This window comes from Pseudomonas fontis (assembly GCF_028656955.1).
Lineage (GTDB): Bacteria > Pseudomonadota > Gammaproteobacteria > Pseudomonadales > Pseudomonadaceae > Aquipseudomonas > Aquipseudomonas fontis.
In genome coordinates, this window is the sequence record NZ_JAMDGY010000027.1 from 115,344 (window position 1) to 171,495 (window position 56,152).

The 56,152-nt window shown below is 61.9% G+C and carries 54 protein-coding genes and 2 tRNA genes (1 of these 56 running past the window's edge); 30 read left to right on the forward strand and 26 right to left on the reverse strand.

Features of this window, described 5'->3' with window-relative positions; genetic code table 11:
* The 5 genes from M5G11_RS12275 to M5G11_RS12295 form a co-directional block, all read left to right on the forward strand.
* On the forward strand, positions 1-337 hold the 3' portion of the coding sequence (locus M5G11_RS12275) for an NAD(P)/FAD-dependent oxidoreductase (RefSeq protein WP_273911598.1). It extends 650 nt beyond the left edge of the window; only the last 337 of its 987 coding nucleotides appear in the window; its start codon lies beyond the left edge, outside the window; it ends in the stop codon at positions 335-337.
* A gap of 115 nt (positions 338-452) precedes the next feature.
* Positions 453-1,409: a YbgA family protein gene (locus M5G11_RS12280; protein WP_273911597.1), complete on the forward strand. Its 957-nt coding sequence runs from the start codon at positions 453-455 to the stop codon at positions 1,407-1,409.
* Positions 1,399-2,277, forward strand: a complete 879-nt coding sequence (locus M5G11_RS12285; RefSeq protein ID WP_273911596.1) for a MerR family transcriptional regulator — start codon at positions 1,399-1,401, stop codon at positions 2,275-2,277. The genes M5G11_RS12280 and M5G11_RS12285 overlap by 11 nt, the downstream gene beginning before the upstream one ends.
* A gap of 11 nt (positions 2,278-2,288) precedes the next feature.
* Entirely contained in the window at positions 2,289-3,731 is a 1,443-nt protein-coding gene (phrB, locus tag M5G11_RS12290) for a deoxyribodipyrimidine photo-lyase (protein ID WP_273911595.1), read from the forward strand.
* Positions 3,715-4,431, forward strand: coding sequence for an SDR family NAD(P)-dependent oxidoreductase (locus M5G11_RS12295; RefSeq protein ID WP_273911594.1), 717 nt, complete (start codon positions 3,715-3,717; stop codon positions 4,429-4,431). The genes phrB and M5G11_RS12295 overlap by 17 nt, the downstream gene beginning before the upstream one ends.
* A 31-nt stretch (positions 4,432-4,462) precedes the next feature.
* Here the strand turns inward: M5G11_RS12295 and M5G11_RS12300 are convergent, their stop codons facing one another.
* The 6 genes from M5G11_RS12300 to hemA form a co-directional block, all read right to left on the reverse strand.
* Positions 4,463-4,981, reverse strand: a complete 519-nt coding sequence (locus tag M5G11_RS12300) for an acyloxyacyl hydrolase (protein ID WP_273911593.1) — start codon at positions 4,979-4,981, stop codon at positions 4,463-4,465.
* 116 nt (positions 4,982-5,097) lie between these two features.
* Positions 5,098-5,898: a glutamate racemase gene (murI, locus tag M5G11_RS12305; RefSeq protein WP_273911592.1), complete on the reverse strand. Its 801-nt coding sequence runs from the start codon at positions 5,896-5,898 to the stop codon at positions 5,098-5,100.
* Entirely contained in the window at positions 5,891-6,646 is a 756-nt protein-coding gene (locus M5G11_RS12310) for a molybdopterin-synthase adenylyltransferase MoeB (protein WP_273911591.1), read from the reverse strand. The genes murI and M5G11_RS12310 overlap by 8 nt, the downstream gene beginning before the upstream one ends.
* Positions 6,640-7,470 carry a peptide chain release factor N(5)-glutamine methyltransferase gene (prmC, locus tag M5G11_RS12315; protein ID WP_273911590.1) on the reverse strand — a complete coding sequence of 277 codons (831 nt, stop codon included), beginning with the start codon at positions 7,468-7,470 and terminating at the stop codon, positions 6,640-6,642. Before prmC ends, M5G11_RS12310 begins: the two co-directional genes overlap by 7 nt.
* Positions 7,471-8,553 (reverse strand): peptide chain release factor 1, encoded by a 1,083-nt coding sequence (prfA, locus tag M5G11_RS12320; protein WP_273911589.1) that lies wholly within the window; start codon positions 8,551-8,553, stop codon positions 7,471-7,473.
* On the reverse strand, positions 8,550-9,827 hold the full coding sequence (hemA, locus tag M5G11_RS12325) for a glutamyl-tRNA reductase (protein ID WP_273911588.1): 1,278 nt from the start codon (positions 9,825-9,827) through the stop codon (positions 8,550-8,552). The genes prfA and hemA overlap by 4 nt, the downstream gene beginning before the upstream one ends.
* Before the next feature lie 176 nt (positions 9,828-10,003).
* Here hemA and M5G11_RS12330 point away from each other — a divergent pair, with 176 nt between their 5' ends.
* The 9 genes from M5G11_RS12330 to M5G11_RS12370 all read left to right on the forward strand — a co-directional run bounded on the left by M5G11_RS12330 (position 10,004) and on the right by M5G11_RS12370 (position 17,372).
* Positions 10,004-11,731, forward strand: a complete 1,728-nt coding sequence (locus tag M5G11_RS12330; RefSeq protein WP_273911587.1) for a tetratricopeptide repeat protein — start codon at positions 10,004-10,006, stop codon at positions 11,729-11,731.
* 3 nt (positions 11,732-11,734) lie between these two features.
* The gene (lolB, locus tag M5G11_RS12335; protein WP_273911586.1) at positions 11,735-12,352 is read left to right on the forward strand and encodes a lipoprotein insertase outer membrane protein LolB; all 618 of its coding nucleotides are present in this window, start codon (positions 11,735-11,737) and stop codon (positions 12,350-12,352) included.
* Position 12,353: 1 nt separating this feature from the next.
* The gene (ispE, locus tag M5G11_RS12340; protein WP_273911585.1) at positions 12,354-13,199 is read left to right on the forward strand and encodes a 4-(cytidine 5'-diphospho)-2-C-methyl-D-erythritol kinase; all 846 of its coding nucleotides are present in this window, start codon (positions 12,354-12,356) and stop codon (positions 13,197-13,199) included.
* A 34-nt stretch (positions 13,200-13,233) separates the two neighbouring features.
* Positions 13,234-13,308: transfer RNA gene (locus M5G11_RS12345), tRNA-Gln, on the forward strand.
* Between the two features lie 48 nt (positions 13,309-13,356).
* Positions 13,357-14,298 (forward strand): ribose-phosphate pyrophosphokinase, encoded by a 942-nt coding sequence (locus M5G11_RS12350; protein WP_028944092.1) that lies wholly within the window; start codon positions 13,357-13,359, stop codon positions 14,296-14,298.
* Between the two features lie 138 nt (positions 14,299-14,436).
* Positions 14,437-15,024 (forward strand): 50S ribosomal protein L25/general stress protein Ctc, encoded by a 588-nt coding sequence (locus M5G11_RS12355; RefSeq protein ID WP_273911584.1) that lies wholly within the window; start codon positions 14,437-14,439, stop codon positions 15,022-15,024.
* Positions 15,025-15,102: 78 nt separating this feature from the next.
* On the forward strand, positions 15,103-15,687 hold the full coding sequence (pth, locus tag M5G11_RS12360) for an aminoacyl-tRNA hydrolase (protein WP_273911583.1): 585 nt from the start codon (positions 15,103-15,105) through the stop codon (positions 15,685-15,687).
* A 21-nt stretch (positions 15,688-15,708) separates the two neighbouring features.
* Positions 15,709-16,809 (forward strand): redox-regulated ATPase YchF, encoded by a 1,101-nt coding sequence (gene ychF / locus M5G11_RS12365; RefSeq protein ID WP_273911582.1) that lies wholly within the window; start codon positions 15,709-15,711, stop codon positions 16,807-16,809.
* A 164-nt stretch (positions 16,810-16,973) separates the two neighbouring features.
* A complete protein-coding gene (locus M5G11_RS12370; RefSeq protein ID WP_273911581.1) occupies positions 16,974-17,372 on the forward strand; it encodes a type III secretion system chaperone in 399 nt (132 codons plus the stop codon).
* A 49-nt stretch (positions 17,373-17,421) separates the two neighbouring features.
* Here the strand turns inward: M5G11_RS12370 and M5G11_RS12375 are convergent, their stop codons facing one another.
* Positions 17,422-22,368: an AvrE-family type 3 secretion system effector gene (locus M5G11_RS12375; RefSeq protein WP_273911580.1), complete on the reverse strand. Its 4,947-nt coding sequence runs from the start codon at positions 22,366-22,368 to the stop codon at positions 17,422-17,424.
* Positions 22,369-22,662: 294 nt separating this feature from the next.
* On the opposite strand from M5G11_RS12375, the gene M5G11_RS12380 reads away from it, so the two are divergent.
* From M5G11_RS12380 to M5G11_RS12390, 3 genes are all read left to right on the forward strand, one after another.
* Positions 22,663-23,220, forward strand: a complete 558-nt coding sequence (locus M5G11_RS12380; protein WP_273911579.1) for an RNA polymerase sigma factor — start codon at positions 22,663-22,665, stop codon at positions 23,218-23,220.
* Between the two features lie 55 nt (positions 23,221-23,275).
* Entirely contained in the window at positions 23,276-24,304 is a 1,029-nt protein-coding gene (locus tag M5G11_RS12385) for an alpha/beta fold hydrolase (protein WP_273911578.1), read from the forward strand.
* 475 nt (positions 24,305-24,779) lie between these two features.
* Positions 24,780-25,508 (forward strand): purine nucleoside phosphorylase YfiH/LACC1 family protein, encoded by a 729-nt coding sequence (locus M5G11_RS12390; protein ID WP_273911577.1) that lies wholly within the window; start codon positions 24,780-24,782, stop codon positions 25,506-25,508.
* Between the two features lie 53 nt (positions 25,509-25,561).
* On the opposite strand, the gene M5G11_RS27590 is transcribed toward M5G11_RS12390, so the two are convergent.
* Positions 25,562-25,795 (reverse strand): LuxR C-terminal-related transcriptional regulator, encoded by a 234-nt coding sequence (locus tag M5G11_RS27590; RefSeq protein ID WP_420793822.1) that lies wholly within the window; start codon positions 25,793-25,795, stop codon positions 25,562-25,564.
* A 904-nt stretch (positions 25,796-26,699) separates the two neighbouring features.
* On the opposite strand from M5G11_RS27590, the gene M5G11_RS12395 reads away from it, so the two are divergent.
* Positions 26,700-27,128: an alpha/beta hydrolase gene (locus M5G11_RS12395; RefSeq protein WP_273911576.1), complete on the forward strand. Its 429-nt coding sequence runs from the start codon at positions 26,700-26,702 to the stop codon at positions 27,126-27,128.
* Here the strand turns inward: M5G11_RS12395 and M5G11_RS12400 are convergent.
* The 3 genes from M5G11_RS12400 to M5G11_RS12410 all read right to left on the reverse strand — a co-directional run bounded on the left by M5G11_RS12400 (position 27,113) and on the right by M5G11_RS12410 (position 29,855).
* The gene (locus M5G11_RS12400) at positions 27,113-28,282 is read right to left on the reverse strand and encodes an MFS transporter (protein WP_273911575.1); all 1,170 of its coding nucleotides are present in this window, start codon (positions 28,280-28,282) and stop codon (positions 27,113-27,115) included. The two genes, M5G11_RS12395 and M5G11_RS12400, sit on opposite strands and share 16 nt — an antisense overlap.
* Before the next feature lie 113 nt (positions 28,283-28,395).
* Positions 28,396-28,539, reverse strand: a complete 144-nt coding sequence (locus M5G11_RS12405; protein WP_273911574.1) for a hypothetical protein — start codon at positions 28,537-28,539, stop codon at positions 28,396-28,398.
* A gap of 98 nt (positions 28,540-28,637) precedes the next feature.
* Entirely contained in the window at positions 28,638-29,855 is a 1,218-nt protein-coding gene (locus M5G11_RS12410; RefSeq protein ID WP_273911573.1) for an MFS transporter, read from the reverse strand.
* A gap of 143 nt (positions 29,856-29,998) precedes the next feature.
* Between M5G11_RS12410 and M5G11_RS12415 the strand changes: the two genes are divergently transcribed.
* From M5G11_RS12415 to M5G11_RS12430, 4 genes are all read left to right on the forward strand, one after another.
* Positions 29,999-30,520, forward strand: a complete 522-nt coding sequence (locus M5G11_RS12415) for an RNA polymerase sigma factor (protein WP_273911572.1) — start codon at positions 29,999-30,001, stop codon at positions 30,518-30,520.
* Entirely contained in the window at positions 30,517-31,446 is a 930-nt protein-coding gene (locus M5G11_RS12420; protein ID WP_273911571.1) for a FecR family protein, read from the forward strand. The genes M5G11_RS12415 and M5G11_RS12420 overlap by 4 nt, the downstream gene beginning before the upstream one ends.
* A gap of 104 nt (positions 31,447-31,550) precedes the next feature.
* Positions 31,551-34,007: a TonB-dependent siderophore receptor gene (locus tag M5G11_RS12425; protein ID WP_273911570.1), complete on the forward strand. Its 2,457-nt coding sequence runs from the start codon at positions 31,551-31,553 to the stop codon at positions 34,005-34,007.
* Between the two features lie 93 nt (positions 34,008-34,100).
* Positions 34,101-34,177, forward strand: a tRNA-Met gene (locus tag M5G11_RS12430).
* Between the two features lie 182 nt (positions 34,178-34,359).
* Here the strand turns inward: M5G11_RS12430 and M5G11_RS12435 are convergent.
* The 4 genes from M5G11_RS12435 to M5G11_RS12450 form a co-directional block, all read right to left on the reverse strand.
* On the reverse strand, positions 34,360-36,843 hold the full coding sequence (locus M5G11_RS12435; RefSeq protein ID WP_273911569.1) for a TonB-dependent siderophore receptor: 2,484 nt from the start codon (positions 36,841-36,843) through the stop codon (positions 34,360-34,362).
* A 76-nt stretch (positions 36,844-36,919) separates the two neighbouring features.
* On the reverse strand, positions 36,920-37,867 hold the full coding sequence (locus M5G11_RS12440; RefSeq protein WP_273911568.1) for a FecR family protein: 948 nt from the start codon (positions 37,865-37,867) through the stop codon (positions 36,920-36,922).
* Positions 37,864-38,379 (reverse strand): sigma-70 family RNA polymerase sigma factor, encoded by a 516-nt coding sequence (locus M5G11_RS12445; RefSeq protein ID WP_273911567.1) that lies wholly within the window; start codon positions 38,377-38,379, stop codon positions 37,864-37,866. Before M5G11_RS12445 ends, M5G11_RS12440 begins: the two co-directional genes overlap by 4 nt.
* 69 nt (positions 38,380-38,448) lie before the next feature.
* Complete coding sequence (locus M5G11_RS12450) at positions 38,449-39,063, reverse strand: LysE family translocator (RefSeq protein WP_273911566.1); 615 nt, start codon at positions 39,061-39,063, stop codon at positions 38,449-38,451.
* 127 nt (positions 39,064-39,190) lie between these two features.
* Here M5G11_RS12450 and M5G11_RS12455 point away from each other — a divergent pair, with 127 nt between their 5' ends.
* Entirely contained in the window at positions 39,191-40,084 is an 894-nt protein-coding gene (locus tag M5G11_RS12455) for a LysR substrate-binding domain-containing protein (RefSeq protein WP_273911565.1), read from the forward strand.
* Here M5G11_RS12455 and M5G11_RS12460 read toward each other — a convergent pair.
* A complete protein-coding gene (locus M5G11_RS12460; RefSeq protein ID WP_273911564.1) occupies positions 40,032-40,631 on the reverse strand; it encodes a D-Ala-D-Ala carboxypeptidase family metallohydrolase in 600 nt (199 codons plus the stop codon). The genes M5G11_RS12455 and M5G11_RS12460 overlap by 53 nt on opposite strands.
* Positions 40,632-40,722: 91 nt before the next feature.
* Here M5G11_RS12460 and M5G11_RS12465 point away from each other — a divergent pair, with 91 nt between their 5' ends.
* Positions 40,723-41,874, forward strand: a complete 1,152-nt coding sequence (locus tag M5G11_RS12465; protein WP_273911563.1) for a hypothetical protein — start codon at positions 40,723-40,725, stop codon at positions 41,872-41,874.
* Positions 41,875-42,156: 282 nt separating this feature from the next.
* On the opposite strand, the gene can is transcribed toward M5G11_RS12465, so the two are convergent.
* From can to M5G11_RS12480, 3 genes are read right to left on the reverse strand one after another with little or no spacing between them, the layout of a single operon-like run.
* The gene (gene can / locus M5G11_RS12470) at positions 42,157-42,795 is read right to left on the reverse strand and encodes a carbonate dehydratase (RefSeq protein ID WP_273911562.1); all 639 of its coding nucleotides are present in this window, start codon (positions 42,793-42,795) and stop codon (positions 42,157-42,159) included.
* Positions 42,796-42,847: 52 nt separating this feature from the next.
* On the reverse strand, positions 42,848-43,300 hold the full coding sequence (gene rimI / locus M5G11_RS12475) for a ribosomal protein S18-alanine N-acetyltransferase (RefSeq protein ID WP_273911561.1): 453 nt from the start codon (positions 43,298-43,300) through the stop codon (positions 42,848-42,850).
* A complete protein-coding gene (locus M5G11_RS12480) occupies positions 43,297-44,073 on the reverse strand; it encodes an energy transducer TonB (RefSeq protein WP_273911560.1) in 777 nt (258 codons plus the stop codon). The genes rimI and M5G11_RS12480 overlap by 4 nt, the downstream gene beginning before the upstream one ends.
* A 180-nt stretch (positions 44,074-44,253) precedes the next feature.
* On the opposite strand from M5G11_RS12480, the gene mksB reads away from it, so the two are divergent.
* The 3 genes from mksB to mksF are packed head-to-tail and all read left to right on the forward strand — an operon-like array spanning position 44,254 to position 49,050.
* Entirely contained in the window at positions 44,254-45,531 is a 1,278-nt protein-coding gene (gene mksB, locus M5G11_RS12485; protein WP_273911559.1) for an Mks condensin complex protein MksB, read from the forward strand.
* Entirely contained in the window at positions 45,521-46,222 is a 702-nt protein-coding gene (gene mksE / locus M5G11_RS12490) for an Mks condensin complex protein MksE (RefSeq protein WP_273911558.1), read from the forward strand. The genes mksB and mksE overlap by 11 nt, the downstream gene beginning before the upstream one ends.
* Positions 46,219-49,050, forward strand: coding sequence for an Mks condensin complex protein MksF (mksF, locus tag M5G11_RS12495; RefSeq protein WP_273911557.1), 2,832 nt, complete (start codon positions 46,219-46,221; stop codon positions 49,048-49,050). The genes mksE and mksF overlap by 4 nt, the downstream gene beginning before the upstream one ends.
* A gap of 217 nt (positions 49,051-49,267) precedes the next feature.
* Here the strand turns inward: mksF and M5G11_RS12500 are convergent, their stop codons facing one another.
* From M5G11_RS12500 to rplU, 5 genes are all read right to left on the reverse strand, one after another.
* A complete protein-coding gene (locus tag M5G11_RS12500) occupies positions 49,268-49,711 on the reverse strand; it encodes a CreA family protein (RefSeq protein ID WP_273911689.1) in 444 nt (147 codons plus the stop codon).
* A 22-nt stretch (positions 49,712-49,733) separates the two neighbouring features.
* Entirely contained in the window at positions 49,734-50,852 is a 1,119-nt protein-coding gene (proB, locus tag M5G11_RS12505) for a glutamate 5-kinase (protein WP_273911556.1), read from the reverse strand.
* A gap of 104 nt (positions 50,853-50,956) precedes the next feature.
* Complete coding sequence (gene cgtA, locus M5G11_RS12510) at positions 50,957-52,177, reverse strand: Obg family GTPase CgtA (protein ID WP_273911555.1); 1,221 nt, start codon at positions 52,175-52,177, stop codon at positions 50,957-50,959.
* A 188-nt stretch (positions 52,178-52,365) separates the two neighbouring features.
* Positions 52,366-52,623: a 50S ribosomal protein L27 gene (gene rpmA, locus M5G11_RS12515; protein WP_273911554.1), complete on the reverse strand. Its 258-nt coding sequence runs from the start codon at positions 52,621-52,623 to the stop codon at positions 52,366-52,368.
* A gap of 35 nt (positions 52,624-52,658) precedes the next feature.
* Positions 52,659-52,970: a 50S ribosomal protein L21 gene (gene rplU, locus M5G11_RS12520; protein ID WP_273911553.1), complete on the reverse strand. Its 312-nt coding sequence runs from the start codon at positions 52,968-52,970 to the stop codon at positions 52,659-52,661.
* A 253-nt stretch (positions 52,971-53,223) separates the two neighbouring features.
* On the opposite strand from rplU, the gene M5G11_RS12525 reads away from it, so the two are divergent.
* The 3 genes from M5G11_RS12525 to M5G11_RS12535 all read left to right on the forward strand — a co-directional run bounded on the left by M5G11_RS12525 (position 53,224) and on the right by M5G11_RS12535 (position 55,020).
* Positions 53,224-54,192, forward strand: coding sequence for a polyprenyl synthetase family protein (locus M5G11_RS12525; protein WP_273911552.1), 969 nt, complete (start codon positions 53,224-53,226; stop codon positions 54,190-54,192).
* 100 nt (positions 54,193-54,292) lie between these two features.
* Positions 54,293-54,634, forward strand: a complete 342-nt coding sequence (locus M5G11_RS12530) for a zinc ribbon domain-containing protein YjdM (protein ID WP_273911551.1) — start codon at positions 54,293-54,295, stop codon at positions 54,632-54,634.
* A gap of 143 nt (positions 54,635-54,777) precedes the next feature.
* Positions 54,778-55,020, forward strand: a complete 243-nt coding sequence (locus tag M5G11_RS12535) for a PA4570 family protein (protein ID WP_273911550.1) — start codon at positions 54,778-54,780, stop codon at positions 55,018-55,020.
* Positions 55,021-55,132: 112 nt separating this feature from the next.
* Here M5G11_RS12535 and M5G11_RS12540 read toward each other — a convergent pair whose 3' ends face one another.
* Both M5G11_RS12540 and M5G11_RS12545 read right to left on the reverse strand, forming a co-directional pair.
* Positions 55,133-55,750, reverse strand: coding sequence for a BamJ family beta-barrel-assembly machinery protein (locus tag M5G11_RS12540; protein WP_273911549.1), 618 nt, complete (start codon positions 55,748-55,750; stop codon positions 55,133-55,135).
* Positions 55,751-55,845: 95 nt separating this feature from the next.
* The gene (locus M5G11_RS12545; RefSeq protein ID WP_273911548.1) at positions 55,846-56,151 is read right to left on the reverse strand and encodes a DUF6482 family protein; all 306 of its coding nucleotides are present in this window, start codon (positions 56,149-56,151) and stop codon (positions 55,846-55,848) included.
* Position 56,152: the final 1 nt, after the last annotated feature.

Consider the following 56,152-nt stretch of genomic DNA (forward strand, 5'->3'; position numbering starts at 1 on the left):
CAGCAAGCCGGGGCGTGACGAACACCTCGATACCTGGGTACTGCATGCCACCTCCGCGTGGAGCAAACAGCACATCGACCTGTCCAAGGAAGCCGTGATCGAGAAGCTGCTGGGCGACTTTGCCGAGCTGGTCGGTTGCGTGGTGCCCGCGCCGAGCTTCTCGCTCGCCCACCGCTGGCTGTACGCCCGCCCGGCGACCAACCACGAATGGGGCACCCTGGCCGACGCGGACCTGGGCTTGTATGCCTGCGGCGACTGGTGCCTGTCGGGACGGGTTGAAGGTGCCTGGCTCAGCGGCCAGGAAGCGGCACGACGGCTGCTTGAGCACCTGAATTGACCACAGCGCCTCGATAAAAGTTATACAGATAATTTGACTTGTACAGCATGTTCCCTATGATTGAGCAAAGCTGTACAAGTTATTAATTCTGTATAGATATCAGTCGAGCGTTCCCATGGCCCAGTGCAAACCCCGCATCGCCATCAGCGCCTGCCTGGCAGGCGAAGCGGTCCGCTACAACGGCGGACACAAAGTCTCACGCCTGTGCACCGAAGTGCTCGCGGAACATTTCGACTTCATCAGCGTATGCCCGGAAGTAGCCATCGGCCTGGGCATCCCGCGTGCCGCCATTCGCCTGATCGGCGACCCGCAAGCACCGCGCGCGGTCGGCAGCCGCGATCCCGACCTCGATGTATCCGCAGCGCTCAGCGCCTATGGCAGGCAAATGGCCGGTGAACTGCAGGGTATCTGCGGCTATATCTTCATGCAGAAATCACCGTCCTGTGGACTGGAGCGGGTCAAGGTCTACCAGGCCAACGGCTACCCTGCCGCCGAAGGTGGGCGCGGGCTGTATGCCGCACACTTCTGCGCCTCGCAACCGGATCTGCCGGTGGAAGAGGAAGGCCGCCTGTGCGACCCGGTGCTGCGCGAGAACTTCATTACCCGCGTGTTTGCCTATGCCGACTGGCAGGCGCTGCGCGCCGGCGGGCTCAGTCGCAACGCGCTGATACGCTTCCATTCCCGCTATAAATACCAGTTGATGGCGCACAACCCGCACCAGTACAAGGTGCTCGGCAAGCTGATCGGCAGCCTGCGCCGCGACGACGACCCCGAAGTGATAGGGCCGCAATACTTCAGCCAGTTGATGAAAGCCCTGACGCGCTGCGCCAGCCGTGGCACCCATGGCAATGTGTTGCTGCACCTGAGCGGCTACCTGCGCAATGCGCTGGACCCGCAGGACAAACAGGAGATTCGCGCAGTGATCGAGCAATACCAGGCCGGCGTGGTGCCACTGGTGGTCCCGCTGACCCTGCTCAAGCATCACCTGCGCCACCACCCTGATCCCTACTTGGCGCAGCAGGTCTACCTGCAACCGCACCCGGAAAACCTGAGCCTGCGCAATGCCATCTGAAACCGAGCTGTTGCCCATCCGCGAGGTCACCCGCCTGACCGGGGTCAATCCGGTCACGCTGCGCGCCTGGGAACGTCGCTATGGGCTGATCGTGCCGCAGCGCACCAGCAAGGGCCATCGACTGTACAGCCCGGAGCATGTCCTGCGGATCCGCCAGATCCTGCACTGGCTCGACCGGGGCGTGGCCGTGGGCCAGGTCAAGCCGCTGCTGGACAGTGCCGCCGCGCGCGATACCCCCGCCGACGATGAGTGGCAGACCTTGCGCGCGCGCCTGGTCGACTGCATCGAACTGCTGGCCGAGCGGCGCCTTGACCAACTGTTCAACCAGGCCATGGCGTTGTACCCGGCGACCACGCTGTGCGAGCACCTGATGCTGCCACTGCTCGCCGAACTGGAACTGCGCTGGCAGCGCCACCCGAGCGCGCAGATGGAGCAAGTGTTTTTTCACTCCTGGCTGCGCAGCAAGCTGGGCAGCCGCATCTACCACAACAATCGCCAGTTGCCTGAGCCGCCCATCCTGCTGATCAACGGCTCGAACCTGTTGTTCGATGCCCAGCTTTGGCTATGCGCATGGCTGATCAGTGACAGCGGTGCAGGCGTTGAGGTATTCGACTGGCCACTCCCACCCCGCCAGCTGGCGTCGGCCATCGAGCGGCTTGGCGCACGGGCCCTGCTCATCAGCCTGAACGCTGCCGTGGACATCGGCGAACTGCAACGCGGACTGACATCGGTCAAGGTGCCGAAACTCCTGTTTGGCAGTGTGGTCAGCCTATATAGGCAGGCACTGGAAGCAGCACCCAACCCATTGCATTTGCTGGACTCGCCGCTATCGGCCAGTCGGCATGTACTGACACGCTCCACCCTATAGAGAGCCGCACCATGCAATTGATCTGGTTGCGCAGCGACCTGCGCATTCACGACAACACCGCCCTCGCCGCCGCCTGCGAGCGCGGGCCGACGCTTGCCGTGTGGCTGGCCAGCCCAGGCCAGTGGCAAGCCCATGACGACGCCCCGAGCAAGGTCGACTTCTGGCTGCGCAACCTCGGCACCCTCAGCCATCGCCTGGCGACCCTGAATATCCCGCTGCTGGTGCGCCATGCAACGCACTGGGACGATGCTGCCCAGGTACTGCTGCAGCTGTGCCAGGAGCACCAGGTGCAGGCCCTGCACCTGAATGAGGAATATGGTGTTCACGAGCAGCGCCGCGACCATCAGGTACGCGAATGCCTGGAACGGAACGCTATCGAGGTGCACAGCCATCTCGACCAGTTGCTGTTCCAGCCGGGCAGTATCCTGACCCGCAGCGGTGGCTATTTCCAGGTGTTCAGCCAGTTCCGCAAAGTCTGCTATGACCGCCTGCACTACAGCTCGCCGCCCCTGGTGGCGTTGCCGGCAGTGCAACAGCCGTTGCAGGTGGCCGCAGACCCGGTGCCGGAACAGATCGACGGCTTCGCGCCACCGGCGCAATCACTGCGCGACCTCTGGCCAGCAGGCGAAGCCGAAGCGCATGAGCGGCTGACCCGCTTCATCGATGAGCGGGCCGAGGACTACCCCGAGCAGCGCGACCTGCCAGCGATTGAAGGCACCAGCCAGCTCTCGCCTTACCTGGCGGCGGGCGTGCTGTCCCCGCGTCAGTGCCTGCATGCCGCGCTGTTCAGCAACCAGGGCGAGTTCGCCAGTGGCAACCCTGGCCTGGTCAGCTGGATCAACGAATTGCTCTGGCGGGAGTTCTACAAGCACATTCTGGTGGGCTACCCACGGGTTTCCCGCCACCGCGCCTTCCGCACGGAAACCGAAGCCCTGCCCTGGCGTGATGCGCCCGAGGACCTTGCTGCCTGGCAGCAAGGCCGCACCGGCATACCGATCATTGACGCCGCCATGCGCCAATTGCTGGCCACCGGCTGGATGCACAATCGCCTGCGCATGGTTGTTGCGATGTTCCTCACCAAGAACCTGCTGATCGACTGGCGCGAGGGGGAGCGCTTCTTCATGCGCCACTTGATCGATGGCGATCTGGCCGCCAACAACGGCGGCTGGCAGTGGAGCGCATCCACCGGCACCGATGCCGCGCCGTACTTCCGCATCTTCAACCCGGTGAGCCAATCCGCACGCTTCGATGGCCAGGGCCGCTTCCTGCGGCGCTGGCTGCCCGAGCTGAAAGCGCTGGACGACAAGGCGATTCATCAGCCAGCAGGCCTTTTTGCAGTGGACGGCTATCCACAAGCGATCATAGACTTGAGCCGTAGTCGTCAACGCGCATTGGAAGCGTTCAAACAGTTACCTAAACGCAACTCTCAAGAAGTGAATGAAGGTGCGCAGTAAACAACCGGAACGCATTTGGATCACAGGTGCCAGCGAGGGCCTTAGCCTTGCCATGGCCCTACAATTACTGAGCCGAGGCTGCGAGGTGGCCATCAGTGGGCGGCAACTGCCAAACCACGATGAGCTGGCTGCACAGTTCCCCGGACAATTGCTTTTGCTGCACGAAAACCTGAGTGATGCTGCTCAAGCAGCCAGTGCGCAAAAGACCCTGCTTGAACGCTGGGGCACCTTGGACCTGCTGATCATCAATGCCGGTACCTGTGACTACCTGAATGCTGCGCAGGTGAAGACCTCACTGTTCCAGTCGATGATCGAGAGCAATATCCAGGCTTCGGCAAATAGCCTGAACCTGGCATTCGCGCTGCTGCAGAAGGGCCAGGCCCCTTGCGTATTGGGCGTGGTCAGCAGCTACACCGCCGCGCAAGTGTATGAGCCCAGCCAACCGGCCACGCCCGAAAACAGCTTGCTGCAATTGTTCAGCGAGGCTCGCGGGACGCTGTTCGCACACGGTATCGACTTGATCCTGGCTGCACCGCAAACCCAGAAACGCCCTGTCACTCCGGTGCTGGCCATGCCTCAGGCCTGGAGCGCCGAAGACGCTGCGCAAAGCCTGCTCGAACGCCTGCCACAACGCCCGCACAACCTGGTGCTGGAAACCCTCGCGCCCAACGCGCTCTGGCCATTGCCCCGCAAGGCATGAGCCCTGCCTGCGCAGGGCTCGCCCAAAGCGGTTAGAGCGGCATGCGGTAGTTCAGCGAGTAGGCCTCGACACCGTCATTCGGTGATTGCAGGCCTGCGTTGGAATAGTGGATCGCCCGTACGCCGAGCTCATGCCCACCGGCAAAGCGCAGGCCGAAACCGATACGGTCCTCGAACTGGAACGAGGAGCCAAGCTTGTTGCTTTCAAGTTCGGTGCTGGAGAACGCTGCGACGCCAATACCCGCTTCGATATAGGGTTTGACCGAGTCCCCGGCGAACTCGTAGACGAACACGGGAGCGAACGACAGGCTGTTGTTGCTGGCCGTCTTGTCGCCGACCCAGTAGGTGTAACCCCCATCCCAATAACCGGTCAGACGCCCCACACTGGTCTGCAACCAGCTAGTGTCCCAGTGCGACTGCAGGCCCAGGCGATAGACCATGGTCGAATCGCTCGTCTGGCCTACCGAGAAGGACAGGTCAGCGGCGTTTGCGGTAAAGGATTGCCCCAGGGTGACGGCCGCAATCGCAGCCAAGCAAAGCAGTTTCTTCATGAGAAACATCCCTTTTCTTACTGATTTGTTGGTTTTTTGTCTCATCAGACAAAATAGTAGAAATCGGCAGTGCTACGAAGGTTCAGCGTGGGTCAGCGTTTTTTTTCACGCTTTTTTCACCGCTCGAAACTACGCACATTGTCGGAACTACTCCACAACAAAGGCAGGATGTTTCGCAAATGTTCGGGGCTGGCACTGGTCCAGAATTGCGCCGGCTGCGCCGGCCCTGCAGCCAGCAGCTCGCGCTCAAGAAGCAGGCGTTTCAGCTGACGAGCAACCGCCGCGCCGGTGTCGATGAGAGCGACGCTGGGGGGGATCATTTCAGCCAGCAACGGCTTCAGGAACGGGTAATGCGTACAGCCGAGGATGAGCGTATCGCAGCCTGCCGCCAGCAATGGATCAACATAGCCCTGCAGCAACTCGCGCAAGACGGGGCTGCTGAGGTCACCGGCCTCGATCAGTTCGACCAGCCCGGGGCAAGGCTGAGTGATCACCCGAACATCATTGGCAAAGCGGTCGAGCAATGCCGCAAACTTGGCGCTTTGCAAGGTCCCGGTGGTGGCCAGCACGCCGACAACGCCACTGCGCGTGGCGGCAGCTGCAGGCTTGACCGCCGGCTCCATGCCTACCAGCGGCCACTCCGGATACCGCTCGCGCAAATCGGCCACCGCCGCAACGGTAGCGGTGTTGCAAGCCAGGACCATCGCCTTGGCGCCCTGCTCACGGAAAAACTGCGCCACCGCCCGGCAGCGCTCGCGAATGAATTCCGGCGACTTCTCGCCGTAGGGGATATGCCCGCAGTCCGCGACGTAGAGCAGCGATTCGTTGGGCAGCAGGCGGGCAATTTCGGCCAGCACCGACAGCCCGCCGACACCGGAGTCGAACACGCCGATCGGCGCGGCGCCGGCCTCAGGCATGGGCCTTCCCGCACACGGCACAACCGGGATCACGCTTGACGCGCAGCTCGCGGAAGCGGGTGCCCAAGGCATCCACCAGCAGCAGGCGACCCACCAGTGGTTCACCGAAACCAGCCAACAGCTTCAGCGCTTCCAGGGCTTGCAGGCTACCGATCAGGCCAACCAGCGGACCGACTACGCCAGCCTCGCTGCAGGTGAGCTCAGCTTCGCTGCCATGCCCGTAGAGGCAGTGGTAACAAGGGCTTTCCGGGCGACGCGGGTCGAACACCGACAGCTGGCCTTCCAGGCGAATGGCTGCCCCGCTCACCAATGGCTTGCCGGCGGCAACACAGGCGGCGTTCACCGCTTCGCGGGTGGTGAAATTGTCGGAACAGTCGAGTACCAGATCGACAGCAGCTACCGCTGCCGCCAATGAATCTTCATCCAACGCCTGGCGATGCGGAACCAGGGTGATCTCCGGGTTGATCGCCTGCAAGCGCTGCAACGCCGAGTCGACCTTGCTCAAGCCCACCGACGCCGTGTCATGCATGACCTGGCGTTGCAGGTTGGTCAGGTCGACCGTGTCGAAGTCCGCCAGGTGCAGCTCGCCGACACCGGCGGCCGCCAGGTACAAGGCCACTGGCGAGCCGAGCCCGCCCAGGCCGATGATCAGCGCGCGGCTATGTTTGAGGCGCAACTGGCCATCGATATCGACTTGCGACAAAAGCACCTGGCGACTGTAGCGCAACAGCTCCTGATCACTTAGCACGAGAGGCGCCCCAAGGTAATGCGCTCATGACCACCCAGGTCCTGGCGGCTTTCGATCTGCTCGAAGTGATGTTGAGCCAGCAACTCGCGCACGGCGGCGGCCTGGTCGTAACCATGCTCCAGCAGCAACCAGCCACCGGGCAGCAGATGCTGCGGCGCCTGGGTGATGATCTGGCGCAGGTCGTCGAGCCCGTCCGGGCCTGCGACCAGCGCGCTGCTCGGCTCGAAACGCACATCGCCGGCCACCAGGTGAGGGTCTTCGGCGGCAATGTACGGCGGGTTGCTGATGATCAGCTCGAACTGCTGGCCTTGCAGGGCGCTGAACCAGTGGCTGTTCAACACCGTGACATTGTCCAGTTGCAGGCGCTGGCGGTTGCGCTCGGCCAGGGCCACGGCTTCCAGCACGCGGTCTACCGCCGTAACCTTCCAGCCGCGTCGCTCGCTGGCCAGGGCCAGGGCAATGGCCCCCGTGCCGGTGCCCAGGTCGAGCACGCGCATCGGGGTTGCGGGCAACAGGGCCAACGCGGTCTCCACCAGCAGCTCGGTGTCCGGGCGCGGGATCAGCGTGTGCGGCGCCACTTCCAGGTCGAGGTTCCAGAACCCCTGTTGCCCAAGAATGTAGGCCACCGGCTCACCGGCACGACGACGCTGCAGGTATTCGGCAAAGGTCTGCGCCGCTTCGCTGGTGACGATGCGCTCAGGCCAGGTGTGCAGGTAGCTGCGCGACTTGCCGATGGCCGCAGCCAGAAGCAATTCGGTATCCAGGCGCGCCGTAGGTGAATCGGGCAGCTGCGCACCGCGAAGCAAGCTGGCAATGATGGTCATTTATTCACCCAGTGCAGCCAGTTGGTCAGCCTGGTATTCGGTCAGCAGCGGTTCGATCACCGCGTCGACGCCACCGGCCAGGACTTCGTCCAGGGAATACAGGGTCAGGTTGATGCGGTGATCGGTCACCCGGCCCTGTGGATAGTTATAGGTGCGAATCCGCTCGGAGCGGTCACCCGAGCCGACCAGCAGCTTGCGCTCGCTGGCAATCGCGTTCTGCGCGGCACTGGTCTGCATGTCGTTGAGCTTGGCCGACAGCCAGGACATCGCCCGGGCCCGGTTCTTGTGCTGGGAACGTTCTTCCTGGCACTCCACCACGATGCCGGTCGGCAAGTGGGTGATGCGGATCGCCGAGTCGGTCTTGTTCACGTGCTGGCCGCCCGCACCGGAAGAGCGGTAGGTATCCACGCGCAAATCGGCCGGGTTGATCTCGATTGCCGCCTGTTCATCCGGCTCAGGCAGCACCGCGACGGTGCACGCCGAAGTATGGATACGGCCCTGGGACTCGGTTTCCGGCACCCGCTGAACGCGGTGCGCACCGGACTCGAATTTGAGCTTGCCATAGACATGATCGCCCTCGACGCGGGCAATGATCTCTTTGTAGCCGCCATGCTCGCCTTCGTTCTCGGAGAGAATCTCCAGGCGCCAGCCGCGTCTCTCGGCGTAGCGCGAGTACATGCGGAACAAGTCGCCGGAGAAGATCGCCGCCTCGTCGCCACCGGTACCGGCACGGATTTCGAGGAACACGTTGCGCCCATCGTTCGGGTCCTTGGGCAGCAGCATGCGTTGCAGCTCGCCCTCCAGCGCCGCGATCCGCTCCTTGGCTTCGCGGACGGCGTCCACGGCCATTTCGCGCATGTCGGGGTCGTTGTCCTTGAGCAGCGCCTGGGCTTCCTCCAGGTCGGCCTGCACCGCGCGCCACTGCCTATAGGTTTCTGCCACCGGCTCGACTTCAGCGTATTCACGCGAATAGGCACGGAAGCGGGTCTGGTCGGAAATGACCTCGGCATCACCGAGCAGGGCCGTCAGTTCCTCGAAGCGATCCTGGAGCGTGTCCAGTTTATTGAGCAGCGACGCTTTCATTGCGGGGGTTTATCCGTGGAGCCCTCGTTGAGGGCAAAGAGTTCCTGGGCCATGGCCAACGCATCGAGGCGGCCTTCGGCAGAGAGCTTTTTCAGTTGCACGCTTGGGGCGTGCAACAGTTTGTTGGTCAGGCCACGCGCCAACTGCACCAGCACGTCCTCGGCGTTGCCGCCATTGGCCAGCAGGCGTTGGGCCTTTTGCAATTCTTCGTCACGCAGGCGCTCGCTTTGCTGGCGGTAGGCCTTGAGCACATCGACTGCGGCCAGCTCGCGCAGGCGCGCCATGAACTCATCGGCGCCGGCGGTGACCAGCTCTTCGGCCGCCTGGGCAGCACCCTGACGGCTCTTGAGGTTTTCGGCAACCACATCGTGCAGGTCGTCGACGGTATACAGGTACACATCATCCAGCTCGCCGACTTCCGGCTCGATATCCCGCGGGACGGCGATGTCGACCATGAAGATCGGCTTGTGCCGGCGCAGCTTCAGCGCGCTTTCCACTGCGCCCTTGCCAAGGATCGGCAACTGGCTGGCGGTGGAGCTGATCACGATGTCGCTGTTGACCAGCTCCTGCGGAATATCGGCCAGCAGCACGGCGTGGGCACCGAACTGTGCAGCGAGGGTACTCGCCCGCTCCAGCGTACGGTTGGCCACCACGATGCGCCGCACCCCCTGCTCGTGCAGGTGCCGGGCCACCAGGGTGATGGTCTCGCCGGCGCCGATCAACAGGGCCTGGCTGCGGCCCAGGTCGCTGAAGATCTGCTTGGCCAGGCTCACCGCGGCAAAGGCCACCGACACCGGGTTTTCACCGATGGCGGTGTCCGTGCGCACCTGCTTGGCGGCGCTGAAAGTCGCCTGGAACAGGCGCCCGAGCAGCGGGCCCACGGTGCCGGCCTCGCGGGCCACGGCATAGGCCGACTTCATCTGGCCGAGGATCTGCGGCTCACCCAGCACCAGCGAGTCGAGCCCGGAGGCCACCCGCATCATGTGCCGCACGGCGGCGTCGTCTTCGTGGACATAAGCGCTCGCGCGCAGTTCATCCACACTCAAGCGGTGATAGTCGGCCAGCCAACGCAATACGGCGTCGGCTTCCAGGTGGTCCTGCTCAATGTACAGTTCACTGCGGTTGCAGGTCGAAAGGATCGCAGCCTCGCGGCTGGCGGTCAGTCGACAGAGCTGCTGCAAGGCTTCCACCAACTGCTCTGGGGTAAACGCCACGCGCTCGCGTACGTCTACCGAGGCAGTCTTATGGTTGATACCGAGGGCAAGAAAGGCCATTCAAGGTCGCTGATTGTGACGTGAAGCCGATAATTGTCCTACTTCGCCGTAGAGAGAACAACCACCGCTCGTTATTGTCTCTATAGTCAGTATCCAAATGGCCTATCAACCATGGGTTTGCCATGTCGCTTGTGTCATGATGACCCGACCGCAGGTTAGTCGCTCAAATCCCCTATATGAATAGATCTTCCGCGTTGTTCCTTGCCGTTGCCCTGCTCCAGGGTTGCCAGACGCTGGGCCCCGGCGCCCGTGACGCCACGGCGCCTGCCGAAGACGCCGCAGCGGCCGTCGAAGCCAAGCCGATCGTCTACGGATCGTTCCGCCAGGACACCATCTACAGCCTGCTGACCGCCGAACTCGCCGGGCAGCGCAATCGCTTCGACATCGCCCTGGACAACTACCTCGACCAGGCGCAGAAGACCCAGGACCCAGGCATTTCCGAGCGCGCCTTCCGCATTGCCGAATACCTGGGCGCCGATCAGGCCGCCCTGGAAGCAGCCTTGACCTGGGCCAGGAACGACCCGCAGAGCCTCGACGCACAACGCGCCGCCGCCATCCAGCTGGCCCGCAGCGGTCGCTATGACGACGCCATGGTCTATATGGAGAAGGTGCTGCTGGGCAAGGGCGACACGCATTTCGACTTCCTCGCGCTGTCTGCCGCCGAAACCGACCAGGAAACCCGCGACGGCCTGCTGCAAAGTTTCGACCGCCTGCTGCGCAAGTTCCCCGACAATGGCCAACTGGTGTTCGGCAAGGCCCTGCTGCTGCAACAGGATGGCAAGTCCGAAGAAGCCCTGGCCCTGCTTGAGGCGCATCCGCCGCAAGATGGCGAGGTGGCCCCGGTGCTGCTCCAGGCCCGTCTGCTGCAAAGCCTCGACCGTGGCCCGGAAGCACTGCCGCTGCTGCGCAAAACCATCGCCCGCTACCCCGATGACAAGCGTCTGCGCCTGACCTACGCGCGCATGCTGGTCGAACAGGACCGCATCGACGACGCCAAGGCCGAATTCGCCAGCCTGCTCCAGCAATACCCGGAAGACGACGAGCTGCGCTATTCGCTGGCCCTGGTCAGCCTGGAAGCCAAGGCCTTCGATGAAGCCAACAGCTACCTCGAAGAGCTGATCGCCCGCGACAGCCATGTCGATGCCGCGCACCTGAACCTGGGCCGCATCCATGAAGAGCGCAACGACCCTGAAGGCGCACTGGCCGAATACGCCCAGGTCGGCCCTGGCAACGACTACCTGCCCGCCCAACTGCGCCAAGCCGATATCCTGATCGCCAACGGGCGTGCCCCGGAAGCCTCGCGCCGCCTCGCCGAAGCACGCGAAGCGCAACCGGACTACGCCATCCAGCTGTACCTGATCGAAGCCGAAACACTGGGCAACAACGACAAGGATGCCCAGGCTACGCAGGTCTTGCAGCAGGCGATCAAGCAATACCCGGACGACCTCAACCTGCTCTATACCCGCGCCATGCTCGCCGAAAAACGTGACGACCTGGCGCAGATGGAGAAGGACCTGCGCGCCATCCTTACCCGCGAGCCGGAAAACGCCATGGCGCTGAATGCCCTGGGCTACACCCTGGCCGACCGCACCACGCGTTATGCCGAAGCCAAGGGCCTGATCGAAAAAGCCCTCGCGCTCAACCCGGAAGACCCTGCCGTGCTCGACAGCCTGGGCTGGGTCAACTATCGCCTGGGTAACCTCGACGAAGCTGAGCGCCTGCTGCGCCAGGCCTTCGAGCGCTTCCCCGACCATGAAGTCGGCGCCCACTACGGTGAAGTACTCTGGGCCAACGGCAAGCGCCGTGAAGCTCGCCATGTCTGGGCCAAGTCCTTCGAAAACCAGCCTGACAGCCCAATCGTGCGCAAGACCGTCCTGCGCCTGACCGGATCCGAGACTCTATAAGCCATGTTTTTGCGCCACTGCATCACCTTCTGCCTTGTTGCCCTGCTCGCCGGCTGTGCCGGTTTCGGTTCCCGCGAAGCCCTTCAGGGCGAGGGCAACCAGCAAGGCTGGCGTGCCCATAAAGAACAGCTGAGCACCCTCGATGGCTGGCAGATCAGCGGCAAGGTCGGCATCCGTGCCCCGCAGGACTCCGGCAGCGGCACCCTGTTCTGGCTGCAACGCCAGGACTACTACGACATTCGCCTGTCCGGCCCGCTGGGCCGTGGCGCTGCCCGCCTGACCGGTCGACCGGGCCATGTGGTGCTGGAAGTCGCCAACCAGGGACGCTTCGAGTCGCAGAACCCGGAAGCGTTGCTGGCGGAACAGCTGGGCTGGGAACTGCCGATTTCGCACCTGGTGTGGTGGGTCCGCGGCTTACCCGCACCAGACAGCAAGAGCCAGTTGACCCTGGACGGAGACAGCCGCCTGGCGCGCTTGAAGCAAGATGGCTGGGACGTGCAATACCTCAGCTACACCCAGCAGAACGGCTATTGGCTGCCCGAGCGCATCAAGCTGCACGGCCAGAACCTCGACGTGACCCTGGTGGTCAAGGACTGGCAGCCACGCCAGCTGGGGCACTGACATGCCCCGCTTGACCCTGCCCGCTCCGGCCAAGCTGAACCTGATGCTGCACATCCTCGGGCGGCGTGCCGACGGTTATCACGAGCTGGAAACCCTGTTCCAGTTTCTCGATTACGCCGACGAGTTGACCTTCGCCGCGCGCGACGACGGCCAGATCTGCCTGCACAGCGAGATCGAAAACGTCCCTCACGAGAGCAACCTGATCGTCAAGGCGGCGCGCAAGCTGCAAGCCCTGAGCGGCAGCAAGCAGGGCGCGGACATCTGGCTGAAGAAGGTGCTGCCCATGGGCGGCGGCATTGGCGGCGGCAGTTCCGATGCGGCCACCACCCTGCTCGGCCTCAATCATTTGTGGCAAACCGCATGCAGCGAAGACCAGCTCGCCGAACTGGGCCTGAGCCTGGGTGCCGATGTGCCGGTATTCGTGCGTGGTCACGCGGCATTTGCCGAAGGCGTCGGTGAAATCCTCACCCCTGCCAACCCCGAAGAACCCTGGTATGTCGTGCTGGTCCCGCAAGTATTTGTTAGCACAGCAGAAATTTTTTCACACCCAGAGTTGACACGTAATTCTTTGCCCCTTAAGATGCGCCCCGTTCCCAAGGGAAACAGTCGTAATGACTGCCAACCGGTAGTAGAGCGGAGTTACCCAGAAGTACGTAACTCACTGAATTTACTTAGTAAATTCACGGAAGCTAGGCTAACCGGAACTGGAAGTTGTGTGTTTGGGGCCTTCCCAAGCAAAGCTGAAGCTGTTAAAGTTTTGGCCCTTCTTGCAGAGACCCAAACAGGGTTTGTAGCAAAGGGAAGCAATGTTTCGATGTTGCATCGCACGTTACAAGGTCTGCACTAGGAATCGAGTACCAGGTACTCGCAGCAACAAATACAGGGGCGTCGCCAAGCGGTAAGGCAGCAGGTTTTGATCCTGCCATGCGTTGGTTCGAATCCAGCCGCCCCTGCCATTTTCCTTATACTCATCCAGGTATACCCTCAGCCTTCAGGTACTGCGCGTGTCCAAGATGATGGTCTTTACGGGGAACGCTAACCCCGATCTCGCTCGGCGCGTCGTGCGTCAGCTGCATATCCCATTGGGTGATGTCTCTGTTGGTAAGTTCTCCGACGGCGAAATCAGCACTGAGATTAATGAAAACGTCCGCGGTAAAGACGTCTTTATCATTCAGCCGACTTGCGCGCCAACCAACGACAATCTGATGGAACTGGTAGTGATGGCCGATGCCTTCCGCCGCTCCTCAGCGTCACGAATCACTGCCGTGATTCCTTACTTCGGATATGCCCGCCAAGATCGCCGTCCGCGTTCGGCGCGTGTTGCTATCAGCGCCAAAGTGGTTGCTGACATGCTCACCGTCGTCGGGATCGACCGTGTTCTCACGGTTGACCTGCACGCTGACCAGATCCAGGGGTTCTTCGACATTCCAGTAGATAACATCTACGGCTCCCCCGTTTTGGTGGATGACATCGAAGACCAGCGTTTCGAAAATCTCATGATCGTTTCCCCGGACATCGGCGGTGTCGTGCGTGCACGTGCTGTTGCCAAGTCCCTGGGCGTCGATCTGGGCATTATCGACAAACGCCGCGAGAAGGCTAATCACTCCGAAGTGATGCATATCATCGGCGACGTCGAAGGACGTACCTGTATTCTCGTCGACGACATGGTCGACACCGCCGGCACCCTGTGCCACGCGGCCAAGGCCCTGAAAGAACACGGCGCTGCCAAGGTTTACGCCTACTGCACGCACCCTGTCCTGTCGGGTCGGGCGATCGAGAATATCGAGAACTCCGTGCTGGACGAGCTGGTGGTGACTAACACCATCCCGCTGTCCGCAGCCGCACAAGCCTGTGCGCGTATCCGTCAACTGGATATTGCACCGGTAGTTGCCGAAGCGGTTCGCCGCATCAGCAATGAAGAATCGATCAGCGCGATGTTCCGCTGAGGGCCCTGCCCTCGCAGACCACACGTTGACGAAAAGCGCCCCGCCCCAACACACCTGTTGGGGCGGGGCTTTTTTGCCCACCCCGTTTGGCGCTGGTCGCAAACGCCACTCGGGTGCTGGCTATTTTGGAGATACAAAATGACTGATTTCATCCTGAACGCCCAAGCGCGTACCGACCTGGGGAAAGGTGCGAGCCGCCGCCTGCGTCGTCTCGCCGCCCAAGTCCCTGCCGTTGTTTACGGTGGCGACAAAGAACCAGCTTCCATCATGATGCTGGCTAAAGAAGTTGCCAAGCTGTTCGAAAACGAAGCTGCCTACAGCCACGTTATCGAGCTGAACGTCGACGGCAAGAAAGAAAACGTCGTTGTCAAAGCTATGCAACGTCACCCAGCCAAGCAGTTCATCATGCACGCTGACTTCGTTCGCGTTGTTGCTGGCCAGAAACTGACCGCCAAAGTTCCGGTTCACTTCATCAATGAAGAAGCACCGATCAAGAAAGGCGGCGAAATCTCCCACGTAGTGGCTGAGATCGAAGTTTCCTGCGAAGCCAAAGACCTGCCTGAGTTCATCGAAGTTGACCTGGCTAACGCCGAAGTCGGCGCGATCATTCACCTGTCGGACCTCAAAGCCCCTAAAGGCGTTGAGTTCGTTGCCCTGGCGCACGGTGATGACAAGGCAGTTGCCAACGTTCACGCTCCACGCGTAGCCCCAGAAGCCGCCGAGTAATCTTACTCAGCTGCTGGCGTTGCCCGAGGCCACAGTGCATGCACTGTGGCCTCACAACACCAAGGAAGAGCCCCTGACGTGACCGCCATCCAACTGATCGTCGGCCTGGGAAACCCCGGCCCCGAATACGAACAGACCCGGCATAACGCAGGGGCTCTTTTCGTAGAACGCATTGCCAGCGCGCAGCGAGTCAACCTGACTGCTGACCGCAAATATTTCGGCCTGACGGCAAAATTCAGCCATCAGGGCAACGACGTCCGTCTGTTGATCCCGACCACCTTCATGAACCACAGCGGTCAAGCCGTTGCTGCACTGGCGAACTTTTTCCGTATCCCGCCAGATGCCATTTTGGTGGCGCACGACGAACTCGACCTGCCTCCCGGCGTCGCCAAGCTCAAAAAAGGTGGCGGCCATGGTGGGCACAACGGTCTGCGCGACATCATTGCGCAGCTCGGCAACAACAACGACTTTCACCGTCTGCGGCTTGGCATTGGCCACCCGGGTGACAGCAGCAGGGTCTCCGGTTTCGTCCTCGGCAAGGCGCCACGCGCCGAGCAGGAAAAGCTGGACGCCAGTATCGATTTTGCCCTCGGCGTGCTGCCGGACATCCTCGCCGGTGATTGGACGCGTGCGATGAGAGAGCTGCACAGCCAAAAGGCCTGACTCCACGAAGAGGGATTCACCATGGGTTTCAATTGCGGCATCGTCGGCCTGCCCAACGTCGGCAAGTCCACCCTGTTCAACGCTTTGACCAAATCCGGTATCGCGGCAGAGAACTTCCCCTTCTGCACCATCGAGCCGAACAGCGGCATCGTGCCGATGCCGGATCCGCGCCTTGCTGCGTTGGCGGCCATCGTCAACCCTAAGCGCATCCTGCCGACCACCATGGAATTCGTCGACATCGCAGGCCTGGTGGCCGGTGCGTCGAAAGGTGAAGGCCTGGGCAACAAGTTCCTGGCCAACATCCGTGAAACCGATGCCATCGCCCACGTGGTCCGCTGTTTCGAAGACGAGAACGTGATTCACGTCTCCAACAGCGTCGACCCCAAGCGCGACATCGAGATCATCGACCTCGAGCTGATCTTCGCCGACCTCGACAGCTGCGAGAAGCAACTGCAGAAGGTTGCACGTAACGCCAAGGGCGGCGACAAAGACGCCGTCGTCCAAAAAGGCCTGCTGGAACAGCTGATTGCCCACTTCACCGAAGGCAAACCAGCGCGCAGCCTGATGAAGAACATGAGCACGGACGAAAAAGCCGTGATTCGTGGCTTCCACTTGCTGACCACCAAGCCGGTCATGTACATCGCCAACGTTGCCGAAGACGGGTTCGAAAACAACCCGCTGCTGGACGTGGTCAAGGCCATTGCCGAAGAAGAAGGTGCCGTCGTGGTGCCGGTGTGCAACAAGATCGAAGCCGAGATTGCCGAGCTCGATGACGGCGAAGAGAAGGACATGTTCCTGGAGGCCCTGGGCCTTGAAGAGCCTGGCCTGAACCGTGTGATCCGTGCCGGTTACGAGATGCTGCACCTGCAGACCTACTTCACCGCCGGTGTTGAAGAAGTCCGTGCCTGGACCGTGCGCGTCGGCGCTACCGCGCCACAGGCTGCTGGCGTGATCCACACCGACTTCGAGAAAGGCTTCATCCGTGCCGAAGTGGTCGCCTATGACGACTTCATCCAGTACAAGGGTGAGAGCGGTGCGAAGGAAGCCGGTAAATGGCGCCTGGAAGGCAAGGACTACATCGTCAAAGACGGCGATGTGATGCACTTCCGCTTCAACGTCTAAGCAGGAAGCAGGGGCCAACGGCCCTGATGCACACCGAACCCCTTGAGGATAACCACCTCAAGGGGTTTTTCTTTTCCACCGCCCCAGGGAACCGCTCCCGGCAACTGGCCACTCATTGCTCAAGCCAGCCTCCGGTTGGCAACTACAAGAGAGACCGACCGCCGATGAGCAACCCAAGCACCACCCTTGAGCGCTATATCACTCGCCTTGGCAATCAGCTGGGCACCACCCTCTCCTTCCAGCATGGTGTCTGTGCCCTGTACGACCGCGATGGTCATCAAGCAGTGGTCATCGAGGTGCCCGAGCACGCTGACCAGTTGATCCTGCATTGCCGGCTTGGGGCCTTGCAGCCCGGACCGGATCAACCAGAGCAGCTGCTGCGCATGAACTTCGCTATCGCCGCGCTGCGCGGTTGCTGGCTGGCGCTGGACCAAGGCGATATACGCCTGTGCACCCAGCGGGAAATGTCGATACTCGATGACGAGGGGTTTTGCAGCCTGGTCAACGGCTACATCGCCCAGGTGCGGGAAACCCGCACACAGTTGCGCAGCTTCCTCGCCTGAACTGACAGGCCTACGGGCGATGGCGCAAGCCGCCATCACCCACCAGCTGTCAGCCTTTGAACGCCAGCCCTTCCTTGCTCATTGCACCCACCATGGCCTTGAACTCCGGTGAAGGCCGCGCCAGCTCGCCGATCAACCCGTAGCCCTGGGGTTTGTTCTGGTCCCGGCCATAGCTGAAGTTGATTTTGCCCAGGGTCTTGTTGATGTTGAGCGAGGCGCTGCTGTTGTAGCCAACAACCGGCAGGGGTGAACTGAAGCTTTCGCCCTTGTCGACGCTCTGGAACAGATCAATCGCCTTGATGCGCATGTTGTTACGGTCGCCGAGTAGCGCCGCCAGCGCTTCCTGGGACAGAGTGCCAGCACGGCACTCCTGATCGACACGGTCCTGCACCTCGTCCTTGAGTTCCAGCCGAACCCGGGCCAGCGTTCCGGCGCTTGCCTGCATCTGCTTGACCAACGTCTTGAGTTGCGGATCCTTATCAAGCAGGTCGGCAACGCGTTCGGCGTTGCTGAGCGAATGCTGGGCATTGACCAGCCCCATGATCCTGGAAACCACCCCTTGTTCGTCCAGGCGCGACAGGTTGGTGTAGGCACTTTCAAACCGCCCACCGTCCGACAGGCTATGGCCGGCCTCGGCCGCCTGCTGTTGGACATTCGCCCGCTTGAGCGCCCGCAGGGCCACGTACTGCTCGTCGTTGTCCATGGGCTTGTCGGCGAAATGCCGGTTCAGGTCCTGCAATTGCGCAAGTGCCTCCCCGCCCGGCAGGGCGGACACCACCTGCTGCGAACGCGGGTCCTTGAAAGCCTTGGCGAGCTTGACCGACAGTTCCTGCACCTGAGTGGCGCTCACCGGCTGGGCTTGCTTGAACGTGAACCTGATGCGCTTGCTGGTCTTGTTCTCTACCGTCGCCGCCACAGTGACGCCAACCCCAGCCCCGACGCCCTTGGAAACGGAGCTCTCTCCCAGCATCTGGTTGGCATTGAGCTGGGCACGTGCAGCTCCCGCAACATCGAGGCTGTTCAGGGCCCGCGGGCGATTGGCGCTGATGTCGCGAGTAGAGTTGCCGTTACCGCTCTGAACGAGGTTGGCGCTACTGTAGTTGAGCAGGTTGACCGTCACCGTGCCGCCCACCCCCAGCCGTGCTGCGGCCGACAGCGGTGAGCTGCCGTCTTCGGTCATACCCAGGCCAATACGCCCCTCTGCCGAGGCGCCAACCTTGAGGTCGAATTTCCAGCGCAGGCCTTTCTGGACTTCATGGTCGAAGCCTTTTTTCATCATCTGCAGAGGGTTCAAGCGACCATTGAACAGGCTGTCGACAAACCCATCAATTTCGCCGTCGGGCACTGTAAACACCACGCCATCACGCTGGATCATGCCGGCCGAGGCGTTCAGATCCACGCCCAGACGCGCAGCGAGGGTCAGCACGCGGTTGTTGCCGATATCCATCTTGGTGTTGTCTGCGTCGAATAGCACGGGCCAGAAGTCCTTGCCACCCCCGACACCGCCGCTGACCGCAGCGGCCCCCTCGCGTTGCAGATAGAGCACCACTCCCTTGTCGCCGCGCTCGGCATTCAGGTTGTACTGCCGTCCACCGCTGACCACAACGCTGGGCCAAGGACCATTTCCCAGGCTTTCCACCGAGATGTTCGGGGTACTGACATTCACTCCATAGCCGCGACGCAGGGCGATCTCGTCATCCGGGTGCTGCAACTGCTTGAGGGCGGCCTTGAGCGTTCCGACCAGCTCGACCTGGTCCTTGCTGCCGGTCGCTGCACGCAGATTGACGCTGATGGCGTGATCCTCCTTCTTGAAGCCGTTGAGAAAGGCCTTGATGGCATCGTAGGACGCCTCCAGCGCAGCGTGATCAGCAAAACCCATGTCGGTGACCTGTTTGACGGGGTGCTCGCCGTAGCGCTTGTCGCGCAGCTCGCTCAACTCCGCGTTCAACTGCGCCAGGTCGTCGCCCTCGGCAAGCCCTTCGGCTTTGCCCAGGATCTGTTGCAGGTCTTTGAGGGTCAGTACATCCAGAACCAGGCGGGCCTTGGTCAACCCCTGGTTGTCGCTGGCATCCCGGCGCTGCCCCAGTGGCACCGCGACGTGCTGGAAGGGCACGTGCATTCCGCTGCCCTGCAAGGTCTTGAGCAATGCCCCAGTACGGTTCTGCCCCGAAGGCACGAGGTTGCTCAACGTGCCTTGCATTACGTTGAGCAAGTTGTGGCTTGAGCTGCGGATATTGAGCCGCTCCTTGAGCTGTTCGAGGCGCTTGCTCAATTTGCTGCGCGGCAAGGCTTTACTCAATTCCCCATGCACATTGAGTACGCCTTCCTTGGCATCCAGGCTCGACTTGCCCTGCTGCTGGCCGAGGTGACGCGTGGCCTGGTAGCTGCTGTCTTCCAACTGGCTGCGGAACGCTTCCAGTGCCTGCTGCAACACCTTGCCCTGTGGCCCCAGGGCGAGCTTGGCGATTCGCGACTGCAGATCCAGAGCCGCGACCGGTTGGACCTGCTGCCCCTCGAGCGCCAGTCGATTGAACAGTTGGCTTTGCTCGTCATAGAGCGGGCGCAACCCCTGACGCCCCTGAATCTGATGCAGGACGTGGTTGCCGATATTTTTCAGGACCCGTGGCATTTCCAGGGTCGGCTTGAAGATGTGCGCGCGAATGAAGTCGCTGGCACTGACGGCATTGCCGGACTCCATGCCTGCCCGGCCGGCAATGTTGACGAGGACCCGAGCCGTCAGGCTGGTGCCGGGAAGTTGCGCCGTCTTTACACCGCCACGCACCCGGTCGAACAACTCGTTCAAGGCATTCTGCTCCGCCGGTCGAGGCGCCAAGGGCTGCCAGGCATCCCTTTTAAGCTGCACCTGTCCCTGGTCTTCGCCGTTCTTCAAGGTGCCACTCAATTGGTTATCGTCGCCGGTACGGATACTGCCCAGATGCCGGCCGTTGGGCAGTGGCGCCACGCTCCAGTGGGCATCGGCGTGGCCGGCCTGCCAGTCGTCCTTGGCCATCACGAACAGCTTGCCTTGCGTGTTCAAGGCGTAAAGGTTGGCCGTGGCGTCCAGTGCCAGCGAGGCCACCTCACCCTCCAGGCCAGCAAGGCTGACGTTGCTCGGTTTGCCGCCAGCAAGATGGGCAGTCAGGTGGTGGTCGTTGTCCAGCACCACGAAACACTTGTCATTGACCATCGCGAATGCGCTGATCAGCTGACCCTCAAGCCCGGCTACGGCGGGGCCGGTAGCGACCTGGCCCGCCCGTGGCATCGGATGCAGCGACGGGCTGCTGGCGAAGGTCATGGTGTGCTGCCCTGCGCTGACATCGAGCCGCCGGAGTACGCCCTCCTGTATCAGGTACGCCTTGCCATCAAGGCCACGCTGCAGCAGTTCGACATGCTGAATGCCGGTGTCCTGCCAATCCTGACGGGTAGCATCCCAGTGTTGTATGCGCTGCTCGCTGATACCGATACGACCCTGGCGCTCAAGGTCGAAGGTGTTTGCCGGCACCGGTGGCATGCTGCTCGGCAGACCGTGCCGGTTCTCCACTACCAGGGCGTTGCTCAGGTTCCAGCCTTCCTTGAGGCGCTGGCTGGGCTCGTCCAGCAGGTAGGCGTGGGACTGGCCATGGCGATCGCTGAGCAGCACATGCAGGCGGCCATCGTCGCCGCTGAGAAACCCGCTGGCCCGGTAAGCGCCGCCCAGGCGCTCGCCTTCAGGGTGGAAATGCTCCTCCGGCATCAACCGCAGCGAGGGCGGACTCAACTGGTCGCGCCCGACGCTGTACAGGCGGCCCTCGGTATCGGTGACGAACAACCGTCCTTGACTCAGCCCAATGCTGGCTGGCTGTGCCAGGCCGCCATTGAGTTCCAGGCTGATCGCCGGAGCTGAATGCGCTGGATCCTGGTTGAAGTCGAACAACTGCAGGCTCTGCTTGTGCTCACCGCACAAGGCCACGCCATGCTGATCGCTGCCCACGGCAAAGGCGCCCAATTGAGGAATGCCGATCTTGGGCATACCCGGGCTGCTCAGATCCACCAGCATGTCGTCGAGCTGGCCATAGACGCGGCCATCGCCCTGGCAGGCCAACTGGCGAAACTGCAAGCTCTCGCTGTCCACAGGAAGGGCCCAGGCACCGCTGAAGGCATCGAACTCATACAGTTGCTGACCTTGCAGGCGCACCAACTGGCCATCGCCATCCTGATGGATGCCGGCCAGATGTCCCAGGTGGGCACGGCCAATGGTGCCTTGGGCCAGCAGTGGCTGATCATTGACGGTTACTTGTACAGCGTCGCCTTCAAGCTTCAGTTGCGCCGTGCCGGCTGCGCCCGGGATGGGCTGGCTGGTACGCAGCAGCACCAAGGCATCGGGGCGATGTTTGAGCTGCAACAGGTGCCCCTGCGCATCCAGCAGCAGATGGTCCTGACCATTGTCGTGGCTGTCGGCGGCCTGAAAGCCCGGGCCCAGGGCGCGTTGCAACAGATCTCCTGTGGCCCTCGACTGCTGGGCCTGGAAAGACGCCTGACCGCTAAAGTTCGGCCGGCCGTTGCCATCGAGCGCTACCTTGACCGAGCTCTGGACAGGTGCCTGCACCAGCGAAGGAAGCAGGTTGCGCTCAAAATCGCGCCGGGCATTACTGCGCTTGAACGTTGAAGAGAGCGCCTGCGCCGCCGGTGCCTCGGCTGGCGAAGCCCCCTGCGGCGGCGAAAAGTGTACTTCAAGCTCGTTGTAGCGTACGGCGTTGCTGCGCTTGAGCCGCGTACGTGGCAGCTGTTCCCCGGACGGTTCGCCAACCAGGGTCGACGCAAACTGCTGGGGCTCCACAGTCAGGTCCTGGCTCAGTCGGCCGAAGGCCGGCGATTGCTGTTGCCCGAACACCTGCAAGGAGTTTGTTGGCTGCTGGGTCGCAGTCTCCCGGCGCTGCTCAAGGTCCTGAGCATTGCCGGTCAGTAGGGCCGGGGGGGCGACGGGCTGGGTCGAGGCGGACGGCGATGTAATTGTCATTATTGGAGGCTCCAGGGCATGCACGTCAGGCTCGCCTGATCAGGCAAAACTATTGTTGTGACCCTGAGTGGCCTGCCGCCGAGCGTGGTTCCAAGGGAGGCTGAATTCTTTCGCATTGACCTGCCCTGGGCGCAGCAGGGCGTCGATGGATTGCAAAAAAGCGACCAGAACTGGCAGATCCACCTCTATCGCGCTGCCTATTCTCGCCCCGCCACGCGCAGCCCGACCCGATGCGGCACGGGGTTTCGCAATAGCCGCACGCGCTGGCGCCAACGTTGGCGATTAGGAATAGGCATGGAGTCTGGAACGGTTCGGGGCAGCGTGCAGGCCAGCGGGGCAATCAGCCTGGACCTGAACGGGCTGGTACGCAGCAGTGAACATAAATTGCGTTTGTTCATCGGCAAACGGGTTTGCAATCAGGCTGATGTCGATGACCTGATGCAAATGACTTACCTGGAGGCCTGGCGCAACCAGCACAAGTTTCTCGGTGCCTCCAAGCCGGAAACCTGGCTCTTCGGTATTGCCGCCAACTTGGTCAGCAACCATTTCAAGCGCTTGTACCGACGGCCCCGACATATGCTGCTGGAAGACTCGCTACTCGATAGCCTGGAACAGGGCCTGGACCCTAGTGACCTCAACGAGTGCCTTTGCCTGCTGGAGCGGGCCCTGGAGGCGGTCGAGTCGCTACCGAACGATATGCAGGCAGTGCTCAAGCTGTTGGTCGATTCCGACCTCAGCTACCAAAACGCAGCGCACTGCCTGGGCATTCCGGTGGGTACGGTACGTTCGCGCCTGGCCCGGGCCCGCGTCCAGTTGAGGGGAAGCTTGTGCCGGGCCGAGGTAGTGGTCTGATACGCTGGATTGACCTGGGCTTGATTCAACTGCCACCGTGCCGGGAGCCATCCTTATGCTCTGTTGTATCGTTGCCGCATTGCGCAGACTCCCGATTGGTGCCGTTCTGGCACTGACCGTGATATTCAACGCGCAGGCCTCCCCCGCCCCGTCGTCGGTGCAACTCATGCAGATTGGCCCGCAAAACAACCGCTATCCCTTCCTGGTGTTGGCCAACCATGATGTGCAGACAGCGTCCGCACAGATTGATCAGGCGGTGGTCATCCTCCACGGTGTCAGGCGCAATGCCGATGCCTACTTTGCAACGGCACAACGACTGTTGAAGTTGGCGCATCTGCCGAGTCAGACAACCTTGCTGCTGGCCCCCAACTTCCTGACCGAAGCGGACCCAGGGGCACGCCCAGCCCTGCCCTTGTGGCGCAAGGACAACTGGATGCAAGGTGCTTTCTCCAGTGCTGGCCACGCAGGTATAACTTCGTTCCAGGCGCTGGACGATATCGTGCATTACCTGTCTGACCGCCAGCGCTTCCCGGCACTCCAGCGCATCACCCTGATCGGGCACTCCGCCGGCGCTCAATTGATGCAGCGTTACGCGGTGCTCAACGCTCAGGACGAGACCGTGCGCCAGTCGGGCATCGCCCTGCGCTACGTGATCTCCAGCCCATCGACCTACCTGTATTTCGATGCCAACCGAGCGCAACCTCAAGGCTTCGCCCCGGCAGAGCCGACGGCGTGCCCTGACTACAATCGCTATCGCTATGGGCTTGATCTGGCACCTGAGTATCTGGTGACGCAGCAGCTCAGCGCACAGCAACTGTTCCAGCGTTATGCCGGGCGTGATGTCACTTACCTGGTCGGCTCGAACGACAATGACCCCGCCAACCGTGTGCTCGACAAATCCTGTGGCGCCCAGTTGCAAGGCAACAGCCGGCTCGAACGGCAACTCAACTACCTCGCCTACGAACGCTTCCTCAGCCAGCAATGGAACATCGCGGTGCAGCATCCACAGTTCCAGGTGCCTGGCGTAGGGCACAGCGCCAATGGCCTGTATCGCTCGCCACGGACGGTCGAGCAGCTGTTCTGAAACATTGCGAAAATATAACTGGTTGAGCTAGAAGCTTTGCGCTTCAACCCTTGCACGTCGTTGACGCCTGCCAAGCGAGGACAACACATGGAAATCGAGCCAATCACATTGGAAAAATCGTTCAGTATTACTTATCACCGCTCGCTGTTAACCAATGAAAACAAAAAAACGCTCATTGACCAACATAGGGTACCAGCCACAACCGTCAACGAATCGCCTTAAGCACACTAGAAAAAACCAGCAGGATCAATATACATAAAACAACAATCGCCATATAGAAGAAAGCATTTCGGAAGTCACCTTTAGAAGAGAACACGATAGCAGTAAAAACCGCTGACTCACCTACAAGATCTTGAGTATGCTGCTGGCACAAACAATGCTCGGTACAGCCCCAACTAAAGAAGCGACTGGTTTTTTGCTCGCCACTTATTGAATTAGACCAAAGAAAGAGCTATAACACCCTCCTGACTCTTGAATGGGTATGTATTTCACTATGGCTTTTTTCAGCGAAAACCTTAGCTGCCTACCACATATCACTCACTCTTTCGATCATGCAGGCGATAGCCTTAAGCCTCGTGATATTTTTTATTGCATTCAAAAGCATGGCGCCAACATCATACAAACGGGCTTACATCAAAAGTCCGATTGTATTGCTGCGGACGCTATTTTCACTCGTTCTACACGCCCAATCGGCATTGTCACTGCTGACTGCTTGCCAATTCTTCTCGGGTCAAGCAAGGATGAATTTGTCGCAGTAATCCACGGCGGCTGGCGAGGATTAACTACCGGCGTGATTAGCAATTCTTTCCGTGCATTTCGTCAAGCTGGCATCCCCTTACAAAATATTCAGCTTTCGATAGGCCCTGCCATCGAGCCTTGCTGCTACGAAGTAAGTAGCGAACTAATAAATCACATTGAACACGTCCATGGAAAACTGTGGCGCGGCCGCACCTCTCCGTGGACTAAAACCCGCAAAGAACTCAATGTTCTCCGCGCCCCAGCTGGCGTGAACGGTGTATGGCTTGACCTTAAACTTTATTGCACTTATTTATTGGAGTCTGAGGGGTTATATCCCGAGCAAATACAGCACATAGAAAAATGCACTTATTGCTCTGGCGAGGTATTGGGAAGCTACCGGCGTAGAACCCACAGAGCTGAAACCAAGTCATTCCAACACTCATGGATTTCATTAAACCATGACTAGGAATCTTCCGTAAAAACCTACACAAATGACCCAGCACAAGAAAAATATATTTCCTATAAGTGCTCACCACGCATAACCTTGCACAACGGCATACACTGCTGCTTGAACCCGATTGCAAGCTCCCAACTTTTTTGTACATTGCGGAGGTGAAAATTTACTGTGCCTATTGTAACGCCGAGGATAAGTGAAATCTCCTCCGACGTCCTCCCTTCTGCTGGCCAACGAACCATTTCCTTCTCTCGCTCCCTCAGCGAGAATTCTTGTTTCTTTGAAAGTGTTCTATCCACATCAATAAATCGACACCCTACAGCATTCGCAAACAACCATACCGGCTCTTTAATTTCAGATAATTCTTCCGCCGAAATCTCGCTTCCCGAACGCTATAGATACCTATCACTTCACAGTCCGCGACCACGCCCAGACCACTAAGTACTCAGTCCGAGCACAAACACACGACGCCTATCTTGCCAGTACTACAAGATTTAATCTCTAAACAAGGCGTGTAATGAATTCCGTCCTGCGTGGCTTATTTACTTCACCAAAATCCCTTCCCTACACCTATGTCCACACACAACCAATCACCATCAGAGCCAAGCTCAGTCGGAACTTAAAAAATCAAGCAGAAAAATGTAAATTTATCAACTGGCAATACTTTCATTTATCAGCAACCTAGGTGATAGCCACAAGCCAACTCAAATAATTCACGAAAAGCAGTTCAAGGGCTCTCCTTCAGCGCTCTTAGGTTAGGCGCTGCCTCAACTACTCCCTGTTTACTCTTAGACATTGCGAAAACTTGACCACGTGAGCCTAGGGTATTTCGTTTCAATTCTTGCACTTTCTTGACGTCCTGCCCCCTGGATTACCGCATGTAGGGTAAGAGAACTAGTGGTCTCGCAAGAACGCATGATCGAAATGCACTCAGTCGCTGCGGCTCGGTAATGCCAACTTGCATCGCAGGCGCCGCCTTTGGGAGCCCTCACGGGCTCCAGCGCAGCCTTACGGCAGCGGCTACACAATGTTTACCATCAACAATGATGGCGATCCCCGCAGGCGCCTGCATCCCGTTGCGTTATCACAGGCTGCATGCGATAGTCGCGAATGTGAACACTTCTCATCTGAACACCTCGCAATTCCCCCCCTCCCTGCTCCTGGTCGAAGACTACCTTCGACTGCGTGAAGGCCTGCAAGCGCATGCGCCCGGCACTGGCCCAGCAGTTGGCTATCGACAAGCATCGTCAGGCGCTGTGGGGTCACTCCTATGGCGGCTTGCTGGTGCTGCACACCCTGCTCACCCGGCCAGGGGCCTTCAGCGACTATGCCGCCGCCAGCCCTTCACTGTGGTGGGGCAACGGGGTGGTGTTGCAGGAGCTCGCGGGCTTGCGCCAACGCCTGGGCGAGCACCGGCCTCGGCTGCTGGTGATGCGCGGTGACGCCGAGCCTGCGCAACCTCGGCCAGGCTTGCCGGTCGACAACATCAAGGCCACCGGGCAATTGCTGGATGAATTGAGGCAGTTGTCCGCTGTTCAGGTCGGCTTCAAGACGTTCCCCGGTTTGAACCACGGGCAGATGCTTGAAGCCTCGTTGCGCTACACCCTGGAGCAGTTCTACAGCGCACCTTGATTGGCACGCCGGGCATGGAACGCCCGGCGACGCGCACTGCGCGCGAACACCACGAACAGCGCCGCCATGGCGGTCAACGCCATCGGCAGGCCATGCGGCGCAACGCCCATGGCGGCACCGCTGATCAACGGCCCGAGCAGGCTGCCAACACCCCAGAGCAAACCAACGCTGGCATTCGCCGTCACCAGGTCCTGGCCTTTGAACTGCTGCCCGATCAGCACCAGCGCCAGGGTATACACCCCGCCGGCCACCGCACCCAGCACCACCAGTGCCGGCCACAGCAGCCAGGGCATCTGGATCAGCCATGGCAAGGCCAGGCCGATCAGCATGGCGGCGACCCCACAAACCAAATGCACCGTGGTGCGTTCGCAGCGGTCGGCCAGCCAGCCAATGGGCAGTTGGAACAGCATGTCGCCGGTAAGAATCACCGTGACCATCAGCGCCGCCACGCCCACCGCGTAGGCATGGTTGGTGGCGTAGACCGGCAGCAACGAGAGAATCACCGCATCGAAGAAGGAGAAGAACAGCACGCCCATGCACAGCGCAGGCGCCACGCGGAAGAAGCCGGCCAGCGAGAAGCTCTTGCCGCCATCGTCACCGTGCTCGACATGATCGTTGGGCACCGTCCAGCAGATCGACGCCAGGGCCAGGGCGTAGCACACCGAGACCACGATGATCACCCACGGGCTCTGCGCACCGAACAGCGCCAGCATCGCCGGGCCGAGCATCTGGAAGCCAGTGAAGGCGGTGGCATACAGCGCCATGATCTTGCCGCGATTGTGTTCCTCGCTCAGCTCGTTGACCCACGACTCGCCCAGGATGATCGCAATGCCCATGCCGATCCCCATGCCCAGGCGCAGCAGGCTGAGCAGGTAGATCGAATCGAAGGCCCACTCGATCAGCCCGACGCTGAGCGCACACAAACCGAAACTCAGCAGGTAGATCATCCGCCGCGTCAGGTGCCGGCAGCAGGCATCGACCATGAATGCCGAGAGCATCATGCCGGCCGCCGGCATCGCCGACAGCAGGCCGATCTGCAAGGTGCTCGCCCCGCCCTCCAGCAGGCGCAACGACACCAGCGGCAAGGTCGCCCCCAGGCTCAGGCCAACGACAGACACGGCAAACAGCAGGCCAATCAGAAAACGCTTGTTCATCACCACTCCAAACCCACCGGCGCAGGAACGTCGGACGTTCACGCGCAGGCGCATACACGATCAAAAAAAGTCGAATGCGAAACGGACCGACAACGGCGCACGGGCCGTGGCGATCAGTGGGAGGTGGCGTGCGGGGAGAAGGTGAAGGCGAACAGCACGCTGCGTCGACGCTTGAGCACCGCGTCACGCGGCCAGTCACGACAAAAGGCCTGGGTCTCAGGCGGCTTTGCAGCGTGGTGGCGGAGGAAGCGCTTCATGGTTCGACTACAGGGGTAAGAGAGGGCGGCACTCTAGGGGAAGGCCGGGGCCGGCGTCAATCGCCAGCCGCGTCCTTCACCCGTTGCAAGGCCCTGGATCAGCGCTTGCGGGTCGCCGGCAGGAGGATCGCCAGCACGCCGAACAGCGGCAGGAACGAGCACAGGGTGTAGACGTACTCGATGCCGTGGATGTCGGCGAGGTAGCCCAGCAACGCCGCGCCAATGCCGCCGAAGCCGAACATCAGGCCAAAGAAGATCCCGGCGATCATGCCCACATTGCCCGGCACCAGCTCTTGCGCGTACACCACGATGGCCGAGAACGCCGAGGCCAGGATGAAGCCGATGATCACGCTGAGCACGCTGGTCCAGAACAGGTCGGCATACGGCAGCGCCAGGGTGAACGGCGCCACGCCAAGGATCGAGAACCAGATCACCGCCTTGCGCCCGATGCGGTCGCCAATCGGCCCGCCAAAGAAGGTGCCCGCCGCCACCGCGCCGAGGAACAGGAACAGGTGCAGCTGCGAGCTGCCCACCGACAGGTCGAACTTCTCGATCAGGTAGAAGGTGTAGTAGCTGGTGAGGCTGGACATGTAGAAGTACTTGGAGAACACCAGTAGCCCAAGCACCACCAGTGCACCGATCACCCGGTTGCGCGACAGCCCGTGGGTCGCAGCCTGGCCCTGCTTGGCCTTGAACAGGTTCAGGTGCTCGCGGTACCAGCGGCTCAGGCCGTAGGTCACCAGCAAGGCGAAGATCGCGAACAGGCCGAACCAGGCCACGTTGCCCTGGCCGAACGGAATGATGATCGCCGCCGCCAGCAACGGCCCGAACGCGGAGCCGGCATTGCCGCCGACCTGGAAGGTCGATTGCGCCAGGCCAAAGCGCCCACCGGAGGCCAGGCGGGCAATGCGCGAGGTTTCCGGGTGGAAGGTCGAGGAGCCGATGCCCACCAGCGCGGCCGCCAGCAGGATCATCGGGAAGCTGCCGACAAACGCCAGCATCACGATCCCCACCAGCGTGCACAGGGTGCCCAGCGGCAGCAAATTCGGTATCGGCTTGCGGTCGGTGTAGAAGCCCACCCAGGGTTGCAGCAGCGAGGCGGTGATCTGGAAAGTCAGGGTAATCAGCCCGATCTGCGCGAAGCTCAGGTCATAGTTGGCCTTGAGCAGCGGATAGATCGACGGCAGCACCGCCTGGATCAGGTCGTTGATCAGGTGCGCCAGGGCACAGGCGGCGATGATGCGCATCACCAAGGGGCTGCTCTGGCCAGTAGCGGCAGCAGCGGGTGAACCGGATGGGGCAGAACTCACAGCCATGGGAAACACATCCATCGAACGGGCGGGATCCAATTATCCAGAATTCGTTAGCAAGCGCACTATCTCTTTTCTGCAACGCACACTTGATAACAATTCTCACTAACGCTAGGATCGCCCTCTCCCTTCCCTGCGCGCCCTTCGCCATGCCTGACGAACCGGAAGACCGTAGCCTGACCCGGCTCTACCAGCGTCATCGGCATGAGTTACTGGCCTTTCTCACGCGCCGGGTGCGTTGCCGGGAGACTGCCAGCGACCTGCTGCAGGATGCCTTTATCCGCCTGATGCACAGTGAACGCAGCGAAGTCGGCAACCTGCGGGCCTTTCTCTATCGCATTGCCAACAACCTGAGCATCGACCATGCCCGGCGCAATCAGGTGCGCGGGGTCAATGACGCGCAAGCGCTGGAGGAGTTGGTGACCGAAACCACACCGGAGCGCAGCGCAGTCGCCAGCAACACCCTGGCGCACCTGGAGCGGCTGATCGACGGCCTGCCCTCGCCGACCCGCGAGGTATTTCTGCTGGCCCGTGTCGAGCAAATGAGCTACAAGGACATCGCCGCACGCCTGGGCCTGGAGCCCCGCGCCGTCGAGCGACACCTGAACAAGGCCCTGAGCCACTGCGCTGCGGCCGCCCTGCAAGCACGCCACCAGACCGAACCGTCATGACCGTTACGCCTGATCACATCGCCGATACCCAAGCGCAAGCCTTGCAGTGGTTTACCCGACTGCGCGCCGAAGATGTCGGCAAAGACGAGCGTTTGGCGTTCGAGGCCTGGCAGGCAATCCCTGAAAATGCCCTGGCCTTCGGCGATGTCGAAGCGCTCTGGTTAACCCTGGAAATGCCGGCGCGGCGTGTGCGCAAGGTCGATCAAGTGAAGCCCCAGCGTTCAGGCTGGCCGTTGCTGGCCACCGCTGCCTCGTTGTTGCTGGCCGCGGGTATCGGCTGGCTGCAATGGCCAACGCTGCAGCGGCTGAACAGCGACTACGCGACCAGCGCCGGAGAGCGCCGCGAGATCATCCTGGCGGATGGCTCCACACTGCGCCTGGACAGCGCCAGCGCGGTGGACGTTGATCTCAGTGGCGCCACGCGCAAGGTGCACTTGCGCCAGGGGCGCCTGTTCGTCGACGTGGTTCATGACGGCCGGCCCTTTGTGGTCGAGGTCGACAAGGCCCAGGTGCGGGTGCTGGGCACACAGTTTTCGGTAGGTCGCCGCGATGCTGGCGACGAAGTGGTGTTGCTCAAGGGCAAGGTCGAAGTCAACGCCGGCAACGACAGCCGCGTGCTCGCCCCCGGCCAACGCCTGAACATCCATGGCCAGCGCCTCGACCCCATACAGACCGTCGATGCCGAACGCCTGCTGGCCTGGCGCGACGGGCAGTTGCGCGTCCGTGATGTACCGCTGCGCGAAGTACTGCAACAGTTGGCCGACTATCAAGGCAGCCGCCTGCTGCTGCTCAATGAGGCGGCCGGCCAACGCCTGGTCAGTGGCAGCTTCAACCTCGATCAGGCCGACAATGCCTTCGATGCCTTGATCACCAGCCAGAAGCTGAACGCCAACAACTTCGCCGGGCAGTGGATCATCGTTCGCTGAGTTGTCGAAAAATATTTTCACGGGTTTCCGGTAATTCACGTTTCTGCTGCGTCACACCCCACACATAAGAAGCATTACCATTTGTATTCTCTGGGGGAGGACACATGCAGTACCCACGCGATTTCGCTTTCAGCCGCTTGCCACTGGCCAGCGCCATCCTTGCCACATCCTTGCTGTCGAGCCTGCCGCTGGCCGCCCAGGCCGCGCAGCCTGCGCCCGCCGCCGCACAGTCGCAGCGTTTTGACTTCAATATTGCCGCGCAACCGCTGGCCGACGCCCTGGACCAGTTCAGCGCGCAAAGTGGCTATCAGGTGATCTACCAGTCGAGTGAAGTCGGCGCACTTCTGTCGCCCGGCGTGAAGGGGCAACACAGCGCCGAAGAGGCGATCCGCCTGCTCACCGCCGGCAGCAATGCCCGCCTGAGCCAGCCGAACGGCAACAGCTTCCTGGTCGACCTGCCGGTGAACCTGGGCGGCGACCTGCAACTGGATGCCGTGAGTATTTCCGGCAAGGCGCCCGGCTCGATCACCGAAGGCACCGGGCTGTACACCACCTACTCGTCGAGTAGCTCGACGCGCTTGAACCTGACACCCCGGGAAACGCCACAATCGCTAACCGTGATGACCCGCCAGCGCCTCGATGACCAGCGCCTGACCAACCTCAGCGACACGCTGGAGGCAACGCCAGGGATCACCGTGGTACGTGACGGGCTGGGCGCCGAGACTGATGCCTACTGGTCGCGGGGTTTCCAGATCCAGAACTATGAGATCGACGGCGTGCCCACCGTATCGCGCATGGACAACTACACCCAGAGCATGGCGATGTACGACCGCGTCGAAGTGGTGCGCGGTGCCACCGGCCTGATCAGTGGCCTGGGCAATCCGTCGGCGACCATCAACCTGATCCGCAAGCGTCCGACCTATGAAGGCCAGGCCAGCATCATCGGCGAGGCGGGCAGTTGGGACCGCTATGGCACAGGCTTCGACATCTCCGGGCCGTTGACCGAAACCGGCAACATCCGTGGTCGCCTGGTCGCGGACTACAAGACCGGCAATGGCTGGCTGGACCGCTACAAGGACAAGTCGCAGCTGCTGTATGGCATCAGTGAATTCGACCTGAGCGAATCGACCCTGCTGACCATCGGTTTCAGCTATCAGAAGACCAACGTGGAGTCGCCGGCGCGCTCCGGCATCCCTACCCGCTTCAGCGATGGCAGCACTGCCGGCCTCAAGCGGTCGACCAACCCGGCCCCGAGCTGGTCGTACAGTGATCACGAGCAGACCAGCCTGTTCAGCTCCCTCGAACACCAGTTCGACAATGGCTGGAGCGGCAAGGTCGAATACACCCACAGCGAGAACCAGAACGACAGCCTCTACAGCTACCTGTCTGGCTCGCTCAACCCGGATGGCAGCGGCAAGACCCTGCTGCCGGCACGCTTCGCGGGTACACCGCGCCAGGACACGCTCGACGTGTACTTCACCGGCCCGTTCCAACTGTTTGGTCGCGAGCATGAGCTGATTGGTGGTTTGACGCTGTCCCAGTTCGAGGTCAATGCGTCGATCTATGGCAACAACGGCTACGGCTGGGACTACGACTACAACGCGACCCCGGACGCCGTGGTGGACAACCTGTTTGACTGGAACGGTCATTCGGCGAAACCGGACATGAACCCTACGGGCCACCTGTCGCAGAAAGAAACCCAGAAAGCCGCTTACCTCACCTCACGCTTCCACGTCACGGATGACCTCAGCTTCATCCTGGGTGGGCGCTTGATCGACTGGAAGAACGATGTCGACAGGGACGTGTACGCCAAAGGTGCTGATGCGGCCTACAGCAACCAGTATTCCGCCCGTGAAACCGGGGTATTCATTCCTTACTCTGGCCTGGTGTATGACCTGAACGACAGTTGGTCGGTGTACGCCAGCTACACCAAAATCTTTAACCCGCAGGACTACACGGTCAAAGATCCGCAGGGCAAGCCGCTGGAGCCGATGGAGGGCAAGGGTTACGAAGTCGGCATCAAGGGCAGCCATTTCGGTGGCAAGCTGAACTCCAGCCTCGCGCTGTTCAAGATGGAGCAGGACAACCTGGCGATCTGGCAGGCCGAGTACCCTGGCAGCGACGTGTACTTGCCTGAGCAGGCGACGACCACAAAAGGACTGGACTTCGAGGTCAGTGGTGAACTCGCTGACGGCTGGCAGGCTTCTGCCGGTTACGCCTACGTGGTGACCACCGACTCCAAAGAAAACCGTATCGTCACCACACTGCCGCGCAACAGCTTCAAGACCTTCACCAGCTACCGCCTGCCGGGGCCACTGGACAAGCTGACGCTGGGTGCCGGGGTGAACTGGCAGAGCAAGGTTGGTGTTGACCTGCACGGTTTCACTCAGAGCAGCTACGCGGTCACCAGCCTGCTGGCGCGCTATGACGTGAGCAAACAGTTGAGCGTGGCGGTGAACGTGAACAATCTGTTCGACCGGGAGTACTACAGCTTTGCCGGCGACCATGGCATGTACGGGGCACCGCGCAACCTGATGACCAGCTTCAAATACAGCTTCTGAAGCCATTTTTGGCTAAGCGGTTGATCGTGCGCTAATTTTTTTGAAAAAGAGTGTTGACACAAATTCATATCAGGGGAATAATGCGCGCCACTTGGCTACATAGCTCAGTTGGTTAGAGCATAGCATTCATAATGCTGGGGTCCGGGGTTCAAGTCCCTGTGTAGCCACCAAGTACTAAAAAGAGGCTTACCGCAAGGTAAGCCTCTTTTTTTATGCCTGTCGAAAATGCACCAAGTGCACCCCCTGTAGCCGCTGCCGTGAGGCTGCGCTTGCCTGCGACGCAGGCACGAAAGCCGGGAGCCCTGCCGGCCTCCAGCGCAGCCTTCCGGCAGCGGCTACACGTCACCTCACCTCAGAACGACCACTTGGTCGTCAGCATCACATTGCGCGGGTCACCGTACGAGCCGCTGTAGAAGTTGTCGTCCAGCGAACTGATGTACTTCTTGTTGAACAGGTTGTTCACCGTCGCCGTCGCCGACCACTGCGGCGTCATCTGGTAACGCGCCATCAGCCCGACCGTCGCGAAGTCATCCTGCTTGTAGGTCGCCGGTGCCGACAGCTGCCAGGAATCAGCCGTGAAGTGAATCGGGCTCTGCCAGTTCACCCCACCGCCCACCGTCAGTTGATCCAGCTCACCCGGCAGACGCCAGGTGGTCCACAGCTTGAAGATGTCCGCAGGGATGATGGTCTTGATCCGCTCATGCTCGCTATCCTTGACCACGGCATGGCTGTAGCTGGCATCCAGGTTCCAGCCCGGCAGGATCTCCCCGCTGATCTCCAGGTCGATGCCCCGCGTGGTGGTTTTCTTCGGGGTATAGGCCGGCTGGAAATCCGAACCGATGATGTACCCATCCGGCACGTTGTCGTTTTCCAGCTTTACCTCGTACAGGGCAACAGCGGTGTTCAGGCGACCCTCGAAATACTCGCCCTTGAGCCCCACCTCGTAGTTGTCCCCCTCACGCGGCGCCAGCAACTTGCCGCCCTGATCCTTGTAGGTCTGCGGCTTGAAGATACTGGTGTAACTGGCATACACGGAATGGTGCTGGTCCAGGTCGTAGACCACGCCCGCATAAGGCGTCACCTCACCCGTGCTCTTGGCCGAATCATCAGTATTGGAGCGAACCATGGCCGGCACGTTGTAGTGCATGCTGGCGTCGTACTTGAAGTAGCTGACCCGCGCACCCAGGATCAGCGACAGATCATCCGTCGGCTTCAACCGCGTTGCCAGGTACGCACCGTTCTGGCGCTGGCTTAGGTTGTCGTCTTCTCGATTGATGGTGTACACCGGCTGCGGCGCATAGTTGTCCCAGGTCCCGATGTTCACCGGCTTGCCACTCACCAGGTTGTCGCTCTTGCCTCCGGCAACCGGGTTGCCGAAGCCGTTGCGGCGGTTTTCGTATTCCTGGTAATTGAAGCCCAGCACCAACTCATGCTCACGCCCCATCAACTGGAAGGGGCCGGACAACAAGATGTCCAGCCCTTGCTGCTTCTGCCAGTTCTCGCCCTTGGTCGCGGTGTACTTCAAGCCGTTGCCGGTAGCCGGGTCGACAAAGCCGGTCGAGGTGCCGGCAATCACCGAGTCATAGTCGCGGGTGCCATACAGGTAACTTGCGGCGACCTTGAGCTTCCAGTCGTTGGCCAACTGCTGCTCCAGCGAGGCGAAGCTGTTGTAGATCTGTTGACGGTTGCTGCTATCACGACTGGCCGGGTTGTCCGAACGCGAGGTGTGCAGCTTGTTGCCGTAGCGATCCAGCAGCGGCAAGCCGGTGGTGGAGAAGCCCCGTGGATCACTGTTCAGATAATCGAAGCCCACTGTCAGTACGGTGCTATCGCTCAGGTCGAACTCGGTGATCCCGTAGAGAATGGTTTTTTCCTGTTGCAGGTGATCGGTGAAGCTGTTGCCCTGCTGATAGGCCGCCACGGCGCGACCACGCACATTGCCGCTGTCGGTCAACGGGCCACCGACATCCACCTCCGAGCGGTACAGGTCCCACGAACCCAAGCCTGCACTGACATAGCCCTTGAAGGTATCGGTCGGGCGCTTGCGCACCAGGTTGACCGTACCGGAAGGATCACCCGCGCCACTGAGCAAACCAGTCGCGCCACGCACCACTTCAACACGGTCGTAGATCGCCATGTCGGCCAGTGCCTGGGGCAAGGCCTGGCTGAAGGCAAAGGAGGTGGTCGGCATGCCGTCGTATTGGTAGTTGTCGATCGCCAAGCCACGGGAAAAGACATACAAACGATCACTGCCCGGGCTCTGCACGTTGATGCCTGGTGCCTGCTCGAGCACCTGTCCGATGCCGCGCAAATTTTGATCATCAATACGCTGGCGGGTCAGCACGCTGACCGACTGGGGTGTTTCGCGCAGGCTAAGGTTGAGCTTGGTCGCCGTGCTTGTCGCGCCGGTGGTGTAGGAACCAGTGCCTTCCGTGGTGCTCCCCAGCCCCAGGCCATTGATAGTGGTGGCGCCCAGTTCCAGCGCACCGCTGGTTTGCGGCACCACGACCAGCACGTAGCCGTCCGGGCTTGATTGCGCCTGAAGTGACTGGCCACGCAACAGCGCAGAAAAGCCCTCCTGCACCCCATAGCTACCCTGCAAGCCCGGGCTTTGCCGGCTGGCGACCTGGCTGGCATCGAACGAAATCGCCACGCCTGATTCGCGCGCATAGCGGCTGAGCACATCGCCCAAGGGGCCGGCAGGAATGTCGTAGCGCTGCACCTGCTGCTGGGCCTGCGCAGGCAGCACGGCGAGCGCAGGCACGCCAACGAGGGTGAAATGGACGGCCAGCGCTAAAGCGCTGCGCGAGTGACGAGGGCGCAAGGGTGAAAACATGTTCCCGATTCTCCGATGTAGTGGCTAGTACAAGGACGCACGGGAAACGAGAACTGGAAGCGCCTGACAATAATTTCTACTTGAGCGTGATTCGGGTCAGCCATGGCGAATAGGCATCGACCTTGATCGGCAGGCTGCGCGCCAACAAGCGCAAGGCCCGCTCGCTGTCGTCCGCCGGCAGTACCGCCGTGACTTTCAGCCCGGCCAATGCCTTGGCATCGAACAACAGGTAGCCGCGATGGTTGCGTGACAGGCGCTCCAGCACCTGCGACAGGGGTTGCTCCTTGATGATCAACTGGTGCGCCGCCCAGGCTTGCTCAAGCCCCAGGCCATCAATCGCCTCGAGCGCATGCACGCCGGAAGCGTCAAACCGCACCTGCTGCCCGGCGCTGACGGTCAGCGTGCTGCCGACACTCTTCACTTCGGTACTCGACTCGATCATCGCCAGGCGTGTCGCACGCTCCAGTTGCTCCACCACGAAGCGCGTACCGAGGGCGCGGATGCTGCCGTACGCGGTGACCACCCGGAACGGTCGGCTGGCATCCTTGGCGACATCCAGCAGGATCTCACCACTGATCAGGCGCAGGGTACGGCTCTGCTCATCGAAGTGCAGATCCACCGCAGAATGGCCACCCAGGCGGATGCGACTGCCATCGGGCAACTGCTGAGTGCTCCATTGGCCAGTACCGGTGCGGATATCGGCCATCAGATAGGACGGCGGATACTGCTGCAACACCAACCCGAGCGGCAGCAACAGCGCCAACGCCACAGCCAGCGCCTTGAGCCCGCCCCTTGCACTGCGCGGCCGGGCGATGCTGTTCAACGCCGCGCGTGTCGGTGCCTTGGGCAATTCGTGCAGGGCGGCCAGGCTGCCTTGCAAACGGCGCACGGCGTCCACATGCGTCGGATCAGCCGTCAGCCAGGCGGTAAATGCCGCCTGCGTGTCAGCATCCGCGTCGTCGTCCAGGCGCACTAGCCACTGGGCGGCTTCGCGCATCACCGTAGACGCTGGCGCGGTACTCACAGGGCGCTCTCGGATGCGGCGTGGCAATGCAGCAAGGCTTGCACCAGGTCGCCCTGCACGGTCTTGGTGGAAACCTTGAGGCGTTCAGCAATTTCAGCATGGCTGAGGCCTTCGAGGTGACGCAGGATGAATGCCTGGCGAGCCCGCGGGATCATCATTTCAAGCGCCCTGGCGATGTGATCGAGCGCTTCGAGGGCTGCCAGTATCTGTTCGGGAGAAGGCGCCTGTTCCAGGTGCTCGACATGCCGGGCGAGCTCGTCGCGGTAGGCTTGTTCCATCTTCTGCCGGCGGCCGCGATCGATCATCAAGCGACGGGCGACGGTGGCCAGGAAAGCTCGCGGCTCGCGCGGGGCAACGTACTCGCGAGCACCGAGCAAGCGAATGAAGGTGTCTTGCGCCATGTCCGCCGCGTTGTGCGGGCAGTCCAGGCGCCGCCGCAGCCAGACCAGCAGCCAGCCGTGGTAACCCTTGTACAAGGAATCGAGGCTGTCTGCAGGAGGGGACGGTTTCATTCACGAGCAACGCTAAATGGGAATGATTCTATCTTATGCCGCCAACAAGCTCCGTTGCAACGCCAGCACCTACAGTTTGCCCGCAAACATTACCGTGCCGCCCAAGCCGATCAGTGCCACACCGATCACCCGGTCCAGTACCCGCTGGCGTGCCAGCATCTTGCGGCGCAACGCCGCGCTGGAAAAGAACACTGCCACCAGGCTGAACCACAGCCAATGTGCGAACGACATGAAGAAGCCATAGGCAAAGTCCGTCGCCAGCGTACTGCCCGCCTGCACCACCTGGGTGTAGGCACTGACCACGAACAGCATGGTCTTGGGGTTCAGCGCATTGGTCAGGAACCCGCTGCGAAACGCCGCCAACGGGCTTGGGCTGCGAGCACCATCGCCCTCCAGTGAAAGCACCGCCGTATTGGTCAGCGACTGGTACCCGAGGTACACCAGATACCCTGCCCCCAACACCTTCATCGCCATGAACAGCAGCGGCGACTGGCTGATCACCAGCGCCACCCCCAGAACCGTGTACAGCACATGCACCTGCACCCCGCAGGCAATCCCCAGCGCCGCCAACAACCCGGACCGCCGGCCATAGGCATAGCTGTTGCGGGTAACCATGGCGAAATCCGGGCCGGGGCTGATCACCGCCAACACCGTGATCAGGGCAACAGCTACAAGTTCGTTCACGCAGGACTCCTCGATGAATACGCTAGCAACACGCACGGATCCCCCCGTGCGCCGGCATTATCGAGTGCTTCAGCCCGGCGAAAAATCGATTTATAGTGCGACAAATCCGCTAGTTTTCCTCACACATATGAAGCTGCCCGCCCTCACCGCCTTTCGCTATTTCGACGTTGCCGCGCAGACGCAAAGCTTTGTGCGTGCTGCCGAACTGCTGCATGTCACCCATGGCGCCGTCAGCCGCCAGGTGCGCCTGCTGGAAGAGCAACTGGGCGTGCCGCTGTTCGAGCGGCGCAACCGCGCGATCTTCCTCACCCAGGCCGGCCGCGAATTGCTCGCCACCACCCAATCGATCTTCGAGCAACTGCAAGGCACGGTGCACCGCCTGCAGCAGGACGCCCGCGAAGAAGTGCTGGTGCTGTCGTGCGAGCCGACCCTGGCGATGAAGTGGCTGATTCCGCGGCTGCCGGCCTTCCAGGCCGCTCACCCGGATATCCAGGTGCACCTGGTAGCCGCAGGCGGGCCGGTCGATTTCGTGCGCAGCGGCATCGACCTGGCACTGCGCCGCGATGATTTTCATTGGGACGACAGCCTGCATGCACTGCAGGTGTGCGAAGAGTGGACCGGCCCGGTGTGCAGCCCCGCCACCCCCTTACCCGACCAGGGGTTTGCCGGCGTGCGCCTGCTGCACAGCGCCTCGCGCCCCAACGCGTGGAGCACCTGGCTACGCCTGAGCGGGCAAACGGAACTCAGCGCCCAACGCGCCGACTATGAACACTTTTACCTGTGCATCCAGGCCGCCAGCGCCGGGCTCGGCGTGGCCATGGCCTCGCACTTGATGGTCCAGGACGAACTGGCCAGCGGTCAGTTGCACGCGCCCCATGGCTTTGTTCGCGATGGCTCGGCTTACCACCTGCTTTGCCCTCAGCCCATCGAAGCCACGGAAAAATGCCGACGCTTCGCTGACTGGCTGATCACCGAGCTGCGCCCGGCGCCAGCGGCTGGCAGAACGACGAGCCTGCGCTGAAATCCCCACCCCAGGTGCGATACCCGGCCGTGTCGATATGAATGCGCCCCGAGGGATAACGCCCCAGGCCCATGTTCCACGGCTTGCCATAGCGCTGCCAGAACTGGCACAGCGGGTTCGGGTCGGCCCAGGCGGGCAGCAGCAGGTCGACGGCGAAGGCGCGGGTGTGGGCACTGTCCTTCGCACCCCCAGCGCAGCGGTTGAGTTGCGGGTCGCGGTAGGCCGAGACCACTTCATAGCTGCTCAGTACACGCTCCTCACCGAGCAGCTTGAGCAGTTGCAAGGTCGATTGCACCGCCGGCCAGTTCGAACGCGGCGGCACCGCGAACGGCTGCGCCGAACACAGTCGCCAGTCACTGGCCGAGCGCAGCAGTTGGTACAGCGGCACCACGCCGTACAGCCGGGCATCCACCAGCATCTCGCGAAAATCGCGGGTGGCGTGATCCCCCGTCCATTGCGCGAACTGCCACAGGTCGCGCTCATCGGCCTGCAGCGGCGCGGCAAACAGCACGCCCGCCAGCAACAGCCCCTTGATCCCCTTGCACATTGGCCACTTACCCCTCTTTCCTTCCTTGGGGAAACTCCCCCAGTATGGCAACCCTCCCACCCGGAGGGAGGCCCACTACAAGGAGTTAAGCATGCGCAAGACCGTTCACCTTGCCCTTGGTCTCGCCGCCCTCGGCGCCAGCGCTGGCGCCCTGGCCGATACGCAGGTTGCCCTGGGCAGCCAGGAACGCGTGACCCGGCTGTTTGCCTACCCGAACAACTGCAATGTCATCTGCTACCGCGACTGGACGCTGGAGCAGACCGTCGAGCATTACCTGACCCAAAGCGTACAGCGCGACGGCTATGCGGCCGCCACCGTGAAGGTGCACCGCGACAACGACAAGCTGTATGCCGATATCAAGGGTGTGCCGGACGGCTATGACAAACCGCTCAAGGCGTTGCTGGAAACCGGCGAGCTGGCCTATGAAGGCGCCAGCAAGCTGAACCGCGCGGGTGGCTGGGATTACAGCTGGTACCTGTTCCTGCCATTGGGCATGGCCCTGGAAAACCGGCGCAGCGTCGAGTTGCTGCACTTTCCGCCGGACTATTCGCTGACCCGTTATCAGGATTACCTGAAATCCAACACCACCGACCGCTGGGCCACCCTGCTGACGTTCAACGGCATTCCTGCCGAGCAGACTCCGGCGTTCCAGACCATTGTCGATATCGCGCCGATTGCGGCGCCCGCCTCTGCTGGCAAGAGCCTTGAGGGGGTCTACGGGTACTTCAGCGATTACCAGCTGCGCATGGTCAAGGAAACCACCAAAACCCAGGGTGATGTGTCGCTGCCGATGGTGGCCTTTGGTGCGCCGGTGCGGGCCTGGATTCAGCAGCAATACGGGCCAGTGGTAAAGGTGCTGGGGCTGGTGACGATCAAGCCGACGCCTGAGCAATCAGTGCCGGTGCTGGGCTCGAACCACCCGAGTGCGATCTGGTATGCGGCTGACCCGGCGAACAATGATGGCAGCCAGGAGAAGGCGGATGAGTCCGGCTTGCGGATGATGGGCCAGGATTTGAGCGCCGCGTGCTGGCAGGCCGGGATGGGCAGCAATCCGAAGGCGGATGCCAAGGCGACATTGAATGCCTGTACGCAGAAGTGGCAGGTGACGGCGAAGAAGCAGACCTGTGAGCTGTTCTTCCGCAGCATTCGCGAGATGACGCCTGAGCAGGCGGCGGCCAAGTGCAATACCGGGCCGATGACCCGGGCGTTGCGCGAATTGCACAAGCCGCTTGAGATGGATTGAGGCAGTTCCGGCCTCATCGCCGGCAAGGCCGGCTCCCACAGGGTATTGCATGCACTGATCCATAGGGTGTGCAGCGCACAACTGTGGGAGCCGGCCTTGCCGGCGATGGGCCGCGCAGCGGCCCTAGTCTTGCGGACGCAACCGATACTGCGGCGGCGAGGCAGTTCCGGCCTCATCGCCGGCAAGGCCGGCTCCCACAGGGTAGTGCATGCACTGATCCATAGGGTGTGCAGCGCATAACTGTGGGAGCCGGCCTTGCCGGCGATGGGCCGCGCAGCGGCCCTAGTCCTGCGGACGCAACCGATACTGCGGCGGCAACTGGTCCAGCCCGCTGATGGTCGCGTTCAAGCTCTTCCAGCGACCATCCTTGATCCCGTAGATGCAGCCATGCACCGACAGGCTCTGCCCACGATGCCAGGCGTTCTGCACGATGCTGGTGTGCCCGACGTTGGCCACCTGCTGGATCACGTTCAGTTCGCACAAGCGGTCCACCCGCTCCTCTTCGGTCGCAAGCTTGCCCAGCTCCACACGTTTCTCGTAGTACAGATCACGAATCGAACGCAGCCAGCCATCGATCAAGCCCAGCTGGCGGTCCTGCATCGACGCCCGCACCCCCCCGCAGCCGTAATGCCCAGTCACCAGAATGTGCTTCACCTTGAGCACATCCACCGCGTACTGGATCACCGACAGGCAGTTCAGGTCGGTATGCAGTACCACGTTGGCGACATTGCGGTGTACGAACAGATCACCCGGCAACATGCCGACGATCTCGTTGGCCGGCACCCGGGCGTCCGAGCAGCCGATCCAGAGGAATTCCGGGGTTTGCTGGCGCGCCAGCTTGGCGAAGAAGTCCGGGTCTTCCTGCTTGATTGCATCGGCCCAGCGCGCGTTGTTATCAATCAGTTCTTGTAGATCGTGCATGGTCAAGCCTCATGGATGATGCGCATGTGTGACAGGCGCGGGCGCACCCAGGTCACTCGAACAGCGTGCAGGCCATCACCAGGGCGTCTTCACGCCCCCCGGCAATCGGGTAGTAGTCACGGCGTCGGCCAATCTCATTGAAACCATAGCGCTCGTACAGCCGATAGGCCGACTGATTGCTGGCACGTACCTCAAGGAAGCACTCGCGGCCATTGGTCGCGTAGGCTCGCTTCATCAATTCTTCAAGCAGCCGCAAGCCCAGGCCACGGCCCTGGCTTTCCGGCTTGACGGTGATGTTGAGCAGATGCGCTTCGTCGATGATCACGTTGATCACGCCATGCCCGACCTGCTGCCCACCTTCGAACATCAGCCAGATTTCGTAGGACTTCAGCCCGTCGAGGAAGATGCCCCGGGTCCAAGGATGGCTGAAGGCGGCGTATTCGATCTTCAGTACGGCATCCAGATCCGCCTCGGTCATGCGGCGGAAACTGATCGTGTCACTCATTGCGTGGTTTTCCAGCGCGCCATCAGCCGGCGCATGGCTTGCCAGACGTCCGCCTTGCGGTTCGGCTCGTCCATCAACAATTCAAGGCCAGGCAAGGCCCAGGCGGTACCCAGGCCCTCCACCGGCAATTCGCGGTAATACGCCTGCTCGTCCGCTTCACCAGCAAAGCGCACGGCGGGCAGGCCGACCAGCCACAGGCAAGTGCAAGGCGCTTCTTCAAGCCGGGCAAGGATGAAGCCCTGGACGAAGTCACGCGCCGCCTCCGGCCCCTGGTCGAGGTTGCCACGCACCAGCAACGGCCAGCGCACCGGCTCGCCGATGATTTGCGGGCTGTCTGGCAGGCCGGCAGCGCGCAGCATGTCCTTGAGCAGCAGGTAGGACGGGTCACGGCTCTGGAACGGCTCACCGGTGGCCAGCTCGACCAGCACCAGGCAACTGCCGGCGCGCAGCAACTGCAAGGCAAAGCGCGGTGGCGGCACCACGACTCGCTTGACCGCCACTTCAGCGGCCTTCTCAGCCTCGACCGGCTTGCTCGCCGCCTTGGCCAGCACGCTCGGGCGCGGGATCTCGATCTTCGGCCGCTCTGCCGGCTTGCCAACCGGCGCTGTCACAGGCGCGGCGACCACGGCCGGCAGCGCCTCCTCGACCAGCGGTTCGAGCGGCAACAGCAGCTCGGGCCGCGACGGCGCGGCGAACGGCAGTTCGGTACGCGGCAGCCAGTGCACCACTTGCATGGCGTTCAGGAAGGCGCGGCGGCGGGACTCGATTAGCAAGAAGGTTCGGCCATCTGTGGATAAGTCAGGGCCGCCATTCTACCGCCGTTACGGCAGATACGCCGCACTCGATCGGCAGAAAACCGCCCGGTCACCTCGCGAAGCGATCAAGGGGGTGAAGCCAAGGGCATCCGATGCAGTACAATCGGCGCTTTTATTTGGCAACGAGTCGACCCGCCAATGATCGAACCCAAGCGCGTCCTGCGCGCCCTAGCTGAACACTGGGCCCTCCTCGAGCCGCTCTGCGAGCGCTTCGACGGCGGCACGTTGAGCCTGGGCGAACTGCGTCAGCAACTGGCTGCCCAGCAGCTGGACAGCACGCCCCAGGACATCACCAGCCTGCTTGACGTGTGGATCCGCCTGGACATTCTGGTCCCGGTCGCCAAGAGCCCGAACCGTTTCGAGCTCAACGCACAGATCCACGACTTCCTCGCCTACCTGCGCCGCGAACACCGGCTGGGCCTGTGCCTGGAAATCGAAGCCTACCTGCGCCACCTCGAGCGCCTGGCCGGGCATATTCAGGACGCCTTCGAGATTCGCGACGGCAACGACCTGGCGCGCCAACTGCGCCTGCTCGACATGCGCGTGCGCGACGTGCTCAAGAAGCTCGACAACGACGAGCAAGCGCTGGTCGCCGTGGCCGAACGGGCCAAGACCAGCGACCGGCAGATCCCGCTGCGCCAGCGTTACGCCGAAGTCCTGGCAACCTGGGACGAGTACGTCGAGCCGATGATCCAGCTGGTCAACGCCGACGGCGCCTTCGAGCAGGGCGTGCGCAAGGTCGAGACCGTGCTGCTGCGCCTGCTCGGCGAGCAGGCACGCCTGGGCCACCTGGTCGACGACGACATGCTGCTGCGCACCCACGCGCGCATCCTGGAAATGCAGACCAGCGCCCAGCTGACCCTGCGCAAGGCCCGCGAACTGCTGCTGCCGCTGCGTGAAGAAGCGCGCCGGCACAACGCGGTGACCCGTGGCGCCGCGCTGGCGCTGTCGGTGATCCGCCGCAAGGGCCTGGACGCCGTGCCGCAAGCGGCCATGCCGCTGTTCACCCGCCCCCAGAGCACCTTCCTCGGCAACGCCAGCCAGGTCGAAGCCTACGTGTACGCCCTGGCCCGCTTCGAGCCCAAGCCTGCGCAGTTCCCCAAGGCGCACAAGAGCCACAAGGGCGAGCCCCAGCGTGCGCCGCGCACGGTCAAGGAAATGCTCCAGCGCTGCGAAAACGCCCTGCCGTTGCCGGACCTGATGGTCTGGCTGCTGGAGCAGGAGCCCGAAGGCGCCACCGACGAATTGCTGTACTGGTTCTCGCGCCTGTCGCGGGAAAAACGCTTTGCCCGCGCGCGCCTCGACCGCCGTGACTACCTCACCCGCGAACACCAGGTCAGCCTGCGCTCCTTCGCCCTGACCTCCAGCCGCGAGCCATCGCCCGAGACTACTGCGAGCCCTGTCCATGCATCTTGATCTTTCCGAACTGTCCCAGCTCGCACCGATCTTCCGCGAACTGTTCAAGGGCTTCCATATCAGCCGGCGCGACCCGGAACTGTACGCCCAGCTGTCGAACTTCCAGGACCAGTACCGCGGCCTGTTCCGCGCCCTGGGCTACGAGCTGGTGTGCGACACCCGTGGCTTCTACTACTTCGTCCCCGAGCAGGCCGCCGCGCAGGTCAACAAGACCGCCCAGCGCCTGTCGTTGTTCACCTTCATCCTGGTCGAGCACCTCGCCGACCAGGGCCGCGACCCGATGGCCGTGCTCGATGGCGGCAGCCTGGGCCGTGACGAACTGCCGTCGCTGCTGGAGAAGTACCGCGACCTGTTCATCCAGGCCGAAGTGCAGACCCCGGACGAGCTGGAAGAGAAGATCATGCGCCGCATGACCCAGTTGGGCTTTGCCAGCGAAGACAACGGTATCTACCGCTTCCTGCCGCCGATGCACCGTTTCCTTGATGTCTGCCTGTCGGTCCAGCAGGACCGCGACCTGGCCGCCAGCCTGCACAGCGCACTGCCGCTGCCAACGCCGGTGCTGATCGAGGAAGAAGACCCGCAAGAGCTGAACAAGACTGACGACCCGCTCGACTTGAGCCCCTTCGACGAAAGCGAAGAAGACGCCTTGGCCCGCGCCATCGCCGACGAGCAACAGGAGATTGATGCATGAGCCAGGAACGCTACGGCATTCGCCGCTTTGCACTGCTCAACACCGCCGGCTACAGCCTTGGCCTGTTCCCGCTGGAACACCCGCTGTCGGTCTATGGCGCGAACAATCTGGGCAAGAGTGCCTCGATCAACGCCCTGCAGTTCCCGATCCTGGCGCGCATGTCGGACATGAGCTTCGGCAAGTACAGCCTGGAGCAGTCGCGGCGCTTCTACTTTGCCAGTGACACCAGCTACATCCTCTGCGAGGTCAACCTGCCCCACGGCCCGCACGTGATCGGCGTGGTCGGGCGTGGCCCGGGCGGTGGTTTCGGTCACCAGTTCTTTGCCTATGCCGGCGAGCTGGACCTGGGCCACTACCAGAAGAACGACACCTGCCTGCGCCAGAAAGAGCTGTTCAGCAACCTTGAGCGCAATGGCCTGAAAGCCTATGAGCTCAAGCCTGACGAGCTGCGCCGCCTGCTGGTTGGCGGCCACACCTCGGTGCCGCTGGACCTGACCCTGATCCCGCTGCGCTCCACCAGTGAGCAAAGCCTGAAGACCTTCCGCGCGCTGTTCATCAACCTGCTGCACATGCGCGAAATCACTGCGGCCAAGCTCAAGCAGCTGTTCCTCGATGCCTTCGAGCACAGCTTGCGTTCGGGCAGCGTCGACTACATCGCCGCCTGCGAAGAAGCCTTCCGCGACGTGCGCCGCATGGAGCAGGACTACAACTCGCTGGTGTCCGCCGGCCCGCTGGTCGAGGCCTTGGCCAACGGCGTGACCCAGCGCGACATCCTGCGCGGCAAACTGCACCGCCTATCGCCATTGCTCGACTCGCTGCTGGGCACCTGGCAGGACTATGCCCAAGCTCGTCGCGAAGAGCTGGTGATCCAGTCCGAGCACTACAAGGGTGAACAGGACAGCCTGCAAAACGGCCAGCGCGGCGGCACCCAGGAACTGATGCGCCTGGAGCGCGAAATCACCGGCGTACAACGCTGGCTTGGCGAGCTGTCGGTGCTCAAGCACCGCTTTGCGCTGGTCGACGACGTGAAGGTGCTGGAGCAGCAACTGCTGGCCGCCAAGGACGCCCACGACGAACTGGCCGGTGCCCTGGCACAGTCGCGCCAGTTCAGCGCCGAAGACCTCGAAGAGCGTCTGCGCGACCTGGAAAAACGCCTGAAGTCGGTGAAGCAGCAACTCGATCACGCCGACAACAACAGCTATGCGCGCCTGCGCGAGGAGTTCTCGCAGCAGGACGTCGAGCGCCTGATGCGCCTGTTCAACGGTGCGCTGTTCAGCCTGCCGCTGGGTGATCGCGGTATCGAGCTGGATGACAGCGACCTGTGGGTCAAATCCCTGGAAGCGGTGCTTGATCGCTTCAAAGGCGAGCGCTTCGAAGCGCCGGGCCTGTCCATCGACCTGTCGCACATCGAGCCGCCGGCCCTGCAGGCCCTGGCCGACCGCGCCGCCTTGCGCGACCAGAAGGAGCGCCTGGAAAAAGAGCTCAAGCAGCTCAAGACCCAGCAGGCAGTCGCCGCCGACCGCGCCGCGAGCAAGACCCAGACCGAGGCGCTGTACCAGCAGGTGCTGGACGCGCAGAAGGCCCTGGAAGATTTCCGCCGCGCCCAGACCCTGTCCGCCGAAGAGGGCGACAAGCTGGAGCAGTTGGCCCAGATGGAAGCGGCCCAGGACGACCTGAAGCGCTCCAGCGATGCCTTCACCGAGCGCGTCCAGCAGCTGTCGGCCAAGTTGCAGCTGGTGGGCCGGCAGATCGCCGATCTGGAAGCCAAGCAGCGCACCCTGGATGACGCCCTGCGTCGTCGCCAGTTGCTGCCGGCCGACCTGCCGTTCGGTACGCCGTTCATGGAGCCGGTCGACGACTCGATGGACAACCTGCTGCCGCTGCTCAACGACTACCAGGACAGCTGGCAGGGCCTGATGCGTTGCGACGGGCAGATCGAGGCGCTGTATGCCCAGGTGCGCCTGAAGGGCGTGGCCAAGTTCGACAGTGAAGACGACATGGAGCGTCGCCTGCAATTGCTGATCAACGCCTATGCGCACCGCACCGACGAAGCCCTGACCCTGGGCAAGGCGCGCCGTGCCGCGGTTACCGATATCGCCCGGACCCTGCGCAACATCCGCAGCGACTACGACAGCCTTGAGCACCAGCTGGCGTTGTTCAACCGCGAGATCAACAAGCGTCAGGTGTCGAACCTGCAAAGCTTCCGCATCGTGCTCGCGCCGAACAAGGAAGCGCTCAAGCACATCGACCAGATCATCCACAGTGCCGGCCAGTACGAAGAAGGCGAGACGCTGTCGGTGTTCGACCTGAGCCAGAGCGCCGAGCAGGACAACAAGAACGAGGAAGCCAAGGAGTACCTGGCGCGCCTCGTGGCGGCGAACCACAACCAACTGGGCCTGAAGGACCTGTTCGAGCTGGCGTTCGAGATCACCAAGGTGGGCGGCCAGCCGATCATCCATACCGACATCGACGGCGCGGCCTCGAACGGTACGACGATGACCATCAAGGCGCTGACCAACATGTACCTGTTACTGCACTTGATGGACCGCGACCTGGCCGGGCGCGTGCGCCTGCCGTACTACCTCGACGAGGCGGCGGACATCGACGAACGCAACCAGGCGGCGTTGCTGGAGACCAGCTTGCAGCTGGGCTTCGTGCCGATTCTGGCGAGCGTGAAGCCGCAGGTGTCAGCGCATGTCGCCATCGACCTGGAAGGTGGCAGCGGGCCGAACGGGATCTACATCGACGAGGATGACTGGAAGTACATCAGCCGCCTGGATGTGGAGAAGGTCGAGGTGCGGGAGGAAGAGGAAGAAGCGTCGGCCTGAGGCATCTTCAAGGGGCCTTCGGGCCCCATCGCCGGCAAGGCCGGCTCCCACAGTGATCCGTGTGAAGTTAAAACCATGGATGGGGAGAGGCTGAGGGCAGATGGGAGCCTCGGCCTGAGACATCTAACCCATCGCCGGCAAAGCCGGCTCCCACAAGGTGAGGATCACACCCATCACTGTGGGAGCCGGCCTTGCCGGCGATGAATCCAACGCGGTGTTACTGAGCCCACGGCAAGATCGGAATCGCCGTCACCGCGTTCTGCGGGCTGCCTTCGATCAAACGGTCGCTGTACACCAGGTACACCAGCGTATTGCGCTTCTTGTCCAGGAAGCGCACCACCTGCATGGTCTTGAACACCAGCGAGGTGCGCTCCTTGAACACTTCCTCACCGTCCTTGAGCTGGCCCTTGAAGTTGATCGGCCCGACCTGACGACAAGCGATCGACGCTTCCGCCCGGTCCTCGGCCAACCCCAGGCCGCCCTTCACGCCGCCCGTCTTGGCCCGCGACAGGTAGCAGGTCACCCCGTCCACCTTCGGGTCATCAAACGCCTCGACCACAATGCGGTCATTCGGCCCGACGAACTTGAACACCGTCGACACCTGGCCAATCTCTTCCGCCGACGCCAACACCGGCAGCGCCAACAGCGCCGCCATCATCATCCCTTTGAACACAGGCAACTCCTCAGACCAGGATCAGGTTGTCGCGGTGCACCAGTTCAGGCTCCGCGCTGTAGCCCAGCAGGCCTTCGATCGACTCGGAAGACTGGCCGATGATCTTCTGCGCTTCCAGCGCGCTGTAGTTGGCCAGGCCTCGGGCAACCTCAAGGCCATCCGGGCCGACACACACCACCATCTCGCCGCGACGGAAGCTGCCCTGCACGGTCTTCACGCCGACCGGCAACAGGCTCTTGTTGGCCTGACGCAAGGCCTGCACCGCCCCCGCATCGAGCACCAGGGTGCCACGGGTTTGCAGGTGCCCCGCCAGCCACTGCTTGCGCGCCGCGAGCATGCCGCGCTCTGGCGACAGCAAGGTGCCCAGGCGCTCGCCGGCCTTCAGGCGGTCCAGCACACGCTCCAGACGGCCACCCACGATGATCGTGTGTGCCCCGGAACGCGCGGCCAGGCGCGCAGCACGCAGTTTGGTCTGCATGCCGCCACGGCCCAACGCGCCACCGGTGCCACCGGCCACGGCGTCCAGCGCCGGGTCATCGGCACGGGCTTCGTAGATCAGCTGGGCATCAGGATTGTTGCGCGGGTCGGCATCGAACATGCCGTCGCGGTCGGTAAGAATCACCAGCAGGTCGGCTTCGACCAGGTTGGCCACCAGCGCCGCCAGGGTGTCGTTGTCGCCGAAACGGATCTCGTCGGTGACCACCGTGTCGTTCTCGTTGATCACCGGCACCACGCCCAGCTCCACCAAGGTGCGCAGGGTGCTGCGGGCGTTCAGGTAACGCTTGCGGTCGGAGAGGTCGTCATGAGTCAGGAGGATCTGCGCGGTGTGCCGGCCATGCTCGGCAAAGCTCGACTCCCAGGCCTGCACCAGGCCCATCTGGCCGATCGAGGCAGCCGCTTGCAGCTCGTTCATCGCACTCGGTCGCTTGGTCCAGCCCAGGCGGCTCATGCCGGCGGCTACAGCCCCCGAAGAGACCAGCACCAACTCGATCCCCGCCTCATGCAGGGCCACCATCTGCTCGACCCAAACACCCATCGCCGCGCGATCCAGGCCCTTGCCATCTGCCGTCAGCAGGGCACTGCCGATCTTGACGACCCAGCGCTGCGCACCCGTCACCTTGCTCCGCATCTTCTTCCAACCTATGCCGGTGAGAGGCGCGACAGCGCGCCCCCCATAATCTGTGGATACTAAAACGCCGCTTGAAAAAGCGGCGTTTAGTGTACTGCAACGAATCAGTCGCGCACGTAAATGATTTCCGGACCGTCTTCGTCGTCCTCATCATCCCAGTCGTCATCTTCGCCGAAGTCATGCACGCTTTTCACGCCGGTACGGCGCAGGGCGCGGGCATCGTCCAGGGCCTGCAACTGGGCACGGGCTTCGTCTTCGATACGCTGATCCAGCTCGGCCAGCTCTTCGGCGTAGGCCGGGTCGGCAGCCAGGCGGTCGGCGCGGTCTTCGAGGTAGCGCATGATGTCGCGGCTAAGCTGCTCGGTGCCCTGCTTGGAGATGGCCGAGATCACGTAGACTGGGCCGTCCCATTGCAGACGCTCGACAATTTCCTTGACGCGCTCGTCACGCTCATCGTCCATGAGCATGTCGGTCTTGTTCAGGACCAGCCAGCGGTCACGGTCAGCCAGCGCCGGACTGAAGCGCACCAGTTCGTTGACGATGATTTCGGCGGCATCGGCGCTGCTGCTTTCATCCAGCGGCGCGAGGTCGACGAGGTGCAGCAACAGGCGGGTACGGGCCAAGTGCTTGAGGAAGCGGATACCCAGGCCGGCGCCTTCGGAAGCACCTTCGATCAGGCCAGGGATGTCGGCCACGACGAAGCTCTTCCAGCGGTCGACGCTGACCACGCCCAGGTTTGGCACCAGGGTGGTGAACGGGTAGTCGGCGACTTTCGGCTTGGCGGCCGAGACCGAACGAATGAACGTACTCTTGCCTGCGTTCGGCAAGCCCAGCAGGCCAACGTCGGCCAGCACTTTCATTTCCAGTTTCAGGTCACGCTGCTCGCCCGGCTTGCCCGGCGTGGTCTGGCGTGGCGCACGGTTGGTACTGGATTTGAAACGGGTGTTGCCCAGGCCGTGCCAGCCGCCCTGGACGACCATCAGCTTCTGGCCAGCCTTGACCAGGTCACCGATGACTTCCTGGGTGCTCGCATCGATCACCGTGGTGCCGACCGGCACGCGCAGGAACAGGTCTTCACCCTTCTTGCCGGTACAGTCGGTGCTGCCACCATTGGAGCCGCGCTGGGCGTCAAAGTGACGGGTGTAGCGATAGTCGACCAGGGTATTGAGGTTCTCGTCGGCGACCATGTAGATCGAACCGCCGTCACCACCGTCACCGCCGTTGGGACCACCGTTTTCGATGAATTTTTCGCGGCGGAAGCTCATGCAACCGTTACCGCCATCACCGGCTTTGACCCGGATCGATACTTCGTCAACAAACTTCATAAAAACCGCCTCTCGTCAGTTGGACGAGCTGATTGACTCAAAGACATAAGGCTCTTGCAAAAATGAGCGCGGCGGCCCCGTAAACGAAACACTCTCGCCCGCAGCCCATACAAACAGTTTTGCAAGAGACTCACCCCACAAACGAAAAAGCCCCGTCGCGAGACAGGGCTTTTCCAGCGTCTTCGCGATTAGGCCGCGACGATGCTCACGTAGCGACGACCGAAGGCGCCTTTTACTTCAAACTTGATCTTACCCGCGATCTTGGCGAACAGGGTGTGATCTTTACCCATGCCAACGCCGTAGCCAGCGTGGAATTGGGTGCCGCGCTGACGCACGATGATGTTGCCAGGAATGATAGCCTGGCCGCCATACATCTTCACGCCAAGGCGTTTGGCTTCTGAGTCGCGACCGTTACGGGTACTACCACCAGCTTTTTTGTGTGCCATGAGTTCAATTCTCCTAGTGAGGAATTAGGCTGAAATTAAGCCTGAATACCGGTGATTTTGATCTCGGTGAACCACTGGCGGTGGCCCATACGCTTCATGTGGTGCTTACGGCGGCGGAACTTGATGATGCGCACTTTGTCGTGACGACCTTGCGAGATCACTTCAGCGACAACCTTGGCACCAGCAACGACTGGGGCGCCGATGTTCACGTCGTCGCCATTGGCAACCAACAGAACGCGGTCGAAAGTCACGGATTCGCCAGTGGCGATTTCCAGTTTTTCGATCTTCAGGTATTCACCTTCGGCGACTTTGTACTGCTTGCCACCGGTAACAATTACTGCGTACATGTGTATTTCTCCGATAATCCTGCTCACCCAGCTCTTTATAGGAAGAGTATTGGCTGGCATGGCTGCATAGGGCTGGAACGGCCCAGTGCAATTGCGTAAGGCAGGTGCTGCCCAGGAAGTTCAGGGTGCGCGATTGTACGCAAGGCAGCTTTACCTTGCAAGTGGGTCGATTGACCCCACGGGCCGTGCGCCTTGACAGGCCGGGACCCGCAACCTAGCATGCCGCGCAACCTTTATGGAGCACCTGTGGCCGATGCAACCCCAAGCTTTCTACCGCGCGGTAGCGGACGATTTCAGCGCCGTTGACGAGATCATCAAGAAACAGCTGACTTCGCGCGTCCCGCTGGTGTCGAAGATCGGCGACTATATTACCTCGGCCGGGGGCAAGCGTCTGCGCCCGTTGCTGGTGCTGCTGTGTGGCAAGGCCCTGGGTCGCGAAGGCGACGACCTGCGCCTGCTGGCCGCCACCATCGAGTTCCTGCACACCGCCACCTTGCTGCATGACGACGTCGTCGACATGTCCGGCATGCGCCGTGGCCGCTCCACCGCCAATGCCCTGTGGGGCAACGCGCCAAGCGTGCTGGTGGGCGACTTCCTGTATTCGCGCTCGTTCGAAATGATGGTCGAGCTGGGCTCGATGCCGGTCATGCAGATCCTCTCCAAGGCCACCCGGGTAATCGCCGAGGGCGAAGTGCTGCAGCTGTCGCGTATCCGCGATGCGAGCACCACCGAAGAGATCTACATGGACGTCATCCGCGGCAAGACCGCGATGCTCTTCGAAGCCTCGACCCACAGTGCGGCGGCCCTGGCCGGCGCCACGCCCGAGCAGACCGAAGCGCTGCGTACCTTTGGCGATCACCTGGGCGTAGCCTTCCAACTGGTCGACGACCTGCTCGACTACAAGGGCGACGCTGAAACCCTGGGCAAGAACGTCGGTGACGACCTGGCCGAAGGCAAGCCGACCCTGCCGCTGATCTTCACCATGCGTGAAGGCACCGCCGAACAGGCCGCCCTGGTGCGCCAGGCGATCCAGAAGGGTGGTATCGAAGACCTCGAAAGCATCCGCAACGCCGTCGAAGCTGCCGGCGCCCTGGAGTACACCGCACAGATGGCCCGCGACTACGTCGCCCGCGCCATCGCTTGCCTGGACGCCCTGCCGGCCAGCGAATACCGCGACGCCCTGGTCGAACTCAGCGAGTTCGCGGTCGCCCGCACGCACTGATGCCCTACCCCGGCCCATCGCTCGATGGGCCCGGTTTTCCTCCTGCGCACTAAACCCTATACAATGTGGGCTTTCTGTACGCACACCCCGAGGAACCTTAGTGAGCACTTTGCCACCCTGCCCGAAATGCAACTCCGAATACACCTATGAAGATGGCGTTCAGCTGATCTGCCCCGAGTGCGCCCACGAGTGGTCCGCTGCCGGTGAAGCAGAAGCGGCCAGCGACGAAACCGTGAAGAAAGACTCGGTCGGCAACGTCCTGCAGGACGGCGACACCATCACCGTGATCAAGGACCTGAAGGTCAAGGGCACCTCGCTGGTGGTCAAGGTCGGCACCAAGGTCAAGAACATCCGCCTGTGCGATGGCGACCACGACATCGACTGCAAGATCGACGGCATCGGCCCGATGAAGCTGAAATCGGAGTTCGTCCGCAAGGTCTGACCCGTGATTTGTCGAGGCTGCCACGCGGCCTCGACAGACACTGCAACATTTGCCGAACACCGTTCAGCAAAAAATCACCAATAGTTACTTGCTATTTTGATAATAAGAATTATTCTCATTGGACGCTTCCAAGGAGAATAGCCATGACTTATTTGATCGACGCTTGGCTTGACCGCCCGCATCCCTACCTGAGAATTCTGCACCGCGAGACCGGCGAGGTCTGTGCTGTGCTCGAAGAAGACGCGCTCGATGAATTGCGCGACCAGGGTGACCTGGACCTGAACGGATTGAATTCGAGTGAGCCGATAGTGCTCAAGGAGCTGGTGAGGAACCTGTTCCTGTTCTGCTATGCCCGGGCGTTGCGCCCTGGGATCGGGTTCCACTAACCCTGCAAAGCATCGCCGGCAAGGCCGGCTCCCACAGGCCTGGGTGCCCAGCACATCTGTGGGAGCCGGCCTTGCCGGCGAAGAGGGCCGCTAGGCCCTCCCCCGAAGGGTCTTACAGAACGTCCAGCAGCTCGACGTCGAACACCAGCACGCTGTGCGGCGGGATGCTGCCAACGCCCTGGGCGCCGTAAGCCAACTCGCTCGGCACGTACAGGCGCCATTTGCTACCGGCATTCATCAGTTGCAGCGCTTCGGTCCAACCAGCGATCACGCCGCCGACCGGGAACTCGGCTGGCTGGCCGCGCTCGTAGGAGCTGTCGAAGACAGTGCCGTCGATCAGGGTGCCGTGGTAGTGAGTACGCACGCTGTCTTCGCGGCTTGGCTTGGCGCCTTCACCAGCGGTCAGCACTTCGAACTGCAGGCCCGACGCCAGGGTGGTGATGCCGTCACGCTTGGCGTTCTCAACCAGGAATTCCTTGCCAGCACCGGCAGCGGCTTCAGCCTTGGCTGCAGCTTCAGCCTGCATGATGTCACGGATGACTTTGAAGCTGGCCGACAGCTCTTCTTCGCCGACACGGCTGTCCTGGCCATTGAAGGCATCGGTCAGGCCCGCCAGGATGGCGTCCAGGCTAACGCCCGGTGGTGGGTTGTCGCGCAGTTGGCCACCCAGTTGACGGCCGATGCCGTAGCTCACGCGGGTTTCGTCGGTAGACAGATTGATTTCGGACATTGTCTCGCTCCGCTGCAGGGCGCAATCACACCGCGCCCTTCATTAAAAGGGCGAGCAGACTAGCACACTGCGGCAAAGCAGATCAGCTAGCCGTTCTACCAGGCTGAGCGTCGCGAAATCGGCATTTTCAGGTCTTCTTCCGGCGTACCACTCATCCCGCACATTTCATCCTGTACCGACCAGTGCACCAGGTTCAGCGGCATGTCCGGCAGACGCTGCAACCAGCCCCGCGCTTCATCCAGCGAATGCGCGCGCAAGCGCCGGCCACGAACATCGGCCAAGGGGTGGGGGCGGCCGTGAACACGCGCCTCCAGCAGGTAGTCACCGCCCTCGATGGCGATCAGGTTGAGTTCCTGGACATGGCCAGCCCTGGCTTGGGTGTTCAGATCGTGCAGGTTCATG

What these genes read in the sequence shown, in the direction of transcription:
- M5G11_RS12280 (WP_273911597.1), top strand. Translation starts at nt 453, where the DNA reads ATGGCCCAGTGCAAACCCCGCATCGCCATCAGCGCCTGCCTGGCAGGC.
- M5G11_RS12285 (WP_273911596.1), top strand. Translation starts at nt 1,399, where the DNA reads ATGCCATCTGAAACCGAGCTGTTGCCCATCCGCGAGGTCACCCGCCTG.
- phrB (WP_273911595.1), top strand. Translation starts at nt 2,289, where the DNA reads ATGCAATTGATCTGGTTGCGCAGCGACCTGCGCATTCACGACAACACC.
- M5G11_RS12295 (WP_273911594.1), top strand. Translation starts at nt 3,715, where the DNA reads ATGAAGGTGCGCAGTAAACAACCGGAACGCATTTGGATCACAGGTGCC.
- M5G11_RS12300 (WP_273911593.1), bottom strand. Translation starts at nt 4,981, where the DNA reads ATGAAGAAACTGCTTTGCTTGGCTGCGATTGCGGCCGTCACCCTGGGG.
- murI (WP_273911592.1), bottom strand. Translation starts at nt 5,898, where the DNA reads ATGCCTGAGGCCGGCGCCGCGCCGATCGGCGTGTTCGACTCCGGTGTC.
- prmC (WP_273911590.1), bottom strand. Translation starts at nt 7,470, where the DNA reads ATGACCATCATTGCCAGCTTGCTTCGCGGTGCGCAGCTGCCCGATTCA.
- prfA (WP_273911589.1), bottom strand. Translation starts at nt 8,553, where the DNA reads ATGAAAGCGTCGCTGCTCAATAAACTGGACACGCTCCAGGATCGCTTC.
- hemA (WP_273911588.1), bottom strand. Translation starts at nt 9,827, where the DNA reads ATGGCCTTTCTTGCCCTCGGTATCAACCATAAGACTGCCTCGGTAGAC.
- M5G11_RS12330 (WP_273911587.1), top strand. Translation starts at nt 10,004, where the DNA reads ATGAATAGATCTTCCGCGTTGTTCCTTGCCGTTGCCCTGCTCCAGGGT.
- lolB (WP_273911586.1), top strand. Translation starts at nt 11,735, where the DNA reads ATGTTTTTGCGCCACTGCATCACCTTCTGCCTTGTTGCCCTGCTCGCC.
- ispE (WP_273911585.1), top strand. Translation starts at nt 12,354, where the DNA reads ATGCCCCGCTTGACCCTGCCCGCTCCGGCCAAGCTGAACCTGATGCTG.
- M5G11_RS12355 (WP_273911584.1), top strand. Translation starts at nt 14,437, where the DNA reads ATGACTGATTTCATCCTGAACGCCCAAGCGCGTACCGACCTGGGGAAA.
- ychF (WP_273911582.1), top strand. Translation starts at nt 15,709, where the DNA reads ATGGGTTTCAATTGCGGCATCGTCGGCCTGCCCAACGTCGGCAAGTCC.
- M5G11_RS12370 (WP_273911581.1), top strand. Translation starts at nt 16,974, where the DNA reads ATGAGCAACCCAAGCACCACCCTTGAGCGCTATATCACTCGCCTTGGC.
- M5G11_RS12375 (WP_273911580.1), bottom strand. Translation starts at nt 22,368, where the DNA reads ATGACAATTACATCGCCGTCCGCCTCGACCCAGCCCGTCGCCCCCCCG.
- M5G11_RS12380 (WP_273911579.1), top strand. Translation starts at nt 22,663, where the DNA reads ATGGAGTCTGGAACGGTTCGGGGCAGCGTGCAGGCCAGCGGGGCAATC.
- M5G11_RS12385 (WP_273911578.1), top strand. Translation starts at nt 23,276, where the DNA reads ATGCTCTGTTGTATCGTTGCCGCATTGCGCAGACTCCCGATTGGTGCC.
- M5G11_RS12390 (WP_273911577.1), top strand. Translation starts at nt 24,780, where the DNA reads ATGGGTATGTATTTCACTATGGCTTTTTTCAGCGAAAACCTTAGCTGC.
- M5G11_RS12395 (WP_273911576.1), top strand. Translation starts at nt 26,700, where the DNA reads ATGCGCCCGGCACTGGCCCAGCAGTTGGCTATCGACAAGCATCGTCAG.
- M5G11_RS12400 (WP_273911575.1), bottom strand. Translation starts at nt 28,282, where the DNA reads ATGAACAAGCGTTTTCTGATTGGCCTGCTGTTTGCCGTGTCTGTCGTT.
- M5G11_RS12405 (WP_273911574.1), bottom strand. Translation starts at nt 28,539, where the DNA reads ATGAAGCGCTTCCTCCGCCACCACGCTGCAAAGCCGCCTGAGACCCAG.
- M5G11_RS12410 (WP_273911573.1), bottom strand. Translation starts at nt 29,855, where the DNA reads ATGGCTGTGAGTTCTGCCCCATCCGGTTCACCCGCTGCTGCCGCTACT.
- M5G11_RS12415 (WP_273911572.1), top strand. Translation starts at nt 29,999, where the DNA reads ATGCCTGACGAACCGGAAGACCGTAGCCTGACCCGGCTCTACCAGCGT.
- M5G11_RS12420 (WP_273911571.1), top strand. Translation starts at nt 30,517, where the DNA reads ATGACCGTTACGCCTGATCACATCGCCGATACCCAAGCGCAAGCCTTG.
- M5G11_RS12425 (WP_273911570.1), top strand. Translation starts at nt 31,551, where the DNA reads ATGCAGTACCCACGCGATTTCGCTTTCAGCCGCTTGCCACTGGCCAGC.
- M5G11_RS12435 (WP_273911569.1), bottom strand. Translation starts at nt 36,843, where the DNA reads ATGTTTTCACCCTTGCGCCCTCGTCACTCGCGCAGCGCTTTAGCGCTG.
- M5G11_RS12445 (WP_273911567.1), bottom strand. Translation starts at nt 38,379, where the DNA reads ATGAAACCGTCCCCTCCTGCAGACAGCCTCGATTCCTTGTACAAGGGT.
- M5G11_RS12455 (WP_273911565.1), top strand. Translation starts at nt 39,191, where the DNA reads ATGAAGCTGCCCGCCCTCACCGCCTTTCGCTATTTCGACGTTGCCGCG.
- M5G11_RS12460 (WP_273911564.1), bottom strand. Translation starts at nt 40,631, where the DNA reads ATGTGCAAGGGGATCAAGGGGCTGTTGCTGGCGGGCGTGCTGTTTGCC.
- M5G11_RS12465 (WP_273911563.1), top strand. Translation starts at nt 40,723, where the DNA reads ATGCGCAAGACCGTTCACCTTGCCCTTGGTCTCGCCGCCCTCGGCGCC.
- can (WP_273911562.1), bottom strand. Translation starts at nt 42,795, where the DNA reads ATGCACGATCTACAAGAACTGATTGATAACAACGCGCGCTGGGCCGAT.
- rimI (WP_273911561.1), bottom strand. Translation starts at nt 43,300, where the DNA reads ATGAGTGACACGATCAGTTTCCGCCGCATGACCGAGGCGGATCTGGAT.
- mksB (WP_273911559.1), top strand. Translation starts at nt 44,254, where the DNA reads ATGATCGAACCCAAGCGCGTCCTGCGCGCCCTAGCTGAACACTGGGCC.
- mksE (WP_273911558.1), top strand. Translation starts at nt 45,521, where the DNA reads ATGCATCTTGATCTTTCCGAACTGTCCCAGCTCGCACCGATCTTCCGC.
- mksF (WP_273911557.1), top strand. Translation starts at nt 46,219, where the DNA reads ATGAGCCAGGAACGCTACGGCATTCGCCGCTTTGCACTGCTCAACACC.
- M5G11_RS12500 (WP_273911689.1), bottom strand. Translation starts at nt 49,711, where the DNA reads ATGATGATGGCGGCGCTGTTGGCGCTGCCGGTGTTGGCGTCGGCGGAA.
- proB (WP_273911556.1), bottom strand. Translation starts at nt 50,852, where the DNA reads ATGCGGAGCAAGGTGACGGGTGCGCAGCGCTGGGTCGTCAAGATCGGC.
- cgtA (WP_273911555.1), bottom strand. Translation starts at nt 52,177, where the DNA reads ATGAAGTTTGTTGACGAAGTATCGATCCGGGTCAAAGCCGGTGATGGC.
- rpmA (WP_273911554.1), bottom strand. Translation starts at nt 52,623, where the DNA reads ATGGCACACAAAAAAGCTGGTGGTAGTACCCGTAACGGTCGCGACTCA.
- rplU (WP_273911553.1), bottom strand. Translation starts at nt 52,970, where the DNA reads ATGTACGCAGTAATTGTTACCGGTGGCAAGCAGTACAAAGTCGCCGAA.
- M5G11_RS12525 (WP_273911552.1), top strand. Translation starts at nt 53,224, where the DNA reads ATGCAACCCCAAGCTTTCTACCGCGCGGTAGCGGACGATTTCAGCGCC.
- M5G11_RS12535 (WP_273911550.1), top strand. Translation starts at nt 54,778, where the DNA reads ATGACTTATTTGATCGACGCTTGGCTTGACCGCCCGCATCCCTACCTG.
- M5G11_RS12540 (WP_273911549.1), bottom strand. Translation starts at nt 55,750, where the DNA reads ATGTCCGAAATCAATCTGTCTACCGACGAAACCCGCGTGAGCTACGGC.
- M5G11_RS12545 (WP_273911548.1), bottom strand. Translation starts at nt 56,151, where the DNA reads ATGAACCTGCACGATCTGAACACCCAAGCCAGGGCTGGCCATGTCCAG.